Source organism: Glutamicibacter sp. AOP5-A2-18, from assembly GCF_052446055.1.
Taxonomy (GTDB): domain Bacteria; phylum Actinomycetota; class Actinomycetes; order Actinomycetales; family Micrococcaceae; genus Glutamicibacter.
Genome location: NZ_JBQSVW010000001.1, coordinates 1,774,185 through 1,827,591 on the forward strand (window position 1 = coordinate 1,774,185; position 53,407 = coordinate 1,827,591).

General features: G+C 56.5%; 69 protein-coding genes and 2 tRNA genes (2 of these 71 only partly in view). 10 read left to right on the plus strand and 61 right to left on the minus strand.

The window, feature by feature from the left end; all coding sequences use genetic code 11:
- The 16 genes from ACT3RW_RS08345 to terL all read right to left on the minus strand — a co-directional run.
- On the minus strand, positions 1-1,394 hold the start of the coding sequence (locus ACT3RW_RS08345) for a phage tail tape measure protein (protein WP_444613434.1). It extends 3,124 nt beyond the left edge of the window; only the first 1,394 of its 4,518 coding nucleotides appear in the window; it begins with the start codon at positions 1,392-1,394; its stop codon lies beyond the left edge, outside the window.
- Positions 1,395-1,496: 102 nt separating this feature from the next.
- The gene (locus ACT3RW_RS08350; protein ID WP_444613435.1) at positions 1,497-1,769 is read right to left on the minus strand and encodes a hypothetical protein; all 273 of its coding nucleotides are present in this window, start codon (positions 1,767-1,769) and stop codon (positions 1,497-1,499) included.
- Positions 1,770-1,821: 52 nt separating this feature from the next.
- Positions 1,822-2,127 (minus strand): hypothetical protein, encoded by a 306-nt coding sequence (locus ACT3RW_RS08355; RefSeq protein WP_444613436.1) that lies wholly within the window; start codon positions 2,125-2,127, stop codon positions 1,822-1,824.
- Positions 2,128-2,159: 32 nt separating this feature from the next.
- On the minus strand, positions 2,160-2,813 hold the full coding sequence (locus tag ACT3RW_RS08360; protein ID WP_444613437.1) for a hypothetical protein: 654 nt from the start codon (positions 2,811-2,813) through the stop codon (positions 2,160-2,162).
- A gap of 92 nt (positions 2,814-2,905) precedes the next feature.
- Positions 2,906-3,427, minus strand: coding sequence for a phage tail tube protein (locus ACT3RW_RS08365; protein WP_262197721.1), 522 nt, complete (start codon positions 3,425-3,427; stop codon positions 2,906-2,908).
- A 2-nt stretch (positions 3,428-3,429) separates the two neighbouring features.
- Entirely contained in the window at positions 3,430-3,657 is a 228-nt protein-coding gene (locus ACT3RW_RS08370; protein ID WP_444613438.1) for a hypothetical protein, read from the minus strand.
- 11 nt (positions 3,658-3,668) lie between these two features.
- On the minus strand, positions 3,669-4,094 hold the full coding sequence (locus ACT3RW_RS08375; RefSeq protein ID WP_444613439.1) for a hypothetical protein: 426 nt from the start codon (positions 4,092-4,094) through the stop codon (positions 3,669-3,671).
- Positions 4,095-4,460: an HK97-gp10 family putative phage morphogenesis protein gene (locus tag ACT3RW_RS08380; protein WP_444613440.1), complete on the minus strand. Its 366-nt coding sequence runs from the start codon at positions 4,458-4,460 to the stop codon at positions 4,095-4,097.
- A 10-nt stretch (positions 4,461-4,470) separates the two neighbouring features.
- Positions 4,471-4,890 (minus strand): DUF6093 family protein, encoded by a 420-nt coding sequence (locus ACT3RW_RS08385; RefSeq protein ID WP_444613441.1) that lies wholly within the window; start codon positions 4,888-4,890, stop codon positions 4,471-4,473.
- The gene (locus tag ACT3RW_RS08390) at positions 4,890-5,261 is read right to left on the minus strand and encodes a hypothetical protein (RefSeq protein WP_444613442.1); all 372 of its coding nucleotides are present in this window, start codon (positions 5,259-5,261) and stop codon (positions 4,890-4,892) included. The genes ACT3RW_RS08385 and ACT3RW_RS08390 overlap by 1 nt, the downstream gene beginning before the upstream one ends.
- A gap of 26 nt (positions 5,262-5,287) precedes the next feature.
- Complete coding sequence (locus ACT3RW_RS08395) at positions 5,288-6,367, minus strand: phage major capsid protein (RefSeq protein WP_444613443.1); 1,080 nt, start codon at positions 6,365-6,367, stop codon at positions 5,288-5,290.
- 17 nt (positions 6,368-6,384) lie between these two features.
- Positions 6,385-6,729 carry a capsid cement protein gene (locus tag ACT3RW_RS08400; protein WP_444613444.1) on the minus strand — a complete coding sequence of 115 codons (345 nt, stop codon included), beginning with the start codon at positions 6,727-6,729 and terminating at the stop codon, positions 6,385-6,387.
- 12 nt (positions 6,730-6,741) lie between these two features.
- Positions 6,742-7,914 (minus strand): hypothetical protein, encoded by a 1,173-nt coding sequence (locus ACT3RW_RS08405; protein ID WP_444613445.1) that lies wholly within the window; start codon positions 7,912-7,914, stop codon positions 6,742-6,744.
- Between the two features lie 169 nt (positions 7,915-8,083).
- Positions 8,084-9,136, minus strand: a complete 1,053-nt coding sequence (locus ACT3RW_RS08410; RefSeq protein WP_444613446.1) for a phage minor head protein — start codon at positions 9,134-9,136, stop codon at positions 8,084-8,086.
- 14 nt (positions 9,137-9,150) lie between these two features.
- A complete protein-coding gene (locus ACT3RW_RS08415; protein WP_444613447.1) occupies positions 9,151-10,704 on the minus strand; it encodes a hypothetical protein in 1,554 nt (517 codons plus the stop codon).
- 18 nt (positions 10,705-10,722) lie between these two features.
- Positions 10,723-12,228, minus strand: coding sequence for a phage terminase large subunit (gene terL / locus ACT3RW_RS08420; RefSeq protein ID WP_444613448.1), 1,506 nt, complete (start codon positions 12,226-12,228; stop codon positions 10,723-10,725).
- 237 nt (positions 12,229-12,465) lie between these two features.
- Here terL and ACT3RW_RS08425 point away from each other — a divergent pair, with 237 nt between their 5' ends.
- On the plus strand, positions 12,466-13,143 hold the full coding sequence (locus ACT3RW_RS08425; RefSeq protein WP_444613449.1) for a DUF3800 domain-containing protein: 678 nt from the start codon (positions 12,466-12,468) through the stop codon (positions 13,141-13,143).
- Positions 13,144-13,518: 375 nt separating this feature from the next.
- On the opposite strand, the gene ACT3RW_RS08430 is transcribed toward ACT3RW_RS08425, so the two are convergent.
- The 7 genes from ACT3RW_RS08430 to ACT3RW_RS08460 form a co-directional block, all read right to left on the minus strand.
- Positions 13,519-13,591: transfer RNA gene (locus tag ACT3RW_RS08430), tRNA-Trp, on the minus strand.
- A 154-nt stretch (positions 13,592-13,745) separates the two neighbouring features.
- Positions 13,746-13,802: transfer RNA gene (locus ACT3RW_RS08435), tRNA-OTHER, on the minus strand.
- Positions 13,803-14,014: 212 nt separating this feature from the next.
- Positions 14,015-14,821, minus strand: a complete 807-nt coding sequence (locus ACT3RW_RS08440; RefSeq protein WP_444613450.1) for a hypothetical protein — start codon at positions 14,819-14,821, stop codon at positions 14,015-14,017.
- Entirely contained in the window at positions 14,818-15,441 is a 624-nt protein-coding gene (locus tag ACT3RW_RS08445) for a hypothetical protein (protein WP_444613451.1), read from the minus strand. Before ACT3RW_RS08445 ends, ACT3RW_RS08440 begins: the two co-directional genes overlap by 4 nt.
- 9 nt (positions 15,442-15,450) lie before the next feature.
- The gene (locus ACT3RW_RS08450) at positions 15,451-15,783 is read right to left on the minus strand and encodes a hypothetical protein (protein ID WP_444613452.1); all 333 of its coding nucleotides are present in this window, start codon (positions 15,781-15,783) and stop codon (positions 15,451-15,453) included.
- Positions 15,780-16,478 (minus strand): hypothetical protein, encoded by a 699-nt coding sequence (locus ACT3RW_RS08455; RefSeq protein WP_444613453.1) that lies wholly within the window; start codon positions 16,476-16,478, stop codon positions 15,780-15,782. The genes ACT3RW_RS08450 and ACT3RW_RS08455 overlap by 4 nt, the downstream gene beginning before the upstream one ends.
- Positions 16,468-16,764, minus strand: a complete 297-nt coding sequence (locus ACT3RW_RS08460) for a hypothetical protein (RefSeq protein ID WP_444613454.1) — start codon at positions 16,762-16,764, stop codon at positions 16,468-16,470. The genes ACT3RW_RS08455 and ACT3RW_RS08460 overlap by 11 nt, the downstream gene beginning before the upstream one ends.
- A 118-nt stretch (positions 16,765-16,882) precedes the next feature.
- Here ACT3RW_RS08460 and ACT3RW_RS08465 point away from each other — a divergent pair, with 118 nt between their 5' ends.
- Positions 16,883-17,143, plus strand: coding sequence for a GlsB/YeaQ/YmgE family stress response membrane protein (locus tag ACT3RW_RS08465; protein WP_262197694.1), 261 nt, complete (start codon positions 16,883-16,885; stop codon positions 17,141-17,143).
- 54 nt (positions 17,144-17,197) lie between these two features.
- Here ACT3RW_RS08465 and ACT3RW_RS08470 read toward each other — a convergent pair whose 3' ends face one another.
- From ACT3RW_RS08470 to ACT3RW_RS08575, 22 genes are all read right to left on the minus strand, one after another.
- Positions 17,198-17,782: a hypothetical protein gene (locus ACT3RW_RS08470; RefSeq protein WP_444613455.1), complete on the minus strand. Its 585-nt coding sequence runs from the start codon at positions 17,780-17,782 to the stop codon at positions 17,198-17,200.
- A 38-nt stretch (positions 17,783-17,820) separates the two neighbouring features.
- Complete coding sequence (locus tag ACT3RW_RS08475; RefSeq protein WP_444613456.1) at positions 17,821-18,066, minus strand: hypothetical protein; 246 nt, start codon at positions 18,064-18,066, stop codon at positions 17,821-17,823.
- 1 nt (position 18,067) lies between these two features.
- The gene (locus ACT3RW_RS08480) at positions 18,068-18,445 is read right to left on the minus strand and encodes a hypothetical protein (RefSeq protein WP_444613457.1); all 378 of its coding nucleotides are present in this window, start codon (positions 18,443-18,445) and stop codon (positions 18,068-18,070) included.
- Positions 18,438-18,653: a hypothetical protein gene (locus ACT3RW_RS08485; protein WP_444613458.1), complete on the minus strand. Its 216-nt coding sequence runs from the start codon at positions 18,651-18,653 to the stop codon at positions 18,438-18,440. The genes ACT3RW_RS08480 and ACT3RW_RS08485 overlap by 8 nt, the downstream gene beginning before the upstream one ends.
- Before the next feature lie 171 nt (positions 18,654-18,824).
- Complete coding sequence (locus tag ACT3RW_RS08490; protein WP_444613459.1) at positions 18,825-19,232, minus strand: hypothetical protein; 408 nt, start codon at positions 19,230-19,232, stop codon at positions 18,825-18,827.
- A gap of 108 nt (positions 19,233-19,340) precedes the next feature.
- Positions 19,341-19,526, minus strand: a complete 186-nt coding sequence (locus ACT3RW_RS08495; protein ID WP_444613460.1) for a hypothetical protein — start codon at positions 19,524-19,526, stop codon at positions 19,341-19,343.
- A gap of 104 nt (positions 19,527-19,630) precedes the next feature.
- Positions 19,631-20,023, minus strand: coding sequence for a hypothetical protein (locus tag ACT3RW_RS08500; RefSeq protein ID WP_444613461.1), 393 nt, complete (start codon positions 20,021-20,023; stop codon positions 19,631-19,633).
- A 131-nt stretch (positions 20,024-20,154) separates the two neighbouring features.
- Positions 20,155-20,565: a hypothetical protein gene (locus tag ACT3RW_RS08505; RefSeq protein WP_444613462.1), complete on the minus strand. Its 411-nt coding sequence runs from the start codon at positions 20,563-20,565 to the stop codon at positions 20,155-20,157.
- The gene (locus ACT3RW_RS08510) at positions 20,562-21,542 is read right to left on the minus strand and encodes a hypothetical protein (protein ID WP_444613463.1); all 981 of its coding nucleotides are present in this window, start codon (positions 21,540-21,542) and stop codon (positions 20,562-20,564) included. The genes ACT3RW_RS08505 and ACT3RW_RS08510 overlap by 4 nt, the downstream gene beginning before the upstream one ends.
- 2 nt (positions 21,543-21,544) lie before the next feature.
- A complete protein-coding gene (locus ACT3RW_RS08515) occupies positions 21,545-21,802 on the minus strand; it encodes a hypothetical protein (RefSeq protein ID WP_444613464.1) in 258 nt (85 codons plus the stop codon).
- 306 nt (positions 21,803-22,108) lie between these two features.
- Complete coding sequence (locus ACT3RW_RS08520; protein WP_444613465.1) at positions 22,109-22,750, minus strand: DUF6349 family protein; 642 nt, start codon at positions 22,748-22,750, stop codon at positions 22,109-22,111.
- On the minus strand, positions 22,747-23,658 hold the full coding sequence (locus ACT3RW_RS08525; RefSeq protein WP_444613466.1) for a hypothetical protein: 912 nt from the start codon (positions 23,656-23,658) through the stop codon (positions 22,747-22,749). Before ACT3RW_RS08525 ends, ACT3RW_RS08520 begins: the two co-directional genes overlap by 4 nt.
- Before the next feature lie 163 nt (positions 23,659-23,821).
- Positions 23,822-24,190, minus strand: coding sequence for a hypothetical protein (locus ACT3RW_RS08530; RefSeq protein WP_444613467.1), 369 nt, complete (start codon positions 24,188-24,190; stop codon positions 23,822-23,824).
- Positions 24,190-24,477, minus strand: coding sequence for a glutaredoxin family protein (locus tag ACT3RW_RS08535; RefSeq protein WP_444613468.1), 288 nt, complete (start codon positions 24,475-24,477; stop codon positions 24,190-24,192). Before ACT3RW_RS08535 ends, ACT3RW_RS08530 begins: the two co-directional genes overlap by 1 nt.
- A gap of 216 nt (positions 24,478-24,693) precedes the next feature.
- A complete protein-coding gene (locus tag ACT3RW_RS08540; protein WP_444613469.1) occupies positions 24,694-25,176 on the minus strand; it encodes a single-stranded DNA-binding protein in 483 nt (160 codons plus the stop codon).
- A gap of 2 nt (positions 25,177-25,178) precedes the next feature.
- The gene (locus tag ACT3RW_RS08545) at positions 25,179-26,408 is read right to left on the minus strand and encodes an AAA family ATPase (RefSeq protein WP_444613470.1); all 1,230 of its coding nucleotides are present in this window, start codon (positions 26,406-26,408) and stop codon (positions 25,179-25,181) included.
- Between the two features lie 75 nt (positions 26,409-26,483).
- Positions 26,484-27,359, minus strand: coding sequence for a hypothetical protein (locus ACT3RW_RS08550; protein WP_444613471.1), 876 nt, complete (start codon positions 27,357-27,359; stop codon positions 26,484-26,486).
- A 25-nt stretch (positions 27,360-27,384) separates the two neighbouring features.
- Positions 27,385-27,624 (minus strand): hypothetical protein, encoded by a 240-nt coding sequence (locus ACT3RW_RS08555; protein WP_444613472.1) that lies wholly within the window; start codon positions 27,622-27,624, stop codon positions 27,385-27,387.
- Positions 27,621-28,466 carry a hypothetical protein gene (locus tag ACT3RW_RS08560; RefSeq protein ID WP_444613473.1) on the minus strand — a complete coding sequence of 282 codons (846 nt, stop codon included), beginning with the start codon at positions 28,464-28,466 and terminating at the stop codon, positions 27,621-27,623. Before ACT3RW_RS08560 ends, ACT3RW_RS08555 begins: the two co-directional genes overlap by 4 nt.
- A gap of 146 nt (positions 28,467-28,612) precedes the next feature.
- A complete protein-coding gene (locus ACT3RW_RS08565) occupies positions 28,613-28,813 on the minus strand; it encodes a helix-turn-helix domain-containing protein (protein WP_444613474.1) in 201 nt (66 codons plus the stop codon).
- Positions 28,806-29,090 (minus strand): hypothetical protein, encoded by a 285-nt coding sequence (locus ACT3RW_RS08570; RefSeq protein WP_444613475.1) that lies wholly within the window; start codon positions 29,088-29,090, stop codon positions 28,806-28,808. The genes ACT3RW_RS08565 and ACT3RW_RS08570 overlap by 8 nt, the downstream gene beginning before the upstream one ends.
- A gap of 41 nt (positions 29,091-29,131) precedes the next feature.
- Complete coding sequence (locus ACT3RW_RS08575; RefSeq protein ID WP_444613476.1) at positions 29,132-29,452, minus strand: helix-turn-helix domain-containing protein; 321 nt, start codon at positions 29,450-29,452, stop codon at positions 29,132-29,134.
- 233 nt (positions 29,453-29,685) lie between these two features.
- Between ACT3RW_RS08575 and ACT3RW_RS08580 the strand changes: the two genes are divergently transcribed.
- Genes ACT3RW_RS08580 through ACT3RW_RS08595 form a run of 4 tightly spaced genes read left to right on the plus strand, consistent with a single transcriptional unit; the run spans position 29,686 to position 32,243 of the window.
- The gene (locus ACT3RW_RS08580; RefSeq protein ID WP_444613477.1) at positions 29,686-30,165 is read left to right on the plus strand and encodes a hypothetical protein; all 480 of its coding nucleotides are present in this window, start codon (positions 29,686-29,688) and stop codon (positions 30,163-30,165) included.
- A 4-nt stretch (positions 30,166-30,169) separates the two neighbouring features.
- Positions 30,170-30,724: a hypothetical protein gene (locus ACT3RW_RS08585; RefSeq protein WP_444613478.1), complete on the plus strand. Its 555-nt coding sequence runs from the start codon at positions 30,170-30,172 to the stop codon at positions 30,722-30,724.
- 53 nt (positions 30,725-30,777) lie between these two features.
- Positions 30,778-31,167 (plus strand): ImmA/IrrE family metallo-endopeptidase, encoded by a 390-nt coding sequence (locus ACT3RW_RS08590; RefSeq protein ID WP_444613479.1) that lies wholly within the window; start codon positions 30,778-30,780, stop codon positions 31,165-31,167.
- Positions 31,149-32,243 (plus strand): tyrosine-type recombinase/integrase, encoded by a 1,095-nt coding sequence (locus ACT3RW_RS08595; protein WP_444613480.1) that lies wholly within the window; start codon positions 31,149-31,151, stop codon positions 32,241-32,243. Before ACT3RW_RS08590 ends, ACT3RW_RS08595 begins: the two co-directional genes overlap by 19 nt.
- Before the next feature lie 66 nt (positions 32,244-32,309).
- On the opposite strand, the gene rpsD is transcribed toward ACT3RW_RS08595, so the two are convergent.
- Both rpsD and ACT3RW_RS08605 read right to left on the minus strand, forming a co-directional pair.
- Positions 32,310-32,933 carry a 30S ribosomal protein S4 gene (gene rpsD / locus ACT3RW_RS08600; protein WP_131088271.1) on the minus strand — a complete coding sequence of 208 codons (624 nt, stop codon included), beginning with the start codon at positions 32,931-32,933 and terminating at the stop codon, positions 32,310-32,312.
- Positions 32,934-33,121: 188 nt separating this feature from the next.
- Entirely contained in the window at positions 33,122-34,528 is a 1,407-nt protein-coding gene (locus ACT3RW_RS08605; protein ID WP_444613481.1) for a replication-associated recombination protein A, read from the minus strand.
- Between the two features lie 89 nt (positions 34,529-34,617).
- Between ACT3RW_RS08605 and dtd the strand changes: the two genes are divergently transcribed.
- The gene (gene dtd, locus ACT3RW_RS08610; protein ID WP_444614629.1) at positions 34,618-35,055 is read left to right on the plus strand and encodes a D-aminoacyl-tRNA deacylase; all 438 of its coding nucleotides are present in this window, start codon (positions 34,618-34,620) and stop codon (positions 35,053-35,055) included.
- On the opposite strand, the gene ACT3RW_RS08615 is transcribed toward dtd, so the two are convergent.
- The 4 genes from ACT3RW_RS08615 to hisS form a co-directional block, all read right to left on the minus strand.
- Positions 35,052-35,381 (minus strand): PadR family transcriptional regulator, encoded by a 330-nt coding sequence (locus ACT3RW_RS08615; RefSeq protein ID WP_193057640.1) that lies wholly within the window; start codon positions 35,379-35,381, stop codon positions 35,052-35,054. The genes dtd and ACT3RW_RS08615 overlap by 4 nt on opposite strands.
- Positions 35,374-36,492 (minus strand): hypothetical protein, encoded by a 1,119-nt coding sequence (locus tag ACT3RW_RS08620; RefSeq protein ID WP_444613482.1) that lies wholly within the window; start codon positions 36,490-36,492, stop codon positions 35,374-35,376. The genes ACT3RW_RS08615 and ACT3RW_RS08620 overlap by 8 nt, the downstream gene beginning before the upstream one ends.
- A 148-nt stretch (positions 36,493-36,640) precedes the next feature.
- Positions 36,641-38,440, minus strand: a complete 1,800-nt coding sequence (aspS, locus tag ACT3RW_RS08625) for an aspartate--tRNA ligase (RefSeq protein WP_444613483.1) — start codon at positions 38,438-38,440, stop codon at positions 36,641-36,643.
- 91 nt (positions 38,441-38,531) lie between these two features.
- The gene (gene hisS, locus ACT3RW_RS08630; protein ID WP_444613484.1) at positions 38,532-39,854 is read right to left on the minus strand and encodes a histidine--tRNA ligase; all 1,323 of its coding nucleotides are present in this window, start codon (positions 39,852-39,854) and stop codon (positions 38,532-38,534) included.
- Between the two features lie 142 nt (positions 39,855-39,996).
- On the opposite strand from hisS, the gene ACT3RW_RS08635 reads away from it, so the two are divergent.
- Both ACT3RW_RS08635 and ACT3RW_RS08640 read left to right on the plus strand, forming a co-directional pair.
- Positions 39,997-41,355, plus strand: coding sequence for a DUF349 domain-containing protein (locus ACT3RW_RS08635; RefSeq protein WP_444613485.1), 1,359 nt, complete (start codon positions 39,997-39,999; stop codon positions 41,353-41,355).
- A 60-nt stretch (positions 41,356-41,415) separates the two neighbouring features.
- Complete coding sequence (locus ACT3RW_RS08640; RefSeq protein ID WP_444613486.1) at positions 41,416-42,039, plus strand: hypothetical protein; 624 nt, start codon at positions 41,416-41,418, stop codon at positions 42,037-42,039.
- On the opposite strand, the gene ACT3RW_RS08645 is transcribed toward ACT3RW_RS08640, so the two are convergent.
- The 9 genes from ACT3RW_RS08645 to pdxT form a co-directional block, all read right to left on the minus strand.
- Positions 42,036-44,303, minus strand: coding sequence for a RelA/SpoT family protein (locus ACT3RW_RS08645; protein WP_444613487.1), 2,268 nt, complete (start codon positions 44,301-44,303; stop codon positions 42,036-42,038). The two genes, ACT3RW_RS08640 and ACT3RW_RS08645, sit on opposite strands and share 4 nt — an antisense overlap.
- 235 nt (positions 44,304-44,538) lie before the next feature.
- Positions 44,539-45,507 carry a protein translocase subunit SecF gene (gene secF, locus ACT3RW_RS08650; RefSeq protein WP_131088280.1) on the minus strand — a complete coding sequence of 323 codons (969 nt, stop codon included), beginning with the start codon at positions 45,505-45,507 and terminating at the stop codon, positions 44,539-44,541.
- Entirely contained in the window at positions 45,500-47,233 is a 1,734-nt protein-coding gene (gene secD, locus ACT3RW_RS08655; RefSeq protein WP_444613488.1) for a protein translocase subunit SecD, read from the minus strand. Before secD ends, secF begins: the two co-directional genes overlap by 8 nt.
- A 59-nt stretch (positions 47,234-47,292) precedes the next feature.
- Positions 47,293-47,718 (minus strand): preprotein translocase subunit YajC, encoded by a 426-nt coding sequence (gene yajC / locus ACT3RW_RS08660; RefSeq protein WP_131088282.1) that lies wholly within the window; start codon positions 47,716-47,718, stop codon positions 47,293-47,295.
- Positions 47,719-47,904: 186 nt separating this feature from the next.
- Positions 47,905-48,957 carry a Holliday junction branch migration DNA helicase RuvB gene (gene ruvB / locus ACT3RW_RS08665; protein ID WP_444613489.1) on the minus strand — a complete coding sequence of 351 codons (1,053 nt, stop codon included), beginning with the start codon at positions 48,955-48,957 and terminating at the stop codon, positions 47,905-47,907.
- 21 nt (positions 48,958-48,978) lie between these two features.
- The gene (gene ruvA, locus ACT3RW_RS08670; RefSeq protein ID WP_131088284.1) at positions 48,979-49,596 is read right to left on the minus strand and encodes a Holliday junction branch migration protein RuvA; all 618 of its coding nucleotides are present in this window, start codon (positions 49,594-49,596) and stop codon (positions 48,979-48,981) included.
- Positions 49,597-49,688: 92 nt separating this feature from the next.
- Entirely contained in the window at positions 49,689-50,288 is a 600-nt protein-coding gene (gene ruvC, locus ACT3RW_RS08675; RefSeq protein ID WP_131088285.1) for a crossover junction endodeoxyribonuclease RuvC, read from the minus strand.
- A 3-nt stretch (positions 50,289-50,291) separates the two neighbouring features.
- On the minus strand, positions 50,292-51,050 hold the full coding sequence (locus ACT3RW_RS08680; RefSeq protein ID WP_131088286.1) for a YebC/PmpR family DNA-binding transcriptional regulator: 759 nt from the start codon (positions 51,048-51,050) through the stop codon (positions 50,292-50,294).
- 3 nt (positions 51,051-51,053) lie between these two features.
- Complete coding sequence (gene pdxT / locus ACT3RW_RS08685) at positions 51,054-51,665, minus strand: pyridoxal 5'-phosphate synthase glutaminase subunit PdxT (RefSeq protein ID WP_131088287.1); 612 nt, start codon at positions 51,663-51,665, stop codon at positions 51,054-51,056.
- Positions 51,666-51,913: 248 nt separating this feature from the next.
- Between pdxT and ACT3RW_RS08690 the strand changes: the two genes are divergently transcribed.
- Entirely contained in the window at positions 51,914-52,549 is a 636-nt protein-coding gene (locus tag ACT3RW_RS08690) for a DUF6226 family protein (protein WP_444613490.1), read from the plus strand.
- A 1-nt stretch (position 52,550) separates the two neighbouring features.
- On the opposite strand, the gene ACT3RW_RS08695 is transcribed toward ACT3RW_RS08690, so the two are convergent.
- On the minus strand, positions 52,551-53,407 hold the 3' portion of the coding sequence (locus ACT3RW_RS08695) for a CapA family protein (protein ID WP_444613491.1). The gene runs 355 nt beyond the window's last position; 857 of the gene's 1,212 nt are visible here — the last part of the coding sequence; the start codon falls outside the window, past its right edge — the gene reads right to left on this strand; the stop codon is at positions 52,551-52,553.

Sequence of the window (53,407 nt, forward strand, 5' to 3'; positions counted from 1 at the left end):
AAACCAACAGCTTTGGTAGCGCGTGGCGTGTCAATACCAAGCGCTTGCATCTTGGGGATTGTGTCCCCCAAAGCGCTGACGAGCTTCATCATTCCGCCGGTAGCCAGTAAGCCGACACCACCCACACCGCCAAGGACAGTTAGTGCGGTCTTCACTGGACCAGGCAGATCAGAGAACCCGCCAGCAAGGTCAGCAATTACTTCAGCAATGCCAGAAACTGCTGGGAGGATCACTGCGCCAGCTTCGATGGCTGCGTCCTTGATGTTGTTCCAAGCAATCTTGATCTTGGATTCAGCGGTCTCGTACCGCTTGTTTGCTTCGTCAACGAGGGCAGAGTTCTCGCTCCACGCCTGAGCACCGAGGTTTAGGGAGTCGGTGAGTAGGTCCCCGGAGTTGGCGAGGGCGAGCATGACCTGAGTTTCCTCAGTGCCCTTGATACCCATTTCCTTCAGCGTCGCGGTGACGTTGCCACCGGATTCGTTGACACCGTTGATGCCCTTGGATACGAGATCCAGCGCTTCTACTGGTGCTTCACGGAACTTCGCTGCAAATTCGTCTGCGGAGACACCTGCGACCTTGGCGAATGACTCTAGGCTGTCTCCACCTTCATCAACAGCGGAACGCATCTTCAACAGGACACGAGTCGTTACACCGCCACCGAGCTCAGCCTTCACACCCATAGACGCGAGCGTGTTCGACAGGGCCAGCACGTCAGCTTCAGACGCTCCAACGGTTGCACCAGCACCGGCGATACGCTGAGCCATAGACAGGATGTCGGACTCAGTCGACGCGCCATCGTTACCAAGAGCAACAAGTGCCGAACCGAAACGTTCGACACCCTTGGAGCCCTCGCGCTCCATCGTTCCCATGACGTTAGAAATCTGGGCGATGTTCGTTGCCGCTTCTTCGGCGGTCAGGTTCGTGGACTCGCCCAAGTCGATCATGGTCTTGGTGAAACCTGAAACGTCCTTGCGTGCGACACCCAACTGGCCGGCTGCTTCAGCAACCGCGGCAATCTCCGTGTGAGTCGACGGCAAGGTCTTCGCGAGGTTGCGAAGCTCCCCCTCCAATTGCGCCATCTGCTGTGGAGAACCGTCAACAGTTTTGGTTACACCAGCCCAAGCTGATTCCCAATCAATCGCGGCCTTCGTCGATAGTGCTAGTGCTCCGACGATTGCGGCGCCACTGGCAACCATGCCGTTCGAAACTTTGTCCCACGCTTGATCGTGTGTCTGCGCGGTCTGGGATAGGCGACCGATTGCTGACTCTGACTGCTTGCCAGCGGCTTCTGTTTCTTTGGCGGTCTTCTTGGCGGCGTCTGCGGCGGCTGCCATATCGCGTTTGAAAGCGCCAATTTCGGCTTTGATTCTGATTACGACATCGCGCTCAGCCACACTGGCACCGCCTATTCAATTAGAGTTTTTGGGCATAAGAAAACCCGCCAGACCCCCACAAAAAATGTGAGAATCTAACGGGCTAGATCTTTGCCGTCAGTGTTACTGCGTGGAGGTTTTACCCTCCGCTTCATGCTTATCCAACGCCAGAATGTATGACGCTGTCGTTGCTGCCGCGATCTGCTTCGAATACCCGGTAATAGCTACTAACAAGCCGATAGGGAGAAGACCAATAAATACCGGAGACCCATCATTGATGATGACGATACCGCCGATGAGCAGTCCGATGACCGCAACTATGACCCCAATTGTTTGGAGTGCGGAGCCCTCATTTTGTACGTACTGACTTGAAGGGTGAGTGATGAAATTTGCCATGACAGAACCATAACAGCACGTTCAGACCTTTTAGTTGAAAGTCACATTATGACTATTCGGTATCCCATACGGGGTAGAAAAGTTGTCCTGGGTATTGGTTGTTTTTGTTGTCGTTGTGTGCGGCTTCTTTAGCTTCGCATGCGTGGCAGATAGTTTCTTTCCACTCGACACGACCGACATTGTCATCACCGAAACCGATGGATGACGGGACACCACATGAGTGGATGCTGTCCTCGTACTGTTGCAACGCCAACGCCATTACACGGTCTTGCTCCAACCATCGCCCGTTGTCTGCACGGAAGCCCAACAAGACGGTGACGGGGATCCTCCACGACCGGGCAGTCTTAGCCCAGGTCACGAAGTGCCCCCATCGCCGTGTCGCCATGGCCGCTACGATTTTGGGACGGTAACCTCTGGGGTCTCGTTATTCGCCTTGTATGCAGCATCTGCGAGTAACCCGATTTGGGATTCGCCCAGCTTTTCGTACAGGGTGCGGGTCTGGTCGAGGGTGAGTTGCTTCCACCCTTCACCGACCTGCATTTTGGTGGCTTCGGCGATCATCCGCAACGTGGTTTCGTGGTTGATGACCTTGTCGGTGAACTCTTTCACGCCAATGCGGAGGTAGGCGTTGATGTCTGCGGGCACGGTGATTTCCATGCGCTTGCAGGTTTTCTTCGCTTCGGTCCGGCCCATGGCGGCTGCTTTGTCGATCTTGTCGGTGCATTCGTCCAAGACTTTTTCGCGGATCGCGTCTGTTTCTTGCTTGGTGAGTGCGGTAACACGGAAGACACGCTTGGACTGATCGATACGGTTCCATAGGTCGTCGATCTGCGCTTCGAGTTCGGCGTTGGGGTTGTTGGTACCGCCTAGTGCTTCGTCGCCTTCAGCTACTTGTTCTACAGGCTGTTTCTGGGCTTCGAGTGCTTCGACCTCGGCGATGAGGTCCATGCGGGCGTAGAGGTTGACATTGTGGGTGTTTCGTTCGCCGGTTGCTAGCCACTGGTCGAGGTCTAGTTCAGCGTTTGGTGCAATGTTTTCAGACACGATTGACTCCTAAAAGGTTTCGGAGACTCCCTAAAGGGTTTAGAGTCCGGGTAAGAGCGGGAGTCAAGCACCCCTACCCGGACTGGTCTTAGTTACGCGGTAGCGACAACGGCGCGTTCGTCTACGCCTTCTTGGATCGAGAACACCTGACGGAACTTCTCGTAACCCGCATCAGCTGGCGAAAGAATCTGCGGGGTGTTAGTCAACACCTCGTAAACCTGCACCTCATCCGCTGCAGTGAACGCAACAGTGTGGGCCTTGGTACCCTCAGGAACCTGACCGATACGCTGAACAAGGTAGCCGTGGAGACCCTTCGAAGTGAAGGTTTCCCATGCGGTGTCGTCAGCGGTTTCACGCCAGCGGAAGAAGTCCATGGCACCCTCGAAGTTGGTACGACCAGGAACAGAAGCGTTCGAGGTTGCGCACAACGCTGGGTCGGAGATTGCGTCATCGCCAGTAGCGCCGAGAGTGAAGTTCGCTGCCGTAACAAGGCAGGAAACATCCAAGACGCCAACGCCAGTCAATTCCGTAACGGTTGGTGCGGCGATGTTCGCGATGGTAGGGACAAAGACCAGCTTTCGGCTGGCATCAGTGAGTAGCTTTGGACCGGCCATGATCACTTACCTTTCTTGTTGGATGGAATTTCTTTGAGTTGCGGGAATCGGCCGTCAAGCCAAGTCCGCGGAACCCGGTTCGGGAGGATGTCCCCGGTTTTTGCGTCGCGGACGCGGACCAGTTCTCCTCGGTCTTCCGGGTTGGAGATGCGGTATTTGGGTAGTTCTGGTTCGGTCACGGTGTTGGCCGGCGCGGTGGCTGGCTCAGTGACCTGTTTGGGGGTTGCCAAGGGTTGGCCTCCTAGTTGGTGTTGAGCCGCCATGAGAGCGGCAGGTAGAACCGGGCCGGTGTGACCTGGTTGTCTGGGAGTGGCGTTGCGACCCGGAATGCGTCTGCGTCGGGTTTTAGCCAGTGGTTCCCTATTCGGGTGTTGGTGAGTGCTTGTGCGACGAGTTGTGCGCACTTGCGGGCGTGGTCTGGTGTGGGGCCGACGCAGTTGGTTTGTGGCGCCCAGTCGTGCACGGTGGTGTCGACTTGTCTGGTGAGGTCGCGTTCTTCCGGTAGGTCTGCTGTGATTCCGGAGAGCAGTAACACGTACGGGAGGATGTAGCCTGCGCCGTCGGTGGGGAGCTTTTCGGATACGTACCCGTCATAGATACGGCCACCTAAAGCGGGGATTGCTTTCAGGGTGGCCGTGAGCTCTGTATTCAGTTGTGTTGCGTCCATTTACCCGCCTATTGCTTTTGCTGCGAGTTGCGCCATTGCCTGCGCGAACGCTGGTTCGTGTTTGTCCGCTGCAGGGCCCATGAACGGTTGGGCTGCCATACGGCTCGTGCCTAGCTCGACGTAGGTGGCGTAGTTTGCTGATGCTCGAACCTCGGCTGATGGTGAGTCTTGGGAGACGCTTCGCAAGTCGGAAGTTGTGATCGATGAGCGCAGGTTTCCGGTATCTACCGGGGAGAGAGTCTTAGCCGTAGCTTCGATATCCTTCGCAGCCTTTTTCACTGCGACTTTCGCCAGCTGGCCGGCGATCTTAGGGACAGTGCCAAGGTCCGCCGCGAGTGATCGCAATTCCGATGCATCGAAGCTCACGGGATACCGCCTAAGGGTTTTGTTGGGTTTGGTTTTCCCATGCGATGAAGTCGTTAGCCCACAACTCGGATCCGGTCATGCGCTGTTTGAGCGTGTATTCAACACCGTTGCTGGTGACGATGTCGCCGCGCTCCCCCGCGTGAAGTGGTGGAAGCGGATTCACTGCAAGCATCGGGAGCTGGATCAAGTATTGGCGTGACTCAGTTGGTTGATCTGTTGGGAACGCGGTTGATTCACGCTTCAGCTCCTGAATACGTGCCATCCCAGACCAAACCGGTGCGCGCCCCGTCCACCCCTCAGGTAGCGGGAATGGTGCTGGCCCATCAGTGACACGCTCAATGACACAGTCCGCAGTCATGCCACCAGCAACCACCGGACGATGATGCTCAGACCAACCAGGCGGGATGATGCTAGATCCGGGGAAAGGCATCAGAAGACCCTCCACGACTCAAGCTCATTAATTCCTGACCCGGTGTCGATAATTTCAAACACGCCACCAAAGTCCGGGTCTTCGTCGTCTGCTCTGCTCCTAAGCGTTTCAGCTAGCTTCCTTAGAGCATCTGCTACCTTCGCGCCATCGGTGGACAAATCCTGAGTCCTGATGACCTTGGATACCAGAACCTCAGACACTGCGATTGCTTCAAGCGCGTCAGCAGCTGCCCGGTAGACAGCCCACCGTGCCCCGTCTTCCCAGCCCTGCATCTCCAAATAGGTTTGCAAGGTCTGGTCATCGATCAAGGGCGGGGTGGCCATGTCTGCGATTAGTACACGCACATACTTGATTGGTGTTTCGTAGTCCATGACCACCACTCCCCTATCCGATTTGTTTAGACCGTGCCGTTCGAGGCGTAAACGCCTGAGGTGAAGCCCTTGTCGATGCCGTAAACGTCGCGGCCACGGAACCAGATGGAATCGTCGTTGAACGATCCTGCATCAACCGGTACGGTGCCGCCGCCTGGGCGTTCGCCCTGGTCACGCTTGACGCGGATGTCCACGTTTTCCTCGCCCGAAAGCAAGGTGCGGATGATTGCTGGCAGATCTGAGGAACCGGCAGGAACCAGAGCCCAACCGGTGGACTGTGCAGCGCCGAGACGCTTGCCAATCGCACGGGATTCCAGTGGTGTGACAACACCCTTGAATGGGTTCTGCACACGGGTCTTGGTGACCTTCGCGCCGTCGGTGACCTGCATTTCCAGTTCGTATGCGTTCAGTACGCGTAGAACCTCGGAGCGTAGGCCAGCCGAGTGAACCAACACGAGGTTGGACACGTCGACCAGATCGCCACGGTGGTCAACAACCTGTGACAACTGCTTGATAGCAGCATCCAAGTTGTCAGCGGTGAACTTCTTGGTGTCCACGGTGCCGAAGAAGTCAGCGCTCCAGTTGCCGGCGGTAGCATCGACCAACAGGTCTGCTACACGGCTGTTCTGGCCCTTGACCGAGCCATTGCCCAGTACTACAGGGAAGTTTGCCAGTGCGGTGAACTGGCGGGAACGGCGAAGCTCCCACGACAGGCCGTAGGACTTACCGTGCTTTTCAGCACCGTGAGTCAGTTCGGTTTCGTTCATCGAACCGGACTTGTACTCTTCGAGTTCCTTCACGGTCTCGAATTCATCCGAGCCCCACAGGTCAACCAGCTTGTGACGGTTGAAGTCGTCCACAGTGGTGTTGGTGAGGATTGGTTCGAATTCCTTTACCGCAGCTTTCTGGGCTGCGATGGCCTTCTTGGTAAATGCGTCACCGAGCAGGATTGGGAAGTCGTCCGTGCTGAATGCTTCGAGCAGGCGTGCCTGTGCGAATGGGTCGGATCCGGTGCGGCCGGCACCGAACAGCTTGGCGGCTTCGTGGACGCGCTCTTCGTGGGAGGATGCGCGGCGGAAGCCTTCCTGTGCAATTTCGTGAGTCATGGTGTTGACTTCCTTTCTTAGGCGGTTGCGCCAGCGGTGTAGCCGAGCGGCACGACCTCAACGGGTGCGGTGCCGGTGGTCTTCGATGCGAGCGCTACGCCCCAAGGGGTGTTGCCGGTCGCGGTGGCGGTAAGTACGCCAGCCGAAGTGATGTAGACGGGCAGGCCCTGGGTGGCGAGAGCACCGGTAACGGGGATGTCCCAGGAGCCGTCCAACCAGATGGTGACCTTTTCGCCGATGGCAGCATCAATCTGTGCTACGCCGGAGATCTGGCCTACCTGTACTGGGTCGCCGGACTTGATCGCCTTGGTGGCGGTGACGGTGATGTGTAGGGCGTTGGTGTAACGCTGGTTCTTTGCCACGGTGTTGCCTCCTTAGAGTGCGTTGATGATGTCTTCGTCGGAGACAGAAGTCTTCGACTCGGTGATGGTCTGGGAGCCAAGTCCGCGTGGCTGGCCTGCACCTTGGTCGGCTTCGTTCTTCGCTGCAGCTTCGGTAACTTCTGCACGGAACTTGTCTGCGTCGAAGTCGTCCGGGGTTGCTGCGGATTCGGCCAAGCGGGTGTAGAGCGCTGGTGCGTCTTCGCCGAAGGCTTCTACGACGATGCGCTTGGCTTCCGCGATGCGGTTCGCGGTGGCTTCGGTTGCACGCTCTGCGGCTTCCTGTGCTCGTTCGTCCTTTTCGGCCTGCAGTTCTGCTTCCAGCGCGGTGGCCCGGCTGGCGGACTCGCGCAGGTCGGCGAGTTCCTTGTCATCAATGGTTGCCATGGTGGCTTCCTCCTGATTTTCGGTTACCCCAGCCGGGACCGGCGGGGAGATTACGGGGTCGTATTCGACGCGTCGGCGTACCTCAACTGGGTCGCCGGTGAGGGTAACGTTCACACCGGTCAGCTCATAGGCCTGCCGGAAGTATTTGTCACCAATTTCGTAGTAGACGTAGGTGTCGTCGTGGTCAGCTACCCAGGCATAGTTGTCGTGGGATCCGCGTATGGTGGCTTGCAACCACATGCGCACGTCACTGGCTGTTGCTTCAGCGATGATTGACCGTGACTCAATGGCCTTGGCCGCTTCTAGGATTTGGTCGACTTTTCCGCCACGGCCTGCCACGGTCACAAGGTCGGCACGGTTGAACGGGTCGGGAATGATTCGTTCAACGACTTTTTGCCCGGTCTCGTCCGTACTAATCTCTGCGCTGGCGAAGATGCTGGCGCCAATGTGTTCGTGGAAGTCTTCGACAAGGTCACGCCATGCGGAAGCTACTTTGGCTTCGGCCTGCAGTGCACCGCCTTCGCCGATGTATGCGTCTTCGTCGAGGACGATGGCAAGGTTTCGTAGGGAACCTTCGGGGCGTTCCATCATCTCGGTGGGTGTGTCGTGGTCGATCATGCCCAACGTGCCACGAGGGAACGCACGCTCCTGAGCGGCGGTTGCCAGCACCTCTGGGGTGTAGCCACCACTGGATCCTTGACCCGGTGTGATTAGGGTGAGCAGGATGCGTCCGGGACCGCGCCGGGTTGCGGTGGCCGCTTCACGGATTCTTTTAGGCACGGGGCCTCCTATAATCATGGTCATGGGGTTAGACAACGCGAATGACACACCAGGTGAACCGGGGGCATGCCCGGGCCATGAGTGGCGGGTCGGCAAGGTGTACTTGCGTCCGACTGGCGGATCCATGTCGGTTGTCTGTAAGTGGTGTGGGACGGTGCAGTATGAGCCGTCACGAAGCGATGGCTTGTAGGTCTCTTACTGGGGTTTGTGTGTAGGAGTCTCGCCATGCGTCTGATTTGCGGAGTGTGGCGAGGTCTTCCCAGTTGATGGCGCCGTCTGCGAGTAGTTGCATCCGGGTTGGCCCCATGATTGCTAGCTTGGAGTCGTCGGTGAGTCCGTCGTACCAAGTGCGTGCGTCGGGGAAGGTGTCGGCTGGTTCGTCAATACCTGTGAAGCCAAGCTCAGCCCACGACTTAGTAATGTCGATGCGTGCACACCGGCCGTTCTGATGATCAATCGGTCCGAACTCGTCCACCGGGTACAAGGTGCCATGCTTCGATAGGCAGGACGGGCACGTGCGCCGATCTAACGTGCACTGCCACTTCCAACCAGTCAGCAAGTCAGTGTTGGCTTTCGCTGCAGTCTGAGAACCTCGCCGATGCGCATCCAACATCTCAGTGCGGGCGATCCTGGTTGCACGGGCTAGTCCACCGTTGAAGTGTCCTTCGGTAGCTTTCATCAGCTTGCGGGCCACTTCACGAGGATTGTCACCGACTGCTATGCCTCGCACCAGTTCTTGGCGCATCGCTTGAACAACCCACCCAGCCAACGGCTTGCTTGCCGCATGAATCTGTTGGGTTGTGCGGGTAACGATTGCATCCAGTGCTTCCGGCGCGGGTGCATCCAAGTTGAATGACACACCAGCCTGGTCCGCTGGTAGCTGTGACTGTAGGACTGCTTGGTGGGAGCTCACAGCGTCGAGGACTGCGTCAGCGAGACTGTTTTCGATGACCTCGTTCGCTCCACGTGTTAGCTCATTGAGTGTGGCTCGTGCTTGCCGGAGAGCGGACTGTAGGCGCCGGTTACGTGCGACTACTGCACGGGGCAACCGGTCAGGCGCACCGTGCAATAGATCCATTAGGGCTTCGTTGAATAACGGTGTGAGTGAATCCCACGCGTCAACCCATGACCGGGTTAGTGCTATGACTTGTTCGTCGGTCATGCGTTGCAGTCGCCGGCGTGTGTCGGCGGCTATCAAGAGTGTTTCGTCTGTGACAGCCACCAACATCACCGCCTTTATACTTCTTCTGCTGGGTCTTCGCCACGGCGGAATGCATCCACAGCGGCTTGACCGGCAGCACCAATCGGGTCAATGAAGTTGCCGTCTTCGTCCTGCAGTTCAGCCAACCATTCGTCAACATCACGCACGTTCAACGCACGCATGACCAGTTCAGCAAGAAGCAACGGTGGGATGTGACCGTCTGCCTTTTCCAAGGCTTCCATCATCGTCTTAGCGTCGATCTTGGAGATGTCCGGGAACGTGATCGTTAGCGTGCGGTCTTCCTCGTTGTTGAGGATAGTCTCTAGCCGATCACCGTCACGAACAGTCTTACCTTGGCCACGCAGTAACCCACGCGGTGCGATGACTGCTTGGTCGATGACGTACCCGAGGATCTGACGGCGAGCTTCACGCCACACGTCCTGTCGGACCTGCATGGTCAGTTCGGTTGGCTTGTCCAATGTTTCCGCTACAGCTCGTGCACCGGTCTGGCCGGGGTCAGCCAACAGCATGGTCACTGGGATGCCCAGTGCCGTGGCTACCATGGCAGCCAGTGGTTTAGCCGACTCGGAGTCGATGGTCGCCCCAGTCTTAGGGATCGCTTCCAGCTTCGTGTCGTCCGTAGCGTTCACACTGCCACCAGCTGTCATGCCCGGAATCTTTTCCAGTTCACGACGGGCGTTAGCAGCAGTACGTTTCCCGGACTTGCCGACGCGTTGCCAAACAATCTTGGACAGCGCATTCATCATGACAGCCCATGATTCAAGGAATTCCTTGTACCCGCGAGCCCACGGGATTGCTGCGTATGCGTCGCCGATACCGTACTGCCAACCGGTGAGGGCGTTGACCTTCACATGGTAAATCGGGGCATCCCACACGATTTCGTACTGTTCGTTTGAACCGGCTGGCCGGTAGAAGCGTTGGCGCATCTGTGGGCGGTAGTCGTAGCGCGGATGGTAGGTGATGACTTCTTGTTCGTCGCCTGTGGTGGTGCGCCGGTTGTAGACCCGCTTGTAATAGCGGACTGTCAACGAGTCTTCAGGGTCAGTGACCTGTTCTTGGATTTCTTCGAACTGGATCACTCGCGGCTTCACACGCCCAGTGAGTGGGTTGGTGAAGAGTGCGAAGAACACGTTGCCGTCAGTTCCCAAAGCGAGCTCGTTGCGGGCCTGGGCTTGCGGTCCTGCGAACACTTCGCGTACTTCCGGGTCATCCAGCCACGTTTGAACGATGTCGTTGACTTGGTCGCCGGTGGCTGTGGTTCCTACGCCCTGCCCGAAAACATATGCTGCACGCAGTTCTAGCCCACGCTTGATTAGCGGGTTAGCAATCGCGAATATGCGGCATAGTTCAGCGTTGCGACGCCGTGCCTCTGGGGTGATTTCTCGTTGTCCGTCCTGCAGGATCCGTTCCCACCCAGCGTCTTCACGCGCTAACGACAATTGGGCCATGGACTCGGTGAGGTTCTCGATCTTGTGTTCGAGTGTGCCCACGGTGCCTACAGGGACTGTCTCAGTTGCTGTGGTGGTGTCTGATTCTTGGGTGAATCCAAGCCAAGTGCGTAGGCCCATGGGTGACACCTCGTTTCGTTAGTACTGGGATAGGTAGTAGCCCTGTTCGTCCAGGACGTCGTATTCGTCAGGTTGGACTAGTTCGTCTTCGACACTGTCTATTCGGTGTAGGAGCAATTGGTTGACTGCTTGGGACATGGTGTCTAGCTGGTCATCGTTGGCGCCTGCAGGGAAGGACAGTGCTTCTTGGGTGAAGTGTTCTATCCACGGGCATAGCGTCGTGGATGGGAGCACAATGTTCTTTGAGAACGCCAATGGTGAAACGGCGGATACGCGAGCGTATTTGGATCCGACTGGTTCAACTGGGATTAGGCCGATGATGGTTTGTTTGAGCGAGTTCATCACTGCTGGGCCGTTGGCTTTGTCTTCGACGAGTTTCGCGGTGGCTTCTGGCCATTTTGCTGTGAGCGCGGTGATCGCGTCACAGGTCTCGTTGAAGTTCATCCGCCGGCGCACCTGGTCTAGCAGGTAAGCGATATTGCCGACGCGCAGCCAGACTTGGCCAACAACGTAGTCGCTGGTGTTCTCACCCTTGAATGCGAGGTCCCATGACTGTATGAGTTCGTGATCGTCGCGGTCGATGCCGGGCACTGTGTGCCTGCCGTCGGGGTGTTCGATCCAGAGTGGTTGGTCGTAGCGTTCCCACTCTGTTGGTAGTACGCCGCCGTCATCGAGTGTTGGGTTGCCTTGGTAGAGGGATTGCCACACTTTGGGGCCGACAGATACTTTGATCTGTTCCCACTGCATCGGTGTGCGTTGGCGGGCTGATTCGAGCCAGTCACCGGGTTTGCGTCCTAGCGGGTCGCCTTCGACAGCTTCGGCAGGAATGTTGAGTACAGTCCATCGGTCAGCGTCTTCACCAGCGAGCAACCGTCCGGCAAGGTCATCGGCATGCCAGCGAGTCAGCACAAGGATGACTGGAGCCCCGGGTGCGAGGCGCGTGATACCGACTGACTGCCAGAACCCCCACGCTTGCTCACGATAGGTTTTCGAGTACGCCTGCTCAAGGTTGCTGATGGGGTCATCAATGAACAACGCATCAACAGCACGACCTGTTAGGCCACCACGAATACCAACTGAGCGGACGCCACCCTTGTTGGCTTCGAGCTTCCAACGTCGTGCAGCACCGTTGTCTTTGGCAACACGTAGCCCGAGGTCAAGGGTTTCGTCATCACCATCGTTGGATGCGATGTGGTTTCGGATGTTCCTGCCAAACTCGTCAGCGAGGTCTTGGGCGTAGGAAACAATAGCTATACGTCGGTCAGGGTTACGAGTTAGGAACCAGAGCGGACCAATCGTCGTAACGCGGGTCGATTTCCCCTCCTGCGGTGGAAGGTTGATGATCAGCCGGTCAATCTCCCCCGCTTCAACCTTCACCAGATACTCGTCGATCAGATCCAACGCGGGAGTCTGCAGGGTGGTCGGCTCGATAGCCTTAGCCAGCTGTCCTGGAGTCGCCCAGTCATGCTCCGGTACCTCGAACATGCGGGCCGCGTACTCCGCCCAATCAAAAGCGGCAGACACAACAGCACCTCCGTACCTTTGCGACTAGCCATTTAGGCAATTCTCTAGGGGCTTAATTGAAGCGGTTATCCACAGGTAAACTTTCAAAAACAATCAAATTTTTATCAATTTGGACACCAGCGGAATCCAATGCGGTAATTTGCGTGCTGCTCTGTGGACAAGGATGTGGCAAGGACGTACAAAAAGTCACCCATTAGTTCGACACACGTGCCATGATTAAAGGATCAAGCAGTACAGGTGCATGGCAACAGGGGGAAATACTTGCACATTTTCATCGATGATTCCGGTGATGGTGGATTCAAATTTGACCGCGGGTCATCAAGCCATTTGGTGATGGCAGCTTGCATCTTTCGGGACCCGAAAGACATTGAGCATCTCAAAGCGTGCGTTGATGGTTGCGCTCAACGAAACCGCCAAGTCCATGAATTCAAGTACAACAAGACCAAAGATCGCATTAAGGACTGTTTTTTCGAATGCACTAAAACGGCTACTTATGACGTTCGAGCAATCGTTATGGACAAGTCAAAGATCTACAGCGAAAAATTACGTGCCGAACCTGCTGCTTTGAAAAGTTACGCAATTCGGATGCTCTTATCACGAGGGTTCGGAACCATTTATGACGCCAAGGTAATCATTGACGGACAGGACACCAAAGGCTTTGGCATGTCAGATTCCGCTTATGTCATGCGCATGGCGAATTCGGGGCAAGATCGTCCAGTGATTTCCTCGGTCGGATTCGGAGATTCAAAACAAAATCGAGGTCTGCAGCTTGCCGACATGGTTGCGGGTTCCATTAACCGGAACTTTCGAACCGACCGGCCCCACGATAAAAAGAAGTCTTCTCATTATCAGATAATCAGGCCACGAACTTACTACCCGAGCGGAACGGTCTGGGACTTCACGAAGAACATATAAGTTCGGCCCACCATCCTATCTACCAGAGTTGGTAGCACGCGCACCATACGGTGACTATTCGGACGAGTGGGCCTCGGTGATTACAGTCTTGCATACGCATACGACAGAATCCAGTTTTATTTGCCCTATGTGGCATATTTGACGGCGGTACGTCCGCGGTGGTTTCCAGTGAGCCTTGGCCGCATGGGGTCCGCTTGTCTGCGCGGGCGGTTTGTCGTGCACCTGGTCTTGTTGTGTTGTCGGCTTGTTGGCCGCCGTCAAGTTTGTGTGGGGCAGATCTGGATACCCGTTCGAACTTTTACAGTTTCGGATCTTGTCCAGTCTTAGCGCCCGTCGCGACTATTGGAGTCGTGCGGGTTGGCAGGGACCCCATCGCGCCACCGGCAGGGGTCGAACCTGCACCAACCGGTTTTGGAGACCGGCGCTCTACCATTTGAGCTACGTTGACTTGCCCGGTTTCAGGTCGGCACCGGGTAGCCGTTGTTTCCCGTCGCGTCTCCGCGATGGTCACCGTGTGCCGCTATATGCTCACGGGGCCAATAGGTTTGGCAACCAGATAAGCCCTCCTAGGGGTTCACCTGCATCCTTTGTCGGGTAATGCGTGCGACTGGCAGGAGTTGCACCTGCGCACCTTGGCTCTACTCCTGAGCTACAGTCGCTCCCCTGGGTCTCGTGTACCCGGGGGCTATTTGGTTGTGCGTGCTGGTGGTGCCGGTCTTGGCAGGCTGTGTCTACGCCTTGGGGGTACGTAGTCCTGCTCTCAGCGTTCTTATTGTCGATAAGGTTCTCCACCCGCTGCGCAGATCTTCACTGATTACAGTTCTTCGATCTTGGCTTTTAGCCTAGTGACACTTCCACGGTTTTGCAACTTCTACGCGCATATTTTGCTTGCAGTGCTTGCACTTGTTTGCAGCACTTTGAGTACTTCGGCTGGCGAGTGGCCCTCCTGCCGGGTTTTGAGGTCGCATCGTGGGTGGAGTTTGCCTCGGTGCACCCATTGTCTGGCGGTAGCGTATTTAATCGGGTAGCCGGCATCTTTCAACGCCCGGACTACGACGGCGAGTGGTGCAACATGGTGCCAGGCTTCGGCGAAACGTTCGGTGATGCGGTCGGTTAGGTCGTGTTCGCGGTGGCATTCTTTACATCGGCCTGTGGTGGCTGTTTCGTGGCCTTCGACAATGCCATCACAACGGGTGACAGTACCCTCGGTGTTCAGGTTGAGGGCCCCACACTCCCCCAGTGGTCGCTTCACAAGTGGCCTGTCTGCTGCCGAGAGTACACGCCGTTCAAGGCCCCGCAACTCTAGATAAATGTCGGCAACGTAGTCGCGCTTGCGTAGATGGGTGGCCATGGCCCGCAGGTACTCTGCAGAGTGGAACGTGGTGGTGAAGATCCGCAAGCGGTTCGGTTCCTCCCGTCCGTTCACCCAGTGGGCTAGCTCAGTTAGCCGGCGTTCGTATTCACCAAGCCGTTCAGCCATGTCCAGATTCAACGGTGCACCAGGCGCACTCGTTCCCGCAGAACCGACACGTGGCTGCACACTCATGTTCGACAGTGTTGCCTGCGCTGTCCGTAACGTCGCAGAAACACGATCCAACACTGCACGGAATCGGGCGTCGCACTGGTTACAGAGGTACAGGCCAGCAGCGGTCGTGTACTCACAAACGAGACAGGTCATTTTCCCTCATTCCATCGGGCGGTTGCTATGAAACTCCGCCCGCTCATTTCCCTGAATATGTCTTGGTAGTTCGCTAGGCTTTCCGCGAGCTTCGAGCGCAAGTCATCATCAATCTCAGAGTTCTGCAACAACCTAAGATTGGAAATGCTGACAGAGAGCCATTCGGCTACAGGCGCATGAGCACGAGACAACACGTCCACAGACTTCGCCTCACCTGCCATCGCATCTATCGATCTCTCGTAATGCATGGCTGTGATTCCGTGCGTTATTCCTAAATAGTCACCGATGCCCGGATAATCTTCTTCGCTGAGATTGTCGCAGAGGAACATCAAAGCTATCCGTGCCTGCGCAATCAAATCAGGAGTTTCTTTCTCTAGGCCATGTTTCGTCACCAGTTGCCCAAGTGCTTCAATTGGACGGTTCCAAAGCCCACGGCGTTCCTGCGCCTCCGCTTTTTCTGCCGCTTCAATGGCCCTAATTTCCGAAGCACTAGCTCTGAGTTCTGCCATGACCGCCCGTTTCTCAGCTCCACGCGCAAGAACGTGGCTCCGCCATGTAAATATGAAGCTCCCAATCGCAATAGTCAGGGCACCCAGCGCGATGACGTTACTCGTTTCCATGCTCTAATCCTATTCGCCTTGGTCGAGTACTGATCTATGCAAATCTAGCCTTCGTGGGGTGTTGTTGCCGGCAATGGTGACGGGTTGGTCTGGGCTTAGGTTGGCGGTGATGAATGTTCCTGCGCTGAGCAGTTCGATTCGGAAGGCGGGTTCGCCAAGGCTGTAGGTGGGGTGCGGGTCGCAGAGACTGGTGTCTTCGATGAGGTTCAGTTGGTGGTCTGCTTTGACCAGACGCCCGGTGTGGGTGATGGTTTCGCGGGTTTCTGGGTCGAGTATTTTGTAGCTGATGGTTTTGCCGAGGTCTGCGCCGGATAGGTATTTGGCTTCGCGGGTGGTGGTCATGGTGTTCCTCCGGTGAGTTGGCGTAGGGCGTTGGGGACGATGGTTGGGAGCATGTCGGCTTGGATCTTGGAGAGGTTCAACGCGGCGAAGATCTGTTTCAACGCGACAACAACTAGTTCTGCTTTCTGCTCTTCCAGTTCGATGCGCCGCTGCTCGATACCAGCTTTCAAGGCCATGGTGGTGAGCTTGGCGAAGTGCTCACGCTCTTTCGTGTAGAGCGTGTACCAGGTGTTGAATCCTGCTTCCTGGACGGTCATATCGACTGGCCCTTGGGCACCGATACCAGCTTCAGTCTTTGTTATCCCCCATACAAGTTCGTTTGGTTCGATCTCTGCGACTTTGGTTCTGAGCCATTGGACGTGTGCGTGGCTGATCCGGATCTCTTGGAGCAGTGCTTGGGCGGGGTCGATGTCAGGGTATTTGTCGGTGATGCCGAGTGTGCCGACTTGTTGGGTTAGTTCTTGTTGCGCGATGCGTTGCTCAGCCGCGGCCTTAGCCTTAGGGCTGTTGCCTCCGTGTCGGCCGCAGCGGACCCCGCCTGGCACAGGGCTTGATCCGCAAGCTTCGTCCTTCCCGCGTTTCTTCGCCCCGCAGATTAGCTTCCCTTCGCGTTCCTGTCCTGGCGCGAATTGGGGGTCGCCTTTGTATCGTTTGATCGCTTTGCCCAGGTTCTCAGCGGTCACTCTAACGACCATCGGCTGGTTCCTCCTTGTACTGTTCTGCGAAGTCGGTTAGCCAGTCCGTCGGGTTGTCATCGAGGGTCATATTGCGGATACCTTCGGCCGCTTCATTGAGCGCTTCTGCTTTCGCTTCGGCGCGGACGGTTTCAAGCCAACGGTCGAAGTCTGCGCCCAAGTCGGTTCGTTGCTTCACGCTCGGCAACGGGTAGTGCCCGAGTATGCACGCCTCTCGCACCTGCTCAGTTGTCGGCGTGTATTCCCTGCCGTGGTAGGTGGCAGCGTGCTTCTCATTAGCGCTCATGGGAATCTTCTCCTATGTTTTTGATTAGTAATTTCTGTGCTTCGACCTGTATTGTTTTCCCTTGTGCATCTCAGTCCTGATGCTGAACGAAGTCACTCGATCCCAACAGGAGGAAGTTATGGGTTTCATTGGTTGGATTGTTTTAGGCCTTATTGCTGGTGCGATCGCTAAGGCGATCAAGCCTGGTGAGCAGGGTGGCGGCTGGCTCGCTACCCTGGTGCTTGGTGTTGTTGGTGCCGTTGTGGGTGGTTGGATCGGCTCCGCGTTGTTCAACGTGGATATCAGCTCGTTCTGGTCGCTTTCGACTTGGTTGCTGGCCATCGGCGGCTCGCTGATCGTCCTCGTTATCTGGGGACTGATCACACGCAAGAAGGCGTAATTTGCGCGACAGAACGGGGTCTTACCTTTCGAGGTGAGGCCCCGTTCGCTATGCCTAGGCATCGTTCACCTCCGGGCGGTCGATGTTCAGCGTGTACTTATCCGCTAGCGACCAGGCGCGGTCGGACTTTACGACCAATCCGACGAACGTTTCATCAGGTGCAAGCTTCCAGCACTCGTGTTCTGGTTCTTCTTCCCAACTGATCACCTGCACCTGTGCCGGGAGTTCTTCCACGCTGCTCACTACCGGCTGGGCGACGGTGAGGTGGTTATCTACTGACTGCGCGTCCACCTGTTCCCTCAGGCCATCGACTGCCCGCTTAGCGACTTCAGCTAGGTCATGCCATGAGTGCGAGGTGAGCGGTTCTGGTTCACCCTTTAGCGCATTCGCGGTATCGGTCAGAATCCGTGCTAGGCGCGTGTTGATTTCATGAAGCTCTTCTGTCGTGCCATCCGCTTCAAGGTAAGCGGTCAGGACTTTCCGTGTCGCGGTTTCCCACGGCTTACGTGTGGATGCCTTTAGCGACTTCCAATCAAAGCCGAGAACATCCGCAGCGGACTTGTGGGCTGTGATCGTCAGGAACAGCTCTTTGCACGCGAGGTCAAAAGCGTCCGGGTTTAGCGGGGGCTGGTTAGGCATTGTTTTCTCCTTGGTTGGTTCGTGCCATACGGTCGGGGCTAGTCGTCATCGCCGAACTCGTCATATTCGGCTTCCATCCCGTTTTCGTACATCTTCGCAAGCAGACTCAGGTCACCCTTCGCAATGAGGTCTTGGATGACCTGTTCAAATCCGGTCTCGGCGGTGTGCTGAAAGATTTGCCATGCGATCAGGCCTTGATTGTCGGGGTATTCGACGGTGATCTTGACTGGCACCTCTACGCCGTCGTTGGTTGTGGCGGTTCCAGTGATGTCGAAATTCTGCATGTTAGTTTTCTCCTTGGTTCGTAGTGCGGGCTTGCTTGTCCGCGTAGGCGATAGCTTCGGCGTGGGTGGGGAAATACTCGGGCTCCCCGTATTTGGATTCGATAGCCACCCAGTCATATCCGCCATCTGGCCGCTGATCCCATGTCTGGATGACAATGGGGCGACTCGGGTTCTCGATGTGGAATTTGTGAAGCTTGATGCATTCGACGCGGTCCACCCCGTCTGACCATGTGCCGTCAGCGAGACGGTAAGGGCCGGCGCGGTACTTGTACCCATCGCCCTCGCAGGTCTGGCAGCTGGTCGGCGTTTTCCCTAAGTGGTTCCGGTCGAAGTAGCCTTTGCCATTGCAGTCTTTGCATTCCTGTGCGTCCTCAGTCACGTTCCTCACCTCTTAGTCCTTCGTCGGCCAGCTTGCGAGTTTCACAGGGGTATAGGACGTATAGCGCTCCGTCGCGTCCGCCATCCTCGAAGCAATGAGCGCAGTAAACGGCGATTGCACCGGTGGGCTGATACGGCTTATGCAGTTCTTGGATCGCTACCAACGCGGCACGCATGACCGGGATCTTACGCAAACCGTTCTCACTCATGACTCGACCCTCTCCGTGTCGTAAGTGACATCGATGATCCGGTGATACTTGAATGGCTTCTCGCACCTGTAGCAGTCGGTTTCGTCTTCCTCCGCTGTGAACTCCCACGATTCACGAAACTGATACCCGCACCAAGGGCAAATGATTTCCTCGGTGTCCTCATGCTCAAACTCACTCATTCGGCTCACCATCCAGGGCATCACGGTAACGCTGAACAATGGCGACATTGTTAGGTGACCATGAAAGCTCGTTATTCAATGCGTGGACCCTTGCGACGGCCTGCTCAGCCTGTTCGAGGCGGTCCTTCATTTCTTGCGCCCGCTCCCACACAACTTCCCAGTCGCCATCTCCGTCCTCCGGGATGATGTCCTGCGAGTTGGTCAGTTCAACAAGGTTCTTACCGTCACGCTCGATGATTGTTCCAAGCAACCGGCAGGAACGCTCCGCCTTTTCGACACGGGACAGCAACGCGAGGACGGTTGCAGGGGTGACAATGTCGATATGCTCGCCGTCAGCCCATGCTTCACCAGCGGCTTCAACGGTCTCGCGCAGCTCAGTGATGTCTAGTTCTTGGCTCATGACCGTTCCTCGTTTTTTGTGTCTATCTCGGCTAGCCAGTCGGTTAGGCGGAGGATCAGGTGTTTCACGCTGGTGATGAATGCGTGGATGATTGTCATCACTCCCCCTTTAGACCAGGTAGATGCCGATAGGGAAGCTGTCGTAGTCGGGGTATTCGTGCCGGTAGTAGGCGAGCATGTCGCCTGAGAACGGTGCACACCAGTCACCGTCAGCGCTGTGCGCGTCAATGATTTCGGCGACTGAATCAGTCGGATACACACGCAACTCACGCTGCGTAATGGTGGTGGTGCTCATTTGGTTGACTCCCCATCCCCTGCCGGGTTGCTACCAGCAGGTTCTTGTTTACTTATCGACAGTTGCAACTCTAGCAACCATTGGTTGCAATCACAACCAGCAAATTATGCGTTCACCGGTTGAATGACCAACAACAGCTTTTCGGGTCCATACCCGCCGTGGTGGATGAATGGGCCGGCCAGGTGGGTGGTGTTGTCGTCCGGGATCAGCCCGTAGTCGACAAGGCCGTCGATCACGGGTTTTAGCGTGGGCATGAGGTTGTGCGGGTCATACTGCCGGCGCGTTTTCTTCCACACATACGCGTCAACTTGGACCCGCTGCAGCCCTTTCGGCAGCTTCTGGTGTCGGGCCATGATGTGTGCGCCGTTGCGCCAAGCCTGGGCGCGCTTGTTCCGTGGCGCCCAATGGAGATTCACATTGAGGTTGAGCCAGTCGGCGAGCTTGGGGAGTTCGAGCCGGATTTCGTCCGGGTTTTCGTTAAGCGGTTTACGTTCCATTCTAAGAGCCTCTTTCAGGGTCGGACGGGGAAACACCCATTCAGGGGTTGTTCGCTCGCCGTAGGGCGTGTTCTGCGCTTGCTGCGTGCTTATTCTGCGCCCGGTGATTGCAATGGTTGGCGCAAGTGGATTTAGAATGGGGCTACGCCCCGGGTTGTTGTTCCTGCTAGGCGGCTGGCGTTTTCTTGGAATTGGCGTTGGCCTTCGGTGTAGTGCTTGTCCCATCGGTCTGGGTTGCGTTGTCGCCAGCTGAGTGGGTTGGGGGCTTTGCCTTTGGGTGGTTCGAGGGCTCGCTGTCTGGCGATTTCACGATCGTATTCTTCGTTGATGATTTTTCGTACGGATGCTGGGTCGATTGCGGGGTGTTCTTTGCCGTTGATGCGTGGGCGTTCGTAGTAGACCTGGATTGCTGTGGTGACTTCGAGTGAGGTTTTGTTTCCGATGGTGCGGCCCCAGAGTTGGGCGTTGGGTGCGGTCATTTGGACTCGGGGGTCGATTCCGTTGGCGAAGGTGATGCATGCGCGAAGTTCTTCGGGGCTCATTGTTCGAGTTCACGTCCTTGGAATGGGTTTTGTGGGTTGGGGTTGTAGCCGCTCATTGCTTCGTAGCCGTTGAGCATTCGGTCGGTTTGCCGGTGTCCGGTGCGTGAGCTCGTTTGATTGTGGCGTTGTTGGTCGCCGAGTAGCCATGCTTGCCATGCTGCGGTCCAGTCGGTTTTGAATTGGTTTGGTCCGGCGACGGATCGGTAGTGAGCTTTGAATTTTTGGGTGGACGCTTGGGTGTTGATGTTGGGTGCGTGTTCGAGTGCCCAGGCGTGCATTTGGGCGTCGACCGTGAAGTTTGGTGGGAGTCGTTTTCCGACTTCTCCGTTTGGGTCTGGTTCGGTTTTTTCGCGTAGTGAGTTAACCCCAGATATTCCGTTAGGAATATCTGTAGATGTAGCTGTAGATGTAGGCAGGGCCAACTCTTGGTCAGCGTTTGGGGTAAACGTAGGGGTAACTGCAGGGGTAACGTCAAGGGTTAGCTCAGGGGTAAACCCTTGGGTAAATTCGTCCATGTTCCGTGCTGGGAGCTTCATCAGATCGAGTACTTTCTGATTCTCGAAAGCTTTCATTTCTGGGTATTCGCGGTGGAGTCGACGCAGCTCGTAAATGAAGATTTGTCGGATCTCGTTTGATGCGATGGCGCCGTAGGCATTCACCATGGAAACGGTGAGTTTGGGTTGCTTGAGCAGGCCGTCGTGTCGGCTGAATGAGCGGATCAGCACTTCTTCGGTATCTTCGTCGATGAAGATGAATCGTTCTGATTGAAGTTCTGCGCCGAGCCGTTCAATATCGCGCCGGGAGGTGCCTGCGGAGAATTGGGCTAGTCGCCCAGGTCTCCAGTCTGCGACTCCGGCGTAACTGAGTTCTGGGTGGGTGAGTATCAGCTCGTATAGCCATTGTTGGTCGCGGGTGAGGGTTCGCCAGTGGTCGTCTGTCCAGATGTTGGTGTTGATGTTGGCGCGGTCCCTTGCCATTGTTATTCCCCCTTTCCGATGTAGCTTGCTATGACGTCGTTTCCGGTGCTGTATGCGTCATAGTGTCCTGCGGGTCGGAATGCTGCGCGGACGCCTTGTTTGATTTGCCATGCCATGGTGGCTGCGGCGTTTTGTGTGCTGGCGGTGGTTACTTTGGCCCAGACTCCGGGGTTTTGTTTGAGGTGTTGCGCGAGGTCTGTGTGGGTGCGTCGGTCGCGGGTGTGGTCTGGTGCTGGACGGTATTCGAAGGCTTGTTTCAAGGTGTTTCACCCTCCTTGCTATATGTCATATTGCTATCGTAGCAAGCACTGGTAACGCAGAGAGCTACCAGTACTTGCAGTTCGTTTCACGCTAAAATTGCTGTCGCTGTGACTTATCGACTTGTCGTGTCCAGTGCCAGCCGCCGGCGTGTTCGTAGTATCGGACGTGTTCGGCGGTTGTTCTTTTTTCGGCGATGATTTCTGCTCGGAGTTGCTTGGCTGTGCGCTTGTCTGGTGCCCAGACTTTCTTGCAGTAGGGGTCTGGGCAGATGGGGCGTGGGGAACAATGCGGATGCGGTTGAGCGGTCATTTCTCCCCTTTTTGGTTGTGCTGCTTGCAGTCTTGAGTGATTGCCACTTGGTATCCTCCGAATTGGTTACCGCCGGGAACGTCACGTGTTGCTGTTCGGCTATTGCCTCGGCAGTCAAGCAGTGGTGCGCCGGTGACCATGAATTCCTTGGGGTAGTCATCTGGGAGGTCGAACTTCTTTTGGTAACCAACCGTTTTTCCCTCAAGGACCGGCAGATCCCGCCATCCCGGCCAGCAGTGATCCAGGTACTCGTGCACCGCGTCACTCGTGCTTACGTGAATCCCTGACCACCAATTGCACCCGCCACAGTAGACGCGGGATACGTGCCACTTCACGCACGAGCACCAATCCTCTACGTTGTGAGGGCAGTGAAGAATCGAGCTGAACTTTGCTGACTTGTGATCAGAGCCCACACCTGACGTTTCGTAATACGTCGCCCAGCCGACATAGGTTTTCCACCTGAAGCCACGCTTCTTGTGAGCTTCTCGGAACGCCAGCAACTGTTCTTCGAGCGCTTCAGGCGTTCCAGGATGGTGGAACGTTCCAGCGTCGATAACGGGTTTGAGAGCATCCAGCGGAATGACGGTTGGCTTGTGCGTTTCGATCAGATCGAAGATGTCTAACTGTCCGTCGATCATGCTGCAGCCTTGCCATTGAATCGGAGGCGACGCAGAAGATCCAAACGATCGAACCTTTCGAACCGCTTCTCCATAGACTCCACTGTCACCCCGAGACCAGTAGCAAGCCGGTCAATGGTCTCGCCCGAATCAGCAAAGAACTCAGCTTCTTCCAAGAACGCTTCACGCTTCGCATCAACCTTGGAAACGTTCTGAAGGTTGACCACCGGGCTATACGCCGGGTCATCGATCTGATCGTCATCCCACGCCATAGGAGGCAACCACCCATGGAACCGTGCGTAATTCCGTGCCCTCGTCGCAGCGCTCAAATCCTGCCAACTAGACGCCTGGTTCGGTTTGTCCCACAATTCCGTGTACAACTCACGAACCTTGAGGGCAGTCTTCACCGTGACCTGATCACGCTGAAGCAACACATGAAAATTCGAAGGGCTCACACCCAATCGAACAGCAAGACTCGAAACGCTCCAACCCAGAGTCACAAGCGCCTGCACACGACGGCGCGTACCCGTGGCATCAATCGGCCGGCCAGCGGACATGATGTCCATGCTTGGCTTCACCGCAAGAATTTTCTCCGCAGTGGAAGTCAGCACCCGGCCATAAGGGTCATGACCTCGCTCGCCCCGACCGTAAATCATCGCCATAATCGCTGACTTACTCACACCCGAAGCACTAGCTAACGCCCTGTACGAGACACCATTGACCCGCAAGAATTCAACATGCTCACGCACAGGCTGTGCGTCCACACGGTCAGCTTCCCTGCCGTAAAGACGGTCAAGCCTGCGCGACTTCTCATACCGGGTAGCAGCAGCCCTGCAAACCTCGCCACGGCACTTATGAATCAGATACATGTTCCGGGTGCCGTGCTCGTGTCGGGCAACTTTGCAGGCACATACTACGGTGCAGTTCATCGTCTTCTCCCAATTGCTTTTGCGTCGGATATGGATTGTGCTCGTGCTAGCTCTTCTAAGGTGAGTCGCTTGTAGACCGGTTGATCATTGGTGTGGCAGGAGCACTCTTGCTTTCGACTGCACACGTCGTATGGGGTCCAGCAGCAGTTACGTTTGCATGCGCTCATGATGCTTGCTCCAACCATCCGTCAGCCTTCACAAACCGCTTGCAGTCGTTGCAGTAGTAAGCCTTATCTGGTGCGTACCTGGCGTTTCTCTCTAGACCACACCGTTCGCACTCCCGGGAATGCTTCGTGTCCAAAGCCTGAACTGCTTGAAATTCAGCCACTGGCGACACAGCAACCACAACAACTGCGGTAGGCCAATCCCCCGGAACCTCACGTCCGAGACGAACCATCACGTCTGGCTCACCAGCGGTGATGACTCCGTGACGGCGTGCCACCTTTGGCAAATCTTCAATCGCTTCCGTGATCAATTCCTCTTGAGTCTGACCGCCGCCGATGACAGGCCAGACAGCTTGAAAGACACCCATTACGCTGCGTCCTCGTCTCGTACTAGTACAAAGTCAGTGATCTTTCCGGGCTGGAAACCGAACCAGTCAGCAACCAACATGTTGTCGTCGTCGTACACGGTCACATAAGGCATGGTCGCTGGTACGCCGAGCTCGTCAGCACGTCCACGAATAGCTTCAGCAAGCTCATGTGCGTCAGCTGCGTCTGCTTGAACTGTCACGTATTCGACGCTGGATTTGTCTAGGACCCGTTTGGTTCCTCGGCACTGCTGGCAGTTCTGGGTGGTGTACAAGGTGATGGTTCGCATTGGTTCTCCTGAGTGGTGTTGGTTGGGTGGCCTGGTCCGACTACTGGCCAGACCACCCTGTGTTTTACTTCGGGTTAGTGCTTCGCTGGAATCTCATAGGTGAGTGAGCACTTTTTGCAGATCAACCAACCGCACAAACGCTTTGTGCAGTGCGGGACTGAGTGGTTGGCTGCGGGGCGTTTACAACGTGGGCAAACTAGTTGCTTAGTCATTGGTTTAGAACGGTGGTTCCTGTGCGGGTGGGTTACCCCATCCACCGCCACCGCCACTGTTGTTCCAGCCAGCACCGCTGTTGTTGTTTGGTGTGCGTCCTGCAGCGCCTTCACCGTTTCCGCGTGCCGTACGAGTGACTTTCGCTGACGCGTACCTTAGGGATGGGCCGACTTCCTGAATTTCCAATTCCATGACAGTCCGGCGTTCGCCTTCTTTGGTGTCGTAGGAACGTGACTTCAAGAAGCCTGTCGCGATAACACGCATCCCCTTAGTTAGGGTTTCCGCAGCGTTCTCGGCTGCTTCCTTCCACACTGAACACCGGAGGAATAACGCTTCGCCGTCCTTCCATTCATTCGACTGGCGGTCAAAAGTCCGCGGAGTCGAAGCAATCGTGAAGTTAGCTACCGCGCTACCCGAAGGCGTGAAACGCAGTTCCGGATCCGCCGTCAGATTGCCGATTACAGTGATAAGGGTTTCGCCAGCCATGGTTAGGCCACCTCTCCGTCGATGATGGTGTATGCGTCTTCGATGTCGTCTCCGACTACTTCTAGCCAGATTTGGTATCCGTGCTCCTGTGCTGTTTCCTCGATCAGTGCGAGGCTGTCAGAGTCCAGCAAGGAACCGTCCTGAATGCGGATGACCTTTAGCTTTGGGTTCAGTGCGATGGCCATTGCCATGGATACGCGGATCTGTTCGGCGCTGGATGCTTGCTTGAACGGCACGCCCTGGTAGGTAACTCCGTCTTCGGTGAAGCCGAGGCCGTCCACTGGGAACGATGCACTTGCGAGGCCGTCGGCTTTGGTCTTGGCGATCTCGTCGAGCTTCACGGTCAGGGAATTTGCCTGTCCCTTGGCTGCTTCGTGCTGGAAAGACAGCGCACCACGTTCTTTCGCTTTGCGTACGAGACGGTTGGTGTCCTCTGCCCCGTCGATCTGGGACTGGATAGCGTCAAGGTCTGGGAGTGGTGGGAACTCAGAGATGATTTCCTCGGCCCTGGCGATGTCGCCCAAGGTCACGTCGAGGTTGCGCTGGACTTCTTTCATCTGCTGCTTGAGCTGTTCTACGTACTCACGCATTCCAGTCAGGTCATCCATGATTCGGTCTTGCTTCTGAGCTTCTTCCTGCACCCGCCGGTACTCTCCTAGCAGTTCGGAGACGCTGACTTCGTTTGCCGGCACACCCTCGGGCAGTTCACCGAACTGGGCTAGTGCGGATTCGAATTCCTTTACCCGTCGGTTCACTGCGGTGCGTTCGTCAAACGCCTGCTTGCGTTCGTCTTCCAACTGGTCCGGGTCAAACGGCAACTCCACCAGTTCCAAAAGCTGTGCCAGTTGCTTTTTGTCATCCAGCAACGTGAATGCGAGCGGATCCATGGACAAGTCACCCACGAGCTCGTCCAGCTTCGCCTGCGCCTTCGGGTACTTCGCGCCGTCCTTGCTGGTCAAGGTCAGTCGGGAACCAGATGGGGTGAAGACACGGGTGACGGTCAGTTCCTCAGTTTCAAGGACGATCTCTGCCCGATCTTCACCGTCACGGATTGGCTTAGGGGTGGTCTTGCTGTTGGCGCCACCAAGTGCTGCAGAGATGCTGTCCAAGACACTGGATTTTCCTTGCCCGTTCTTCCCGGCAACGATGACCAGGTTTCCCTCTGGATCTGGTTTGATCTCTACGTGCTTGGCACGCTTGTAGTTGGTTGTGGTAAGGCTGATGACCTTCATGATGTTTGACTCCTACTTGTTGTTGGTGGGTGCGCAGCCCGTAGGACTGGGCACCCACCGGGTGTTGGTTTGGTGTTACTGCTGGATGGTTTTGGATCCGGCTTCGGTGATCCGGTCCACCACCTCAGCCGGGGCGCCCTCGGCAACCGCACGGTTCCAAAGGGAAATCAAGGCGTCTCGGTCCCCCTCGGTCTGTGCAAGCTCTGCATCCCAGTCAGTTTCGAGAACCGCTGCTGGGCCGTCGTCTTGCATCTCGCCTGTCGATTCGTCTGCCACCGGTTCATCGACTGACTTCGGTGCTGGGTCAGGGTTCTTGGTTGCAGGCTTGCGAGTGAGCTTTCGTGTCTTCACCGGCGCTTCGGCAGGCTGTGTAGTCTCGCCCATGTCTTCCAGTTCCATCTCTTCGGCGCTGTAGGGCATACCTGCCAGCACGTCGGGGGCGATGACTCGGCAGGCTTCGGCCTGAGCCTTGGCAGTGAGCATGGCGATGGGGTCGGTCTTGTACTTCGCGTTACTCGTGTATCCGGCTTGAGTGGCACGCTGAATGGACCAGGTGAAGTCGCTCCAACGTTCCTGTCCTTTACGGCGTGCGCTGATGGTCACCGACTCGTTAGTGGCTTCGGTACGTTCCACTTGATGCCCTTGCGCCATGACCAGGGCGACCATGGTTCGGGCGTACATTGCTGGGCGACCGTGAACAACGAAGATGTTTGCGAGGGCGTTCATTGGGTCGAGGCCTACGGACTTGCCGGTGAGGATTGCTGCGGCTGCTGCTTCGGGCTTGCCCATGAAGTCCTTGGGAACGAATGCCGTCTTGCAGAGGGCGGTTCCGAGCTGGTGAGCTGCACCGAGTTCTGCAGCCCATTCAGCGAGCTGAATGGTTCCCGCGCTCGTTGGTAGGACTGCAGGGTTGGCGATTTCGCCGGCTGGGTTGAATGGTTGGATACTCATTTGGGTTGACTCCTAGATGTGTTGGTTAGGCTGCTCGGGCTTGTCGTGCCCGAATTTCGGTGATCATGTCTTGCAGGACCTTGACCATGTGTTCAGCGCTGTCGACTGGGATGATGACTTCGAATCCGGGACGATCCAGTTCGGGGAGGCTCCCCCACGTCCGGTTGTCATCGGTGGGTCCCATGTCGATAGCGATAGCTTCGTCCTCGTAGTAGAGGTCGAGCTGTTGGTCTTGAACTTCGCACTTGAACTTGTAGGCACTCATGCTGCGACCTTCATTTCGGTTGGGCGGTTGATCGGTTCGAGCTTCTTCTTGCCTCGCGCTTTCGCGTCCTCGTGGACTGCTTTGGCGTGGAGGAACTGTTGGAAGTGTTCGTCAATCTCGGCGGGAGACGTTGCCAGCGGGTAAAGGCTCGTACCTAGTGGGCTACCTTCGTACCGGGCGTTGATGCCTTCCCGGTCCATCGGTGTTACGTGAGCGACGAACGTCTTCACAACCTCAGGCATAGGGACTTCCTTGTCGCCGTCCATGTAGAACTCGGCACGGGAGTACGCTGCGGTCTGCAACGCGGTCTCGAAATACACGCCCTTGGACGTTTTCAGGTCGATCTGGATCAGCTTGCCTGCATCAATATCCGCTTGGGACATGAGCAGTGGCGACGTAGCCAGGAGGTCGACCTTGCCGGAGAACCAGTGCTCACGATTCGCCAACACAACTTCGACAAGTGCTGGGGTGATCTGCCATTCGTCCAAGAAGTCCATGTACCCCTCGACGAACCCCACGAGGTCCTCGGGTGCTTCGACTTCGCCTGTGGTGGCGAGCTTCTCAGCGAGGTCGTGCACCTCGGTGCCACGCTCTGCAGCGCTGTCACGCTCCTTGTTGGGTAGGGTCTGCAGGAACTTGACCGACTGCTCCGTGTCGCCGGAGAGTAGTTCGGCGACCTTGTCAGCGTTGGCAGGATCGGTAACCCATTTGGCGACTACGCCTGGTGCCCACCAGACCAGTGCTGGTTTTGGGATGCCTCCACCGAGGATGGTGGTTACGCCGGTGACGGGTCGGTTATCGAGCTTGTAGCGGTGTGATGCTTCGTTGAATGTCAGGCTCATGACCTATGCACCTATCTGAAAGTTGATGACTGATTCGATAAGGAATGCCGTACCGCACATCGCGATGATTCCTAGGCCGATCATTGAGACCAGCACACGCTCCCCCAGACTGGTGAGCTTCAACCCTTTGCGTTCCATCCACCGGCTCATGCTGCGTGCTCATGCCGGCGAAGGAAACGTTCGATACTTGATTCGCGGATTTTCCACGTACCGCCACGGTTGGCCGATGAATACTTGATTCCGACAAGGTCGCCACGGCGTAGCATCTTGCGCACCGTTTCCGGGTGAGACCGCAACCGATCTGCCGCCTCCGGAACCGTCAAAAGATCGTCAGTTTGTTTAGCCACGGTGGTCCCTCCAGGTCTTTCCGATCCACTCGTACTGGTGTCCGCTGTTGCGGGACTTCACTCGGCTGGTGGCGTTAGCGTACTTGGTGATCCATCCGCGTCGCTGCGCCGTAGTGAAGATCGAGCCGACCATGTTCTTGTGTGGCGCTGGACGCATCATTTCCTCGCGAAGATCGTCTGCTGTGAACCGCCGGCCTTGCGTGGCCCAGCGTTCAACGATGTCCAGTGCGTCTTCGCGCCATGTGGTGTCTTCGAGTGCCATTGGTTGTGCAGTCACCGGCGTGTCCTTTCGTCAGTTATTTGATGCAACCATCAGGCTTAGGCTGCGCAACTACTGGTTGCATTTTCAGGGTCAAAAAGTACGGTTACGTCTACGCCAATAACCTCCGCGATGCGTTCTGCGGTGTCTGGCTTGCAGCTGGTTTTCTTTCCGGATGCGAGTTGGCTAATGAACGCCTGGCTAATGTCAGCTCGCCTAGATAGTGACCGTTGTGTGATTTTGCGCGGATCGATTGGTGATCCGTTGCGGTACGCGTCCATGTCTTCTTTGGTGTAGATGAATGTTCGGAGCCGTTGGGCTGACGATAGTCGCATATAGGTTCCCTCCTGCCACTTTCGCTTGGTTCTAAATGGGGACATCTGCAAACCTTTCTAGTTATCACTTCTTGCAACTGCTGATAGCAATAGTATGCACTACTGGTTATCACTAATGCAATCTGTGGTTGCAACTTTTTGCACGGAACTACGACAATCCGCGGAAATTCGGGGTCAAATTGGTTATCACTTAGTGGCGACTACGGCAGAATTAGGGGTTATCAGGTAGAACAAGCGTCCGATGGCACGCAAACCAAACCCGGCAGAGGATTCAAACCATGAACACGAAACCAAACCAAGGCATTCGCGATCTAATCCTCAACAAGCGTGGAGATCGTAGCCTCGAATCCTTATCCAAAGCCTGCGGCGGTGTACCTACTCGCGCCAACCTTGATCGCCTGATCAATCGCCCAGTACTTAGCTGGCCAAAAGAGAACGCTGTCATCCTCGGACTTGCCCGTGGTTTGGGTGTCCGCGTCATTGACGTTGTCACCGCATACGCAGCGTCGCTCGGGCTCCCCGTTGAAACGGACACGTCGAACTTGACACTCCAAGGCGCCGGGAGCTTGCCAGAAACTTCACAACGAATCATTCGTGAGACCGCGGAGAACATGATGTGGTGGCAAGAGCAGACTTCAATTTCAGACAATTCGGAAGATTCTGACATTGGCGAAGTTCATGAGCTGTTCCCCGAAACCCGCGTGGCCGCGGATAAGGGTGACCAGGGTATCGACCCTGAACAGTTGCCAGAGGACTGAGCCAATGGGAATCTTTGACCGGCTTTTCCGCAAGCCAGCAGAAGCCAGCAAGGCGGGACCTGAACGCGTATCTTTCTCAACTCCCGAGGAGCGTCGAGCTGAACGCGTGGCGGTACACCACGCGACAGTCGAGGATTTCTCTGCAAGAAATGCGCGTGAGAATCCACCCAAGGCCAAGCGCGCCATCGTACGCGGAAAGAACTACATCTATTGGGTTCCCGAAATAGAGCAACTAAAACGAGACGGGCACCTTGAAGACGCGCTAGATCTGGTTCTTGAATGCTGTCGAGCCGCCGAGCGCGATAGACAGGGGCGCGAACCAGCGCCAGCCTACACTCGACACGCAGCGATCATCTGCCGCAAACTGGGCTACCTAGTCGATGAACGACGCGAGCTTGAGCGCTGGATCTCGTTTGGTGTCGAGTCAAAAGGCAGGGCGCTTGAAGACCGCTTGGTCAAAGTAAACTCATTGATCAACCACAAGTTGAACTTGGGAATTTCATTGGACATGCTCACCCGTCCGGCAACGACTATTCGAGGCACTCTAAACGAGTCGTAGGATTCGATTTCTTGAATCCTAAAATGTCGTAGGACTCAACTATATTCGAACTTATGTTCGAAGAGGTACTTTCGCGGATACGTCCGCGCATCACTGAAACCGCACTACCTAACGGGTGGTGGGGAGCCTACGATCTGGCAACGCACACCATTCACCTCAGGCCACGCCTAGCACCCATACAGCACCGCTCAACACTGTCTCACGAGACCGCGCACGCTCTCCTTCAACACGAGGGCTACTCACCACGCCAAGAACGCGCAGCAGAAGAACTCTCAGCGTCCTGGCTGATACATCACGACCAGTTCGCACAGGCGTCCCGCCTCTACCGCACAGCGACCACGCTAGCCAACGAACTCGACGTGCTCCCCCGAGACATCCACGCATACATGCGCCTACTAAAGCGCACCCGAAAACAGGAGACACCATGGCTACAGGAAGGATAAACGACCTCTGGCACCGAAAAGACCGAAGCCGAACCACGAGGTATGGATCCGGAAAGCGCTGGCAAGCCATATGGACCGACGGCACCGACAACGTGACAAAGCGATCCTTCGACTACAAAGACGCAGCCCAAGCATGGCTCGACAGCAAAACCACCGACTACACCCTGAACCCACACGGGCTCAAAGCTGACATGCTATTCAAAGACTTCTGGGATAAGTGGCGTCAACAACAAACACACCAGCGGGCAAGCTCACTTCGCATGATCGACTCTGCCGGCCGCAAAAGGATTCTCCCCGCCTTCGTTGACCGTTACCTTACGGAGATCAAACGAGAGGACATTCAAGCCACCATCAACTCATGGATTGCAGACGGGATGGCTCCGTCAACTGCACGGCTCTACTACGCGTATATGCGCCAGGCATTCAAAGAAGCTGTATTCCAGAAGATCATCCGCGAGTCCCCGTGCGTGAAGATTAGCTTGCCTCAGGTGGAGAGTAAGAATTTTCAGTTCAGCAAGGAGACTCTAGATCAGTTGATCGAACTGGTTCCGGAGCCGTACGCCACGGCTATGCGCGTAGGAGCGGCGACGGGTTTGCGACCGAGCGAGTTGTTTGGCTTGTCCAAGCAGGACATTGATTTTCCGAATAGTGTCATTCGTTTGACGTTGCAAGATGCAAGCCGTCGAACTGGAGAACTCGTCCGTGGGCCACTAAAAACGAAATCTTCGCGACGGAGCGTGAGTTTCGGACCGGTGATGCGGAATATTCTTTTGGAGCTCTGCAATGCTTCCGGGCCGGAGGGGCGACTGTTTCACGCCGAGGGGCTCGTGCAGATTTGGAAGTACGAGGCCGTGTGGGTGAAGGCGCGCAGGTCGCTACCCGAGATTGGGCCAGGATGGCATCAGCTACGCCATTATCATGCGAGCGTACTGATCTCCCATGGCTTCTCGCCCGTGGCTGTGGCGGCCCGTCTGGGGCATAAGGATGCTAACGAAACTTTGCGGACTTACGCGCATATGTGGGACAGTGACGGGTCAGCAATGGCTGCTGTTTCAGATACAGTTGTGGCGGCCTAACTAGGTTAGACCGCCACGAAACCGCCACAGCTAAGCTGGATCCTTTTGTTTATAAGGGATCAGGTATTAGCGTGCGTAGTACTCGACCACGAGGTTCTCTTCGCAGGTCACTGGGATCTCTGCACGCTCAGGAGCGCGCAGGTAGGTAGCCTGAAGGGCTTCCAGCTTTACGTCCAGGTAGCTAGGAACAGCTGGAAGCACCTTTGCGTGCTCACCTGCTGCAGCCATCTGGAAAGGAACCATCTTCTCGCTCTTCTCGTGTACGTGGATCAGCTGACCCGGCTGTACCTTGAAGGACGGACGGTCAACACGCTGGCCGTTGACCAGGATGTGACGGTGCACAACCAGCTGGCGAGCCTGCTGGATGGTGCGAGCGAAGCCTGCACGCAGAACCAAAGCATCCAAGCGGGACTCGAGCAGTGCCAACAGGTTGTCACCGGTCTGGCCGCCGAGGCGCTTAGCTTCCTTGAATGCGTTCAGCATCTGAACTTCGCGGATGCCGTACTGGGCACGCAAACGCTGCTTTTCGCGCAGACGTACTGCGTAGTCGCTGTCCTGCTTCTTACGGGCGCGGCCATGCTGGCCTGGACCGTATGGACGGCGCTCCATGTACTTTTCAGCTTTAGGGGTCAATGCAAGGCCGAGCGCACGCGAAAGGCGTACGGTGCGGCGGGCACGGGCGTTAGCCATTAATGTGTCCCTTTCGATCAGCGACGGTATCTACTGGCCTCCAGGATGGAGAGTGTGTGGGCGTCGCGGCCCTGCTACACTGCAACCCTGCTCCAGTACGCGATCACTCGCATTCTGGGCATGGCTTGCCAGCCAAAGATCAAGTCTACACGAAACCAGTACGCCTCGCGCTGAGGTCTAGCGCACAATTAACGCTGCTTTTTACCTCGAACCGGGTCCTTGCCGCGAATGATTTCACGCAGCCGGGTGAGCCTAGCGCCAATGGTTTTTTCGGCCCCATTAACCGTCGGCGTGTAGTAGTTGGTGCCGACAAGATCATCGGGCAAATACTGCTGAGTGGCGATGGAATGTGGCGCATCATGGGCGTAGATATAACCCACGCCGTGGCCCAGTTGCTTGGCACCGGGATAGTGTGCGTCGCGCAAATGATCTGGAACCAATGATCCCTTGCCTTCGGCTACATCCGCTAAGGCGGCGTTGGTGGCGTTGTAGGCCGCATTGGATTTTGGCGCAGTAGCTAGGTGCACGGTGGCGTGGCCCAACATGATTCGAGCTTCGGGCATACCGGTGAGCTGGACCGATTGTGCGGCGGCAACTGCCAAAGGCAACGCGGTGGGGTCGGCCATGCCAACATCCTCTGAGGCCGAGATCATCAACCGGCGGGCAATAAACCGGGGGTCCTCCCCCGCCGAAAGCATACGTGCAAGGTAGTGCAGGGCCGCGTCAACATCTGAACCGCGGATCGACTTGATGAAGGCAGAGATGATGTCGTAGTGCTGATCGCCATCTTTGTCATAACGTTGAACCGCCTGGTCCATGGCCAATTGCACATGATCCTGGGTGATTTTCACCGGTGGCGTGACGTCCTTGCCGGCAGCATTCCACGCCACCGCACCGGCGGCCTCGAGGACGGTGAGTGAACGGCGCGCGTCGCCCTGAGCGAGCCGGATAATCGCGTCACGCTGTTCATCGTCTAGCTGAACCTGACCATCAAATCCGCGTTCGTCGTCGATGGCGCGCTGGAGCAGGCCAGCCAAGTCTTCATCGGTGAGCGGTCGCAGGGTCAGCAGCAGCGAACGTGAGAGCAGCGGAGAAATGACCGAGAACGAGGGGTTTTCGGTGGTCGCGGCCACGAGGACTACCACACGGTTTTCCACCCCGGGCAGCAAAGCGTCCTGTTGCGCCTTATTAAAGCGGTGGATCTCGTCCAGGAACAATACCGTGGTCACTCCGCGCAGATCGCGGTCATCCTTGGCCTGCTCAATGACTCGGCGCACATCTTTCACGCCTGCAGTAATGGCCGAAAGCTCAACAAATTTTCGATCGGTGGCGCGCGCAATAACGTGGGCGATGGTGGTTTTGCCGATGCCCGGAGGCCCGTAGAGGATCACGCTGGCCGGACCGGCCAAGCCGGTCTCCGGGTTTTCGGCAAGCTGGCGCAAAGGCGAGCCGGGACCGAGCAGGTGCTGCTGGCCTACCAGTTCATCCAGCGACTTGGGGCGCATGCGCACCGCAAGAGGCGGACGCGGCCGGTTGACTTGGGGCTCGCGTGCTTCGCGCGGATCATCGGACAGGGAATCGAACAAATCGCTCACCTGCTAAGCCTACCGATATTCTGGGAGTCGCGCGGTGCATGCCAACACGCCACCGCCGACACCTATTGCCTCTTGAAAGGACTTGCTCCATGCGCGCCGTCGTCCAGGTCGCCAGCACCGCCCACGTCGAAGTTGAAGGGGAGATCACAGGCCGGTTGGACTCCCCCGGGCTGGTGATCCTGCTGGGCGTGACTCACGATGACGATCAGGCCACCGCGCGCAAGGTCGCCCAGAAGATCTGGCAGCTGCGCATTTTGGAGGATGAAACCTCCGCTGCCAGCAAAAATGCCCCGCTCTTGGTGATCAGCCAGTTCACCCTCTACGGCTCGGTGCGCAAGGGGCGCCGGCCTTCGTGGTCCAATGCGGCACCAGGGCCGGTGAGCGAGCCGTTGTACGAATACTTCGTCGAGTACCTGCGCGAGCTGGGGGCGCACGTCGAAACCGGAAAGTTCGGCGCGATGATGAACGTTTCGCTGGTGAACTCCGGTCCATTCACGATGATCGTCGATTCGGAGGACCTGGCTTAGCGGCCGGTGGCCCTCACCAGCTGCGCGAGCATTTCGAAGCTCGCGCGCTGGGCCTGCAGCTCGGTGCGTCCGGTGGCCGAAAGTTCGTAGACCTTCCGCCCCGGTCCACTCTGGCCTTCTTCCCAGCGGGTTTCCACGAACCCCGAGGCTTCCAGCTTCGCCAAGGCGGGATAGAGCGTTGCGCCTTTGATCGGGCCGAAACCTCGTTCTTGCAGCGATTTGGACAGGGCGTAGCCATGGGCTTGGCCGCTGGATAATTCAGCTAGCAGGAGCATCGGGAGCATGGCGCGTTGCCAGCTACCGGGAAATGGCGAGTCCTTACTCATCGCGGCCGTCTTCCAGTCCGCGGGCTTGGGCGCGCCGTTGGGCGAGTTTGGATTGCACGTATTCTGCGCGGTTTGCGGGGCGCAACGCATAGAGGGTAGCCGCTGCAAAAATCAGAAGACATACTGCGAAGAAGATATCCCAGCTGCTGCGGTCCGGGGCAAACGCCTCCGGCAGGAGGCTTGTGCCGTAAAAAAACACGAGCGCCAGTGGCAGTAACCGGAGCATGAGCCAGCGACGCTGCAACGCCCTAGCGGTGTTGACTCCCTGTCCGATGGCAAATTCGTTTGGGGTACCGAATTCTTCGACGATCGACACCGCTCCGCCCTGCATGCTCATAGTTGACCAGTGTTCGCGGGCCGGCGCCATGACTGACGCCGCTTCTTTGCCCCGCATTCCGTAGCGTCCGCGCAGCAGACGCGTGGATTCGGCAAACCACGCTTCCGGATCAGTAAAAGCTGTGGCGTCGTTGCGCGTTGCTGTGGGTTCATCTTTGAAGGGTAGCCAAAACGCGCCGACGGCTAGTGCTATACCGAGGATCGGTGCTATCCAGTTGGGCATCGGCATGGCTTCTTCACCGCCGAGCAAGGAAATAAGCGCGGCCGCTGCAATGGAAATCGCTATTCCGGCCAGCCCCAGCGCCCATGATCGCGTGAATTTGCCTTTCAATCGGTAGAACCACCAAAGGTGACCGGATAAGGCAATTCCCGTGCCTCCACACAAGGCCGCTAGTTGCCAATAGCGCCACGAGTTCGCAGTCCATCCGTCACGGAATCCGACCCACGTTCCGAAACCGGCGCACAGCAGGCCAACACCAATTCCGAGACCAACGAGCAGTAGCACGCTGCTGTTGACAGGCATCTCCGAGTCAGCCAGCTGTTGCGGTGTCAATCGCGCGTAGGCCCGGACCTCGCCGTATTCAGCAGGATCTCCAAAGAGGTCTTCTGCACCTTGGCCACTGTCCCGGATGGCAGCCAGTGCACTTTCCAGTTCTTGGACGCTCTGCAAATCATTCAGGTCATGGAGCATCAGGGCAAGGCTGAAGTCCTGCGCCCAATCGCGGTCGCGCTCCGGGTACTGCTCGACGATGCGTTGGGGTTCTGCCGAGGCCAAAGGGTCTCCTTGAATTGAAATATCTAGGTTGAAAACTAACCTAGTATTAAAATCAGCACTAATCCACGCCTTGGCCTATTTTGAGGAAAAAAGAAGCCGGATGGAACGCATTCAAGCGTTCCATCCGGCATTGCGAAGCTGCGTGAGCCTACTTGGCTTCGGTCTTGGCTTCGGTCTCTTCGGCCTTCTTCTTCTCAGGCTTGAAGTCGATGCCAGCTTCCTTGCGCTGCTGCGGGGTAATTGGCGCAGGTGCCTGGGTCAGTGGATCGAATCCGCCACCGGTCTTCGGGAAGGCGATGACGTCGCGGATGGACTCCGAGTGGGTCAGCAACTGCAATACGCGGTCCCAACCCAGTGCGATGCCGCCATGTGGTGGGGCGCCGTACTTGAAGCCTTCAAGCAGGAAGCCGAACTGGGTGTCAGCCTGCTCCTGGGTCACGCCCATGAGCTTGAAGACGCGCTCCTGAACGTCGCGCTGGTGGATACGGATCGAACCGCCGCCGATTTCGTTGCCGTTGCACACGATGTCGTATGCGTAGGACAGTGCCGAAGCCGGATCGGTGTCGAAGGTGTCCATGAACTCTGACTTAGGGCTGGTGAACGCGTGGTGCACAGCGGTCCAAGCGCCAGCGCCCACGGCCACATCGCCCGAGGCAACAGCGTCCGACGCGGCTTCGAACATTGGTGCGTCGACGATCCAGACGAAAGCCCAGTCGCCTTCCTTGATCAAACCGGTGCGGTGGCCGATCTCGACGCGTACCGCGCCGAGCAGGGCACGGGATTCGTTCTTCTTGCCAGCCGAGAAGAAGATGCAGTCGCCAGCGCTTGCGCCGGTAGCTGCGGCCAGGCCGGCCTTCTCTTCATCGGACAGGTTCTTGGCTACTGGGCCAGCAAGCTCGCCATCTTCCTTGATCAATACGTAGGCAAGGCCCTTGGCACCGCGCTGCTTGGCGAATTCCTGCCAGGCATCCAGGGTGCGGCGAGGCTGCGAAGCGCCGCCAGGCATAACCACTGCGCCAACGTACTCGGACTGGAAGACCTTGAAGGAGGTGTTCGCGAAGTACTCGGTCATTTCGGTCAGTTCCAGGCCGAAGCGCAGATCCGGCTTGTCCGAACCGTACTTGGCCATGGCCTCCGAGTACGCCATGCGGCGGATCGGGGTTGGGACCTGTACGTCGATCAGGTTCCACAGTTCGGTAACCAGCTTTTCGCCGAGCTCGATGATGTCGTCTTCTTCAACAAATGAAGCTTCGATATCCAGCTGGGTGAACTCTGGCTGACGGTCCGCACGGAAGTCCTCATCGCGGTAGCAGCGAGCGATCTGGTAGTACTTTTCAAAGCCACCAACCTGCAGCAACTGCTTGAACAGCTGTGGGGACTGAGGCAGCGCGTACCAGGCACCCGGGGTCAGGCGTGCAGGAACAACAAAGTCGCGAGCGCCTTCCGGGGTGGAACGGGTCAGCGTTGGGGTTTCGATCTCGATGTAGCCCTGATCGTGCAACAGGTTACGTGCTACACGGTTAGCCTCGGAGCGCAAACGGATGTTGCGTGCCGGGGTTGGGCGGCGCAGGTCAAGGTAGCGGTGACGCAGACGCGCCTCTTCGCCAACCTCAACGTGCTCGTCAACCTGGAAAGGCAGGGGTGCTGCGGTGTTCAGCACGGTGACGGTATCAGCGATAACCTCGATCTGGCCGGTTGGCAGGTTCGGGTTTTCGTTGCCCTCCGGGCGGCGCTCGACGTTGCCGACGATCTGCAGCACGAACTCATTGCGCAGCGGGTGGAAGTCCTCTTCGTCGCGTACAACAACCTGGGCTACGCCCGAAGCATCACGCAAATCCAAGAAGGCAACACCACCGTGGTCACGGCGACGCGCGACCCAACCGGTGAGGGTAACCTGCTGTCCAATGTGCTCAGCGTTCAAGACGCCCAGCTGATGAGTGCGTAGCACTACGATCCTTTCGGTCGGTTGGGAAAGTTTCTCCCCATGAAGTTTAGTGCACCTTGCCAAGGTGCGTGTGCGGGCCAGTTGGCCGCAAGTATTAGCTGATGGCGATCTTTAGGTCAGACTCGGCCGGCATCCAGGTGAGCGGATCGGCAGTTACCTGCTCACCGGAGCGAATGTCCTTAACCTCGTGGGTGCCGTCATTCTGGGTGAACCAGACAAACGGAATCCCGCGTCGATCAGCAAATTTGATCTGCTTGCCAAATTTCTCGGCACTGGCTGCTACCTCGCAGGCGATTCCGCGTGAACGCAGCTTCGAGGCCACATCCTGAGCTTCGTGCCAGGTGTCATCGTTGGCCAAGGTGACATATACCACTGATGGAACGCTGCGGCTGGCGGTGACCACTTCTTCGGCCAAGATGCGTGAAATCAGCCGGGTGACGCCGATGGACAGGCCCACACCTGGGTAGTTCTTTTTGCCCTTGGACGCCAGCGATTCGTAGCGTCCGCCGGAGCAGATCGAACCCAAGGATTCGTGGCCTACCAACACGGTTTCGTAGACGGTGCCGGTGTAGTAGTCCAGGCCGCGGGCGATGGAAAGGTCAGCCATCACCTTGCCTGGTGCACGCTTTGAAGCAGCATCGATCACCTGGGAGAGCTCATCAAGACCGGTGTCCAGCAACTCGTGGCTTACCCCGAGCGCTCGGACTTGTTCCACGAATGAGGCGTCAAGGGTGCGAATTTTTGCCAGTGCCAGTGCCGCATCAGCCTGCTCGCGTGTTGCGCCGACTTCTTCAACCAGAATCTTGGCGACAGCTTCATCGCCGATCTTTTCCAGCTTGTCGATGGCGCGCAATACCGCATCCGGATCTTGAAGACCCAGTCCACGGTAGAAGCCTTCAGCTAGCTTGCGGTTATTCACTCGCAGGCGGAAGTCGCCAATAGGCAGGGCAGAAAGCGCATCGGCGATGGTCAGCGCGAGCTCCACGTCGTAGCTAAATGGCAAGGTGCCATCGCCAACCACGTCGATATCAGCCTGGGTGAACTCGCGGAAGCGACCGTCCTGTGGACGCTCGCCACGCCAGACCTTCTGCATTTGGTAACGACGGAATGGGAAAGCCAAGTATCCGGCGTTCTCCACGACATAGCGTGCAAAAGGCACGGTGAGGTCGAAGTGCAGGGCCAAAGCGTTGGGATCGTTTTTATCGTCTTCGGCAGCCAAACGGGACAGCCCGTAAACTTCCTTGTCGATTTCGCCCTTGCGAAGCAGCTGCGCACGGGTTTCCACGGCGCGGGTTTCAATATTTGCGAAACCATGCAGTTCAAAAACATGACGCAAGGTGTCCAGCACGTGCTGTTCAACAGCCCGTTCAGCTGGAAGCCATTCTGGGAAACCTGATAGTGAGGCCTTGCGTGCCATGAAACTCCTTAGTGCAAATTGGGCTACCAATACATCTTAAGCCTGATTTGCAAGAAACCTGTGCACGTCGGCTTACTAAGAAACGGAGGTCACAGGTAGAGTTGGCTACAGCAAGTGCTCGTACAGTGAAAGAGTTTCAGCGGTGACCACCAGTCAGCAATCCGACGACAGCCAGAAGACCCCATTGCCGCAGGCGCAGAAGCCTGTAGCAAAGCCGGTCGTAGCGCCTAGCGTCGCACATACCACTCCCCTCGACGAAGCGGCTAAGTTTGCCCGCGTTACCGAAGATGGACACGTCTTCGTGATCATCGATGGTGCCGAGTTCCCAGTGGGTCAGTATCCCGACGCCACGCAGGAGGAAGCTTTGAGCTACTTCGTGCGCAAATATGACGACGCGATTTCCCAGCTCATGCTCCTAGAGCAGCGTGTTGTAGCTAAGGCTCCGGCCGGTGAGCTGAGCAAGGCTGTCTCCACCCTCTCGGCCACCGTCGCTGAGCGCCACATGGTTGGCGATATCCCAGCGCTGGAAACGCGTCTTGAAAACGTTCGTGTTGCAGTCGAGAGTCTTAATGGCGAACAGCGCAAGGCTCACGATGAGGCTCGTGCTGAACAGCAGGCTGCTCGTGAAGCCATTGTTGAGCAGGCTGAAGCGATGGCTGAAAAGCGTCCAGAGCAGATTCAGTGGAAGACCGCTTCGGCGTCCATGAACGAATTGTTCGAAGCGTGGAAAGCCTCCCAGCGTTCTTCCGTTCGTTTGCCTCGGGCTACCGAAGATGCTTTGTGGAAGCGGTTCCGCGCTGCTCGCACGATATTTGATCGTCACCGCCGCGCCTACTTCTCGCAGCTTGATTCCACTAACGCCTCTGCGAAGGCTGTTAAGGAAGAGTTAATTGCTCGCGCCGAAGCTTTGCAGACCTCAACGGACTGGGCTGCTACGGCAGCTGAGTACCGCAAGCTCATGGATGAGTGGAAGAAGTCGCGCCGTGCTTCGCGCAAGGACGACGATCAGCTCTGGGGACGCTTCCGTGCCGCTCAGGATGTTTTCTTCCAGGCTCGTACCGAGGCCAATGCCAAGATTGATGCTGAGTACTCAGAGAATCTGGTAGTGAAGGAAGCCCTGTTGGAAGAAGCGCGTGCGCTTTTGCCAATCAAGGATTTGGCTACCACCAAGACCAAGCTTGAGAAGATTCGCGATCGTTGGGAAGCTGCTGGCAAGGTTCCACGCAACGACCTACAGCGCGTTGAATCAGCTCTGCGTCAGGTTGAAGATGCCGTCAAGGGTGCCGAAGATGAGCAGTGGCGTCGGTCCAACCCAGAGACCAAGGCTCGTTCAAACTCGATGCTTTCCCAGCTCCAGGACACCATCTCTGCATTGGAAGATGACTTGGCTGCAGCTCAGGCTAAGGGCAACGCAAAGCAGATCGAAAAGGCTCAAGAAGCTCTTGATGCTCGTCGTATGTGGCTGAACACTTTGGAGAAGTCGGCTGCCGACTTTGAGTAAGTAATCCACAGATCGTCAGTACACCGTCAACGCGACGGCGCTTACTGGTTCAGTAGCTACATGGAATCTGGAAATTGCCAGGCTACCGAATCAGGCGCCGTCGCGTTGCGCATTCCGGAGGATCTTTGGATCGCCGGCCAAATGTTTAGTCGCAATGAACTACAAGCTATGGCCTCTAATGGGCTACTACGTGAAGTATTGGGCGATTGCTTCCTGCCCAGCAATATTCGGATCACGGCTTCACTCAGAGCACGTATCGCCGCGTTTGTCTGCGGACGAGAGTTGAATTCCAGCACTGTGCTGGCCAGACAAACGGCCGCGTGGATCCACGGCTTACTGCCCGAGGTTTATACGCTGTGTATCTATACACGCAGTTATCATCGCCCGTTTCAACCGGGCTTCGGGCTCAACGTTCAATTTATGCAAACCAGGGTGCCCGATACTCAGATGGTTTTTCGCAGTCGAGTCAAAGTGACATCGGCGCTCAGAAGCGTTTGTGACTGCGCGCAGTTTGACCCACTACCCGTGGCAAGTCGGGTACTGAGCAACGCGATAAGCTTGCACGACCCGTACCTGAACTTAGAAACGATCAGGGATTCATTACAACGCTACGAACCATCCCCAGAACGCTCACGCGCCCTGCGTCTGGTTGATTCCTTCGATGACGTCGCGCAAGCGGCCTAACGTCGTGAACCTGCGGTCGTGCGGTACACGTCGTAGACACCGTCGATGCGACGCACCTGATTCAGTACGTGGCTCAAGAACTTAGGGTCGACCATTTCAAAGGAGAAGCGGGACAGTGCCACACGGTCCTTGCTGGTCTGCACTGAGGCGGACAAAATGTTCAGATGGCTCTCGGACAGGATTCGAGTGACATCAGAAAGCAACGATTTTCTATCCAGCGCCTCAACCTGAATCTCGACGAGGAACACGCCGTGGTGCTTGGCGGCCCACGTGACATTGACCAGACGGTCAGGCTGGGTCGAAAGCTGTACCAGGTTCAGGCAGTCTGTGCGGTGCACCGAGACACCTGCCCCGCGAGTTACGAAGCCTTGGATCTCATCCGGTGGCACAGGCGTGCAGCAACGTGCCAGTTTAACCAGCACATCTCCGACACCTTCAACAATCACACCTGCGTCGTTGCCCGTAGTCGCGCTTGGAGCGTTCGGGCGAACTACGACTTCCTCATCAACCTGTTCGGCCTCTGGAGGGCCAATGAGGGCCGTCAGGTGCTCAATAACGTTCTGTGCACTCGTATGACCGTCGCCTACCGACTGGTACAGGGCAGAAATGTCGGTGTGGTGAAGTTCGTTGGCAACGGTGGTGAGCAAGTCATGGGTCATCAACTTCTGCAGTGGCAGATGGTTGCGACGAAGCTCCTTGGTCAGAAGCTCCTTGCCCTTTTCAATCGCTTCTTCTCGACGTTCCTTGGAGAAGTAGCCACGGATCTTAGCCTTGGCTCGTGGCGACTTAACGAAGTTTTGCCAGTCCTGGGATGGGCCAGCGCTTTCAGCCTTCGAGGTGAAAACCTCAACAACATCGCCCTGTTTAAGTTCAGTGTGCAGCGGTACAAGCTTGCCGTTGACTCGGCTACCAATCGTGCGGTGACCAACATCAGTGTGAATGGAGTATGCAAAGTCCACGGGAGTCGCACCCACAGGCAGAGACATGATGTCGCCCTTGGGCGTATAAACGTAAACCTCGGCCGAACTGATGGTGTAGCGCAGTCCGTCAAGGAACTCTTCTGAATCAGTGGTGTCGGCCTGCCACTCCATCAGGGAACGCAGCCAGTCCATGTTCTGCTCAGGCGAGAGCATGGAGTTAGCGGATTGTCCGTGCTTGTACTGGAAGTGCGCGGCAACACCGTATTCGGCACGCACATGCATGTCGTGTGTGCGGATCTGGATTTCAACCGGCTTGCCTTCTGGACCCATGACCGTGGTGTGTAATGACTGGTAAAGGTTCAGCTTAGGGATAGCGATGTAGTCTTTGAAGCGGTTTGGCAGGGGGTTCCACTCAGAGTGGACCACGCCGAGTGCGCCATAACAATCTTTGACCGTATCGACCAGAATACGAACGCCCATCAAGTCATGGATGTCGTCAAAGTCTTTTCCTCGAACAATCATCTTCTGATAGATCGAGTAGTAATGCTTCGGACGGCCCGAAACTGAGGCATGAATTTCTACATTGCCCAAGTCGCCGTTCAAGGTCTGTCGGATAGCGGTCAGATACTTTTCGCGTTCTGGTGTTCGGTCCCCCACCATGCGCACGATTTCTTGATACACCTTAGGATGCAGAGCGGCGAAGGAAAGATCTTCCAACTCCCACTTCACGGTATTCATGCCTAGGCGGTGAGCCAGTGGAGCGAAGATCTCCAAAGTTTCTTTGGCTTTACGTGAGGAAGACTCTGCTGAAACGTAACGCCAAGTGCGGGCGTTGTGCAGGCGGTCCGCCAATTTGATGAGCAATACTCGGATGTCGCGCGACATGGCAACAACCATCTTGCGAACGGTTTCGGCTGGAGCAGCTTCACCGTAAGTGACCTTGTCCAGCTTGGTCACGCCATCAACAAGCATGGCGATCTCTTCAGAGAATTCTTTTTTGACCGATTCGAGTGAGTACTCGGTATCTTCAACGGTGTCGTGCAATAGGGCGGCGGCGAGAATCGCTCCGGTCATACCCATCTCAGCAAGGATTGTTGCTACGGCTACCGGATGGGTGATGTAGGGATCGCCACTCTTACGCTTTTGCCCCTCGTGGTATTTCTCGGCTACCTCGTAAGCATGGACCAGTAGGTCCAGATCTGCCCGCGGATGCTTAGATTTGACGGTGCGAAGCAACGGCTCAAGCGTCGGCGAGGTGCCCGGAGTGCTACCGCGTCCAGCAAAGCGCACTAAACGGGAGATTGAGCGTCGTTTCGAATTGTTCAGGTTAGGCGTATTAGCCATGCCCCGCTCCTTCCCCATTGCCACCACACTTCGCTGGCAGCTGTGATCTTGCCGCGCGTCGCGTGCTGGTAGTTTTCGGTCGTAGACACCTCTACGACCTTGCACTTAAAAACACCTTGTTTGGTTCATTTGTTATAGCACGTTCGGCCGGTGACAACTAATTACACCGCTTCACGCAGTTGCAAAGAGGCACCTCCAGCGAGTGCTGGAAGTGCCTCTTTTAAGCTACTGCGGACTATGCCTGAGCGATCGACTTTGTATGTTCAGCAACATCTGCATCATTGCGTCGCAGCCATTGGTACAACGGCGCTTGAACGAACAGAGTGGACAGTGCCGAAATGATAATGCCGACGAACAAGGCCAACGAAAGATCCTTGAGCGTACCTGCACCAAGCATGTAGGAACCGATGAACAGAATCGACGCAACTGGAAGAACAGCAACAACCGAGGTGTTGATGGAACGAACCAGCGTCTGGTTTACCGCGAGGTTCACCAACTGTTCAAAGCTTCTGCGTGACTGTTTGGTGAAGTCCTTGGTGTTCTCTCGAACCTTATCGAACACCACCACCGTGTCATACAGTGAATAGCTCAGAATCGTTAGGAAACCGATGATCGCGCTTGGAGTAATCTCAAAACCGGAAATCGAGTAGATTCCGGCGGTCACGATGATGACAACGAACAAACCAACGATTGCAGCCAACGACATCTTCCAGGTGCGGAAGTAGACAGCCATGAGCAACCCGACAAGCACCACGAAGGCAACTAGTCCTACCAAGGCTTGACGCGATACGTCTTGGCCCCAGGTTGGACCGATGAAGTTACTGGTTACTTCCTTAGCTTGGACTTGGTATCCGTCAGCCAAGGCCCGTGCAATTTCCAAGGTCTCGTCATCGCTTAGGCGTTCGGTCTGAACACGCATAGTGTTCTGCGCAATGTTAGTAACTGTCGCTTCAGAACCCGAAGCCACAGAGGTAACAGCTTCTTCACCGATTTTGATGTCAGTGTTCTGCACGCCCGAAACGGTAAATTCTGAACCGCCACGGAAATCGATACCGAGGTTGAAGCCGCCCTTAACCACTGGAATCAGAATGGAAAGGATCACCAACGCGCCAGCAATGGCGAACCAGAGGCGATGCTTGGAGGTGAACGGGTAGGAACGCTTGCCGGTGTAGAGCTCGTTGCCCCACGTCACTAGCTTATTCATTGTTCTCCTCCTGCGCCTTGGACTCCTGCTTGCCCGGCTGTGAAGACTGTAGCGCCTCGGCGCGACGACGCTCGGCAATGGTCATGCGCTTTGCTGCTTCGCCTGAGGCCTTCGCGTTCTTCTTGCCACGGTTAGCCTCAGCATTTTCGCCGAATCGACGGATCTGCCCGGCGCCCTTGTACAGTGGCTCAACGCCCAACAACGAAGGGTCCAGACCGGATAGTCGGTGTCCGTCAGCGAAGAATCGGGTGCGGGCCAGCAATACCAAGGTCGGGTGCGTTAGTCCGTAAACAACGACGAGGTCGATGAGTGCGGTTAGACCTAAGGTGAAGGCGAAGCCTCGCACGTTACCAACAGCCACAATGTAAAGCACCACGGCGGCCAGCAGGTTCACTGCCTTGGAAGCAAGGATGGTGCGTTTGGCACGTCCCCAACCAATATCCACGGCGCTTGCCAACGGACGGCCGTCGCGCAATTCATCTCGGACACGTTCGAAGTAAACGATGAACGAGTCAGCGATCAAACCAATGGCAACAATCAAACCTGCAACACCAGCCAGCGAAAGCCGGTAGTTCATTCCCCAACCGAGCAGGACCAGGGCCAAGTAAGTCAGGATGCCTGAAACCAACAGGGACGCAATGGTGACAAGGCCCAGTGCGCGGTACTGGAACAGCGAGTAGATGAAGACCAGAACTAGACCGATGACGCCGGCAATGAGGCCAGCCTTCAGCTGGTCAGCACCGAGAGTAGCGGAGACCTGACGCTCGGACTGGATATCAAAGCTGATCGGAAGCGCACCGTATTTGAGCTGCTCGGCCAACGCCTGAGAAGTCTCCTGCGTGAAGCCGCCAGAGATCTGAGGGCGACCATCGGAAATTACGGCGTTGGTGGTTGGAGCCGAAATGGTTTCGCCATCAAGCACAATCGCAAACTGGTTCTGTGCACCCTGAAGTGCTACCAGTCGCTGAGTGGTATCTGCGAAGGTCTTGGTGCCCTGCTGGTTGAATTCAATAACAACAACCCATTCACCAGTCACCGATCCATTGGATCCACGTGCCAACTGAGCGTAAGCGTCAGAGATCTGGTCGCCAGGGATTTCCTGAGGGCCAAGAATGTACTTCGCCTGCGTGCCGGTATCGCAAGAAATCATTGGCTTTTTAGGATCAGCGTCTTCGCCGCTACCCTTGGCCAGCTCGGTCTTGCAATCGTAGGCTTCAAACTGCTTGTACAGATCCGCGGTGACCCAGCTGGTATCCGAAGCATTCTTCGGCTCATCCTTCGGGTTTGGCAGCTCCGCCTTAGCAGTCCGCTTGTCCTTAGGGGTCGCCTCGTAAGCGCCCGAAACCAAAACTGGGCGGAACTCCATTGCGGCAGATGCTTGGATCAGGTCACGCGTGGCCTGATCAGGAGTACCAGGCATGGAGACTACAACGTTACGACCGGACTGGGTGGTGATTTCAGGTTCTGAAACACCAGATCCATCCACACGTTGGCGGATAATTTCTACCGCTTGGTCCAGCTGTTCCTGATTAATCGTTTGATTACCTTGAACCCGGGGGGCCAAGATCATCTCGGTGCCGCCTTCAAGGTCGAGGGCCAGCTTGGGCCCCCACGCGGTTTTACCTGTCGCTGCACCAGCCACCAGCACGCCGGTTGCGATGATGAAGACGATCAGTAACCACAGCAACGCCTTGCGCGCCTGCTTTACTGGTCTGATTGATGACATCTATTGTGCTTTCTCGTTTTGGTGGCTGAACATTCGGGCCACCGCTGCCAACCCCGGACTTAGGAGTTGCGTTCGTCCTTACCCTGGTCGTTAAGACGACGCAGGGACTCTTCAGGGGTTTCAGCGACATCGCTGGTTGCATCAGCATTTTCTACGGCAGGAGCGGCATCAGTTGCGGTTGCAGCTGGCTCGTTGTCCAAGAAAGTGGAGATGGCCTGGCGGTGCAAGGTCAGCACAACGCCGTTAGCAACCTCAACCTGTACGTGATCTTCTGCGTCAACGCCCACGATGGTACCGAAGATACCCGAGTTGGTCATGACCTTGGCACCTGGCACGGTGTTGGTCTTCAGCTTTTCCTGCTGAGCTGCCTGCTTTTTACGTCCGCGGAACATCATGAAGATCAGCACTGCGAACAGCGCCACCATCAGGATCAGCGATGGGTTGAAGCCGCCACCGGCGGCCTGAGCGATTACGAGGGAATTCACGTATTTACCTGCTAACGATTCGTTGCGTTTTAATCAAAAGTTCTGGGATGCCGAAACGCCCTACTGCGCACGTTAACGACAAAGACGCCCACCTGACCCGTATACGGGCATAGGTCGGGCGTCTTCAGTCTAATCGGTTACTGTCTACCGGCAGACCATTTACGCGAGCAGTGAAGCTTTGCTTGCCTAATCCTCATCGTTTTCATAGCTTTGTGCGTTGGCGAAGATTGCATCCTTGGGCATTTTTAGGCCCAGATGCTCCCATGCTCCCGGCATTGCAATACGTCCACGAGGCGTACGGCCCATCAGCCCTTCGCGCACTAGATACGGTTCGGCAACGGTCTCAACGGTTTCAGTCTCTTCACCCACGGCAATAGCTAGGGTGGATAGTCCTACCGGTCCCCCGCCAAACTTTGTGCACAACGCTTCCAATACGCCGCGGTCCAGACGGTCCAGGCCGCGGGCATCAACTTCGTACATATCAAGGGCAGCGGCCGCAGCCTTGTGGTCGATCTCTTCGAGTTTGTGCACCAAGGCCCAGTCGCGGACTCGGCGCAGCAGGCGGTTGGCGATACGCGGTGTTCCACGCGATCGACCGGCAATCTCGGTGAACGCTAACGACGTCACGCTCAAGTCGAGCATCATCGCCGAACGGCGCAACACCAACTCGAGCTCTTTGGCTGTATAAAATTCTAGGTGGCCGGTGAATCCAAAACGGTCACGCAAAGGACCAGGCAGCAGACCGGCACGCGTGGTTGCGCCAACGAGCGTGAAGGGTGGCAGTTCCAGTGGAATGGCCGTTGCTCCGGCGCCCTTACCAACGATGATATCTACGCGGAAATCCTCCATCGCCATGTAGAGCATCTCCTCGGCGGGACGCGACATGCGGTGGATTTCGTCCAGGAAGAGCACTTCACCTTCGGTCAGCGAGGAAAGAATTGCTGCGAGGTCACCTGCGTGTTGAATAGCTGGTCCCGATGAGATGCGTAGAGGTGCGTTCATCTCGGCGGCAATAATCATGGACAGGGTGGTTTTTCCCAACCCTGGAGGACCAGAAAGTAGAACGTGGTCTGCAGTTCGTTCGCGAATTTTTGCAGCCTCAAGAACCAGCGAAAGCTGCTGGCGAACCCGCGACTGGCCAACAAAATCGTCGAGATTTCGTGGGCGAAGGGCCGCTTCTAGGACGCGTTCCTCAGGCTCGCTGCCCGCATTGGTTAGCCCAGTGGAGTCATTCTTCATGATGGTCCTCTCGACCGCCGGTTAGGCCCGGGTCCCGCTAGACATGCTGCGCAGAGCAGCGCGGAGGATTTCGGCGACATTTCCGCCCGAAACAATTTCAGGTTCAGCCTTGGTGAGCGAATTAAGCGTGCTGGTGGCATCCTTCTCGCTCCAACCCAGACCGGTCAACGCTGCAATGACCTGAGGCTCCCAAACACTGGCGTTACCAATGGTGGTCGTTGATGACACGGGAGCACCGGTTGGCACCAGCTTGCCGTTCAGTTCCAGCACAATTCGGCTGGCACCCTTGGGACCAATGCCGGAGACCTTGGTGAAAGCGGCGGTGTCTTTGGTGTTTGCAGCAATGCGTACTTCTTCGGCACTATGCACGGCAAGGATGGCCAAACCGGTGCGAGGACCAATACCGGAGACCGAAATGAGAACTTCGAACACGTCGCGTTCATCGGCGCCGGCAAAGCCAAAGAGTGTCATTGAATCTTCGCGGACCACCATGGAGGTGAAGACGGTAGCTTCACGTCCAACGTGCAAAGTTGCCAGCGTTCCGGGGGTGGCGTTGATCAGCATGCCGAAGCCGTTGACATCAATTACCGCGGTATTCAGGGACACCAGTTGAACGGTGCCGGTCAATGAGCTGATCATGCCACTCCTTGGGATATATGTTCGATCGAACCTAGCTTATCGAAGATACTTACGAATAGCGACGTGCGCAATGCGCCGGTGGGTCGCAGCTACTACCGTCGGACCGCTCGTCGCTTGGCCGATGCCTCGGCGGCGATCCAGGCTTGCTGCGCACCGGTGAGTTGCGATGAGCCGGTCGCACCAGCTGCAGAGGCTGAAGCATTGGATCCAGAAGCTGCACCACGCCATCCGTGGGCGATAGCCAAGGCCACCGCATCGGCGGCATCAGCAGGTTTTGGAGCTTCCTCCAGACGGCAAATCTTCGCAACCATTTTGCCAATGGCTGCCTTGCTTGCTTGTCCAGAACCGGTGACCGCTGCTTTGACCTCGGTGGGAGTATGCAGAGCAACGGGGATTCCGCGACGAGCCGCAGCAGTGATCACTACCCCGGTAACCTGGGCGGTACCGATGACTGTGGACACGTTTGCCGAAGCAAAAACGCGTTCGATGGCCAATACGTCCGGCTTGTGAAGATCAAGCCATTCATCAATGGCGTTGGCGATCTTTAGCAGTCGGGCGTCCAGTGGAGTTCCTGGTGGGGTGCCGGCGACGGTGACATCAACCAGCGAAACTTGTCTGTTTGCGGCGACGTCGACCACGGCCAGACCACAACGGGTCAGTCCGGGGTCGACGCCGACAACGCGAAGGGTCAAGTCCTACTGCTCTTCGTCCAGCGCGGCGCGAACCTCGTCGGATAGATCAGCGTTGGTGTAAACGTTCTGCACATCGTCAAGTTCTTCGAGAGCGTCGAAGAGGTGAAGGAACTTGCGAGCACCCTCAACGTCCAGATCAACCTTCATCGAAGGGATGAATTCCATTTCGTCGGACTCGTAGGCAATTTCTGCCTCGTCCAGCGCAGCGGCAACAGCACGCAGATCCGATGGATCGCAGACAATAGCGAAGCTGTCGTCCTCGTCCAGAATCTCGTCCGCGCCGGCGTCGAGAACGATCATCAACAGGTCGTCTTCGCTCAGCTCGCCCTTTGGCAGGCGGACTACACCCTGACGGTTAAACAGGTACGAAACCGAACCTGGGTCTGCAATGGTTCCACCATTGCGGGTGATGCCAACACGAACCTCAGAAGCTGCGCGGTTCTTGTTATCGGTAAGGCACTCGATCAGCAAAGCCGAGCCCTGTGGGCCACGTGCTTCGTAAATGATCTCGGTGTAGTCAATAACTTCGCCGGTCAGGCCAGCACCACGCTTGACTGCGCGGTCGATGTTATTGATTGGCACGGAGTTTTTCTTGGCCTTGCTAACAGCAAGTTCCAGTGCCGGGTTGCCGGACATGTCGGCGCCGCCGGCACGGGCTGCAACTTCGATACCCTTAATGAATTTTGCAAAGGCCTTGGCGCGCTTGGCGTCAATTGCAGCCTTCTTATGCTTGGTGGTTGCCCATTTGGAGTGGCCTGACATGCTTTAAGCGTCTCCTCGCGTGAGTTGGATGAAAAATTCGTGGATCGCCGTGCTGCCGGTGACTTCCGGGTGAAAGCTGGTTGCCAACAAATTTCCCTGACGTACTGCAACAATTCTACCCTGTTCGCGCTCATCCTCAGCCGGAACCATGCTGATCACCTGCACCTCGGGTCCTACTTGCACCGCTTCGGGTGCACGGATAAAGACCGCTTCGAGATTTTTACCGTTGAAGTCCAGCTGGTATTCGAAAGAATCCACTTGTCGGCCGAAGGCATTACGACGCACCGTCATGTCGATTCCACCAAAGCTTTGCTGTACTGCGCCGGCACTGGAGACCGCAGGGTTTTCAATCCGGTCAGCCAGCATGATCATTCCGGCACAGGAGCCGTACGCCGGCATTCCTGCCGCTATGCGTTCCTTGATCGGTTCGGCCAGCGAATAGTTACGTGACAGCCGGTCGATGACAGAGGACTCTCCCCCAGGGATGACCAACGCGTCGACCTGCTTAAGATCCTCAGGGGTGCGTACTATCTGTGCTGCTTGGCCCAAACGTTCCAAAGACGCAAGGTGTTCACGGAAATCCCCTTGAAGGGCGAGGACGCCAAATTTCGGCATGGGTGTGACCTTTAGAGTTCGAGGGCTACATGGCGCACTTCGCGCCGAAACAACGTTAGTACCCTTGCTCGTACCAGCTAATTTTGTTGCACGGTGTGTCGCCTTTTCCTACGCCATGATTCGACGGCGACGCCATCCATTGACATCATCACTCCCAGTTTTTGGTTGTGGCCAACCGGCCAGAAGCCACGCATGGCGAGTCAAGGCGATAGCCTGTTACTAACCACGTCAAAGCAAGGGTGTTGCCAATGCTCCACGGATACCAACGACCGCAGATCACCATTGCGGATTTTCTTGACGCTCGCGGTCTGCCGATTGAGTATGGAAACCGCTGGGATTCCCAGCCACCGGAGGACGCGTATACCCAGGTCGCCCACCCGCACCGTTTTGCGCCGGTGCATGAGGTGGCTCAGGCGCTGCTGGAATGGATGTGCGCGCGTTTCAAAGTGCGTCGCTACGAAGATCCCGGACTAGCTAGGCTGCTTCGCGTGAAGGATCAAGATCTGATTGCTTCGGTTCGACTTTTTCCTGAGGATTCGCGGTGTGCACCGATGGCTTTGGTTTTCACTAACTTTCCTAGCGTGCATCTTGAATTCGGAGCCTTATTCCGGAGAATCACTCCTAACTGCGGTTGCGATGGTTGTGATGAGTCAGTTCCCGAGATGCTTGACGAGCTTGAGGAATGGATCGACGCAGTAGTCTCCGGGGCCTTCGTCGAGATCATGAACTGGGAGCAGCAACTAGTAACGCATCTGTTTGATGTCAAGGCACTGGGATTCGCCGAGGAATCGCGCAGCTTCGAAGATATTTCGCCCGCACGCTTGGCCAGGGCCCGTGAAATTCTTCCGCACGATGGCCGCTGGGCTCCTTGGCCAGTGCGCTAATTTAATCCAGACGCCATGGCTGAAGCCCATCGTCAATGGCACCGTACGCGTTCACCGTGGCCTTGGTCCTTGCTAAAGACGCTTTGGAATCAGCAGCAGGCAGACAATCGGAGACGTCAAAAACTTCGCACCATTTCACTGGCGACTTAGAGAGCTGATGCGGAACCCATTCAAGCTTGCTAACTTCCCAGTCCCCGGACTTTTTGCCTTCGCTAAATGTCGCTTTGACGCTGATGCCTTCGCGGTTCAGGATGGTCTTGGTCGCGTGCTTGGCTACCGAGTTTCCCAGCCCGTAAACAATCCAGGTGCCGTCGTACTTTTCAATAGGAAGCACCGAATGCGTGTGGTGCATGTAGATGAAGTCGAAGGCCCCGGAGTCAGCCAGCGCATGACCAAGATCTTGTTGCTCGGCGGTGGGTCGGTTGGTGTATTCGGTTCCGTCGTGAATCGCGGCCACAACAATTTGAGCCCCGGCCTTTTTCGCCGCTTTGGCTCGGTTGATTAACCTTTGTGCGTCAACACCGGTATCGACCTGCCAGTTTGCATCGGCAGCTAATCCATTAAGCGAAAAGGTACTGGTCACTACCCCGAGCTTCACGCCATCAATTTCCATAATCGGTGGCTTCTGAGAATCCTTGTGTGTGCGGTAGGAGCCAGTGGCAAAAAGTCCATGCTCCTCTAGCGCATCCAGCGTCCGGTTCACTCCGGAGGTTCCGGCATCCACGGTGTGGTTGGTCGCCGTGGTGCAACCGTCGTACCCCACGTCTTTCAAATCAGCGAGAATCTGTTCAGGGACAGTGAAGCGCGGGTAGCCCGAATATGGTGGCTTTCCTATAGGTGTTTCAAGATTGCACAGGG

Excerpts from the sequence above, each read along its gene's own strand:
- ACT3RW_RS08375 (WP_444613439.1), bottom strand. The coding sequence starts at position 4,094 with ATGGACGCAACACAACTGAATACAGAGCTCACGGCCACCCTGAAAGCA.
- ACT3RW_RS08585 (WP_444613478.1), top strand. The coding sequence starts at position 30,170 with ATGGGAATCTTTGACCGGCTTTTCCGCAAGCCAGCAGAAGCCAGCAAG.
- ACT3RW_RS08365 (WP_262197721.1), bottom strand. The coding sequence starts at position 3,427 with ATGGCCGGTCCAAAGCTACTCACTGATGCCAGCCGAAAGCTGGTCTTT.
- ACT3RW_RS08510 (WP_444613463.1), bottom strand. The coding sequence starts at position 21,542 with ATGGCAAGGGACCGCGCCAACATCAACACCAACATCTGGACAGACGAC.
- ACT3RW_RS08575 (WP_444613476.1), bottom strand. The coding sequence starts at position 29,452 with ATGTCCCCATTTAGAACCAAGCGAAAGTGGCAGGAGGGAACCTATATG.
- ACT3RW_RS08525 (WP_444613466.1), bottom strand. The coding sequence starts at position 23,658 with ATGAACTGCACCGTAGTATGTGCCTGCAAAGTTGCCCGACACGAGCAC.
- ACT3RW_RS08640 (WP_444613486.1), top strand. The coding sequence starts at position 41,416 with ATGGAATCTGGAAATTGCCAGGCTACCGAATCAGGCGCCGTCGCGTTG.
- ACT3RW_RS08520 (WP_444613465.1), bottom strand. The coding sequence starts at position 22,750 with ATGATCGACGGACAGTTAGACATCTTCGATCTGATCGAAACGCACAAG.
- ACT3RW_RS08590 (WP_444613479.1), top strand. The coding sequence starts at position 30,778 with ATGTTCGAAGAGGTACTTTCGCGGATACGTCCGCGCATCACTGAAACC.
- ACT3RW_RS08555 (WP_444613472.1), bottom strand. The coding sequence starts at position 27,624 with ATGAGTGCCTACAAGTTCAAGTGCGAAGTTCAAGACCAACAGCTCGAC.
- ACT3RW_RS08535 (WP_444613468.1), bottom strand. The coding sequence starts at position 24,477 with ATGCGAACCATCACCTTGTACACCACCCAGAACTGCCAGCAGTGCCGA.
- ACT3RW_RS08595 (WP_444613480.1), top strand. The coding sequence starts at position 31,149 with ATGGCTACAGGAAGGATAAACGACCTCTGGCACCGAAAAGACCGAAGC.
- ACT3RW_RS08615 (WP_193057640.1), bottom strand. The coding sequence starts at position 35,381 with ATGAGTAAGGACTCGCCATTTCCCGGTAGCTGGCAACGCGCCATGCTC.
- ACT3RW_RS08415 (WP_444613447.1), bottom strand. The coding sequence starts at position 10,704 with ATGGGCCTACGCACTTGGCTTGGATTCACCCAAGAATCAGACACCACC.
- ruvB (WP_444613489.1), bottom strand. The coding sequence starts at position 48,957 with ATGAAGAATGACTCCACTGGGCTAACCAATGCGGGCAGCGAGCCTGAG.
- pdxT (WP_131088287.1), bottom strand. The coding sequence starts at position 51,665 with ATGCCGAAATTTGGCGTCCTCGCCCTTCAAGGGGATTTCCGTGAACAC.
- hisS (WP_444613484.1), bottom strand. The coding sequence starts at position 39,854 with ATGGCACGCAAGGCCTCACTATCAGGTTTCCCAGAATGGCTTCCAGCT.
- ACT3RW_RS08490 (WP_444613459.1), bottom strand. The coding sequence starts at position 19,232 with ATGAGCCAAGAACTAGACATCACTGAGCTGCGCGAGACCGTTGAAGCC.
- ACT3RW_RS08680 (WP_131088286.1), bottom strand. The coding sequence starts at position 51,050 with ATGTCAGGCCACTCCAAATGGGCAACCACCAAGCATAAGAAGGCTGCA.
- ruvA (WP_131088284.1), bottom strand. The coding sequence starts at position 49,596 with ATGATCAGCTCATTGACCGGCACCGTTCAACTGGTGTCCCTGAATACC.
- ACT3RW_RS08545 (WP_444613470.1), bottom strand. The coding sequence starts at position 26,408 with ATGAAGGTCATCAGCCTTACCACAACCAACTACAAGCGTGCCAAGCAC.
- dtd (WP_444614629.1), top strand. The coding sequence starts at position 34,618 with ATGCGCGCCGTCGTCCAGGTCGCCAGCACCGCCCACGTCGAAGTTGAA.
- ACT3RW_RS08350 (WP_444613435.1), bottom strand. The coding sequence starts at position 1,769 with ATGGCAAATTTCATCACTCACCCTTCAAGTCAGTACGTACAAAATGAG.
- ACT3RW_RS08485 (WP_444613458.1), bottom strand. The coding sequence starts at position 18,653 with ATGAGTGAGAACGGTTTGCGTAAGATCCCGGTCATGCGTGCCGCGTTG.
- ACT3RW_RS08690 (WP_444613490.1), top strand. The coding sequence starts at position 51,914 with ATGCTCCACGGATACCAACGACCGCAGATCACCATTGCGGATTTTCTT.
- ACT3RW_RS08530 (WP_444613467.1), bottom strand. The coding sequence starts at position 24,190 with ATGGGTGTCTTTCAAGCTGTCTGGCCTGTCATCGGCGGCGGTCAGACT.
- ACT3RW_RS08395 (WP_444613443.1), bottom strand. The coding sequence starts at position 6,367 with ATGACTCACGAAATTGCACAGGAAGGCTTCCGCCGCGCATCCTCCCAC.
- ACT3RW_RS08475 (WP_444613456.1), bottom strand. The coding sequence starts at position 18,066 with ATGCAGAATTTCGACATCACTGGAACCGCCACAACCAACGACGGCGTA.
- ACT3RW_RS08450 (WP_444613452.1), bottom strand. The coding sequence starts at position 15,783 with ATGACCACCACCCGCGAAGCCAAATACCTATCCGGCGCAGACCTCGGC.
- ACT3RW_RS08580 (WP_444613477.1), top strand. The coding sequence starts at position 29,686 with ATGAACACGAAACCAAACCAAGGCATTCGCGATCTAATCCTCAACAAG.
- ACT3RW_RS08385 (WP_444613441.1), bottom strand. The coding sequence starts at position 4,890 with ATGCCTTTCCCCGGATCTAGCATCATCCCGCCTGGTTGGTCTGAGCAT.
- ACT3RW_RS08500 (WP_444613461.1), bottom strand. The coding sequence starts at position 20,023 with ATGGAACGTAAACCGCTTAACGAAAACCCGGACGAAATCCGGCTCGAA.
- ACT3RW_RS08465 (WP_262197694.1), top strand. The coding sequence starts at position 16,883 with ATGGGTTTCATTGGTTGGATTGTTTTAGGCCTTATTGCTGGTGCGATC.
- secD (WP_444613488.1), bottom strand. The coding sequence starts at position 47,233 with ATGTCATCAATCAGACCAGTAAAGCAGGCGCGCAAGGCGTTGCTGTGG.
- secF (WP_131088280.1), bottom strand. The coding sequence starts at position 45,507 with ATGAATAAGCTAGTGACGTGGGGCAACGAGCTCTACACCGGCAAGCGT.
- ACT3RW_RS08440 (WP_444613450.1), bottom strand. The coding sequence starts at position 14,821 with ATGACCTGTCTCGTTTGTGAGTACACGACCGCTGCTGGCCTGTACCTC.
- ACT3RW_RS08460 (WP_444613454.1), bottom strand. The coding sequence starts at position 16,764 with ATGAGCGCTAATGAGAAGCACGCTGCCACCTACCACGGCAGGGAATAC.
- ACT3RW_RS08455 (WP_444613453.1), bottom strand. The coding sequence starts at position 16,478 with ATGGTCGTTAGAGTGACCGCTGAGAACCTGGGCAAAGCGATCAAACGA.
- ACT3RW_RS08495 (WP_444613460.1), bottom strand. The coding sequence starts at position 19,526 with ATGAGCACCACCACCATTACGCAGCGTGAGTTGCGTGTGTATCCGACT.
- ACT3RW_RS08540 (WP_444613469.1), bottom strand. The coding sequence starts at position 25,176 with ATGGCTGGCGAAACCCTTATCACTGTAATCGGCAATCTGACGGCGGAT.
- ACT3RW_RS08470 (WP_444613455.1), bottom strand. The coding sequence starts at position 17,782 with ATGCCTAACCAGCCCCCGCTAAACCCGGACGCTTTTGACCTCGCGTGC.
- rpsD (WP_131088271.1), bottom strand. The coding sequence starts at position 32,933 with ATGGCTAACGCCCGTGCCCGCCGCACCGTACGCCTTTCGCGTGCGCTC.
- ACT3RW_RS08505 (WP_444613462.1), bottom strand. The coding sequence starts at position 20,565 with ATGAGCCCCGAAGAACTTCGCGCATGCATCACCTTCGCCAACGGAATC.
- ACT3RW_RS08390 (WP_444613442.1), bottom strand. The coding sequence starts at position 5,261 with ATGGACTACGAAACACCAATCAAGTATGTGCGTGTACTAATCGCAGAC.
- ACT3RW_RS08645 (WP_444613487.1), bottom strand. The coding sequence starts at position 44,303 with ATGGCTAATACGCCTAACCTGAACAATTCGAAACGACGCTCAATCTCC.
- ACT3RW_RS08445 (WP_444613451.1), bottom strand. The coding sequence starts at position 15,441 with ATGGAAACGAGTAACGTCATCGCGCTGGGTGCCCTGACTATTGCGATT.
- ACT3RW_RS08550 (WP_444613471.1), bottom strand. The coding sequence starts at position 27,359 with ATGAGTATCCAACCATTCAACCCAGCCGGCGAAATCGCCAACCCTGCA.
- ACT3RW_RS08560 (WP_444613473.1), bottom strand. The coding sequence starts at position 28,466 with ATGAGCCTGACATTCAACGAAGCATCACACCGCTACAAGCTCGATAAC.